Genomic DNA, 57671 nt, shown 5'->3' on the forward strand with positions numbered 1-57671 from the left:
GCGAATTCTCTAAAAACAGAATAGAACTTTAGCTAATACGTCAAACTTTATGGTTATTTCGTCTAACGACCAAGGCTTGACGACGTTTTGTGACGGCGCGAGTTTGCTCATGCAAACGAAGTGACGGAAACAAAATGTGCCGAAGGCCAAGCGAAGGTTGCGAAGCAATCCTGAAGCGCTGCGTCAGAGCCGATAGTTAGGCGTAGTGCGCTTTCTTCACTTTAAGATTTTTTTCCGGCCTCTTTCAACCTTAGAAGGAAGGACAAACAGAAACTCAGCAAGAGCTAACGCAAATTCAATACACTTCGTTGCTTCATCTTCAGTTGGCAATTCACTTTCCTCATCGGAATGCCTTTCTTCATTAGAATGTAAGCGAATCTCATGTGCCCAATCGGCCATATCTTTTGTAATTAGGTGTTCGCTTGCCGCCCTATCGATTCTCCCGTAAAGTGTTCCTTCTTTATATCCTTTGTTTTTAAGCATAGCATCTACGCTGCTTGCAGCTAGAACAATTGAACCTGAAGGCGCAACGATACTATCAATCGCTTGCTTTAAATATTCTTTAGCTCTCGAAGGAATAGATTCATCAAGAGCCACTGAACTAGTTGGATATAAATATTCTATAAATGTTTCATCACTCGTCGTTTGAACGTGCGTACGTCCTTCACATAAAACAACCCCACCGCAACGAAGGCATCGATAATTTACCCAGTCACGGCGCACTCTCTGATCGGAAGATAGAGTTTGAAAATGCGAAGCTTTAATTAAATTCGGCTGATTCACATTACAGTGTGGGCATCTATCTAAATCCAAATTAGTAAGCATTTGTCGAAGCATTCTATTTTCCCTTTTAGTTAAAATCTAGAGCGCATTACGCCTAACGACCAAGGTGTTCCGACGTTTGCAATGGCGCGAGGCTTGCTCTGCAAGACGAGTGACAGACGCAAATGTGGCGAAGCCCGAGCGAGAGTTGCGAAGCAATCTCGAAGCGTAGCGGAAGCACCGAAAGTTATACGCTGGGCTGGCCTAATTATTATATAAATTTGTTAGATATTTACCTTTTAATGTCTTATAGATAGAAAAGTCAGAATCTATACTAATAATATTATAGATCCCTTCCCTCTCCGCAATACACATTAAAGATGCATCTGCCAAGTCCATTGGTAAATCTGAATATTTTTGCATCCGACTTTTAATATATTTTAGATCATCTAATGTTATATCTAAAATCTGCAGGCTTCCACGTTCTATCCATTCTAAAAAGTCTGATTGAGCATCTATTGAAAATGAAAGTAAATAAATTACCTCAGTTATCACCGGCCAAGTAGTAAATAAGGATCCTTTAAAGCTCTTTAGAAATTTAAAGACTGACTTATGATAATCATCTGTTGAATTGAATAATGCTATAATGGGACCAGAATCAACGAGTGCGACGTTTTTCATTCTTGTCCTTTAATGTTTTATTTAAGATACTTTTTCTATTCTGAGCTAATTTCTGATTATTCGCTGAATATTTACCAAATAGATCTTCACCTAATTCAAAAGGAGTCTTACTTGAACTATGGTTTTTTATATATTCAAGAATTGATTCTTTGACGATCTCGGAACGACTTTTGCCCTTAGATTTGGCAAATGAATCCAACTTTCTCTCTAAATCTGGTGGTATTCTCAAACTGATCACAAATACAATGTATCACGATTTAGTATTACATACAAGAATTTTATACGATTATTCTTAAAAAGTTGATTTTGTCAGCCTTGCGTATAACTCTAACTATCTGTAGTATTGCGCCCATGAAGTGGATGGGCGCAATAGCGCATAATCAGAGATCGTCCAGAGGACTTTTGACCTTAGAAACCATAGGGTCAACAATTCTAGCGTAGATTTCCGTGGTTTTTACAGATACATGGCCAAGTAGTCTTTGGATCATTTTGATTGAGGTGCCGGACTCCAGCAGATGGATTGCAAATGCATGTCTCAGGTCGTGGATCGAAACGTCTTTAGTGATGCCTGCTTTATTTTTAGCAGAAGTGAATATGTTTTCCGCGCTTCTGACGCTAAGATGTTTGCCTGGAATTTGGCCAGCGAAAATCCAGGAACTTTTGACTTGGTGTTTGAACAAATCGTTTAGATCTTCTTTGCAACTATTTGGCAAAAGACTGAAACGGTCCTTCTTTCCTTTACCTTGTCTGATACGAATAGATTTTTTATCCCAATCTAAATCATATCCTTTTAACTTTACAAGTTCCCCTACTCTTAAGCCGGATCCATAACAAAGTTTTAATAAAAGTTTATGTTTTGGGTTGGAAAGTGATTCGATGATCCTGATAACTTCTTTTCTGGATAATGATTCCGGGATCTTGTTTTCTCTTTTAGGAAGAGAGTAAGATACTAAAAATCTTACGCCTATTACAATATTATAATAAAATTTAAAAGATTGAAGTGCTGCTCTTAGAGAATTGGAAGCTAAGTTTCTTTCGTATAAAATTCGGTCCAAATAGATCTTTAATTCAGGCTCAGTGACTGAGTATGGATTTTTTTCGACAGATCTTAAGAAGGCTCGGTTGTATAAAAAATAGGATTTCAGAGTTTTCTTGCTATAATTGCGCCTTAACACCTCCGTTTTGAGGGGGATGAGAAGAATATCGTGATCTGCTTCTATCTTTTCCCGATGGGTGGAAACAAATTCAGAGAGAAAAGATTCAGAATACGGGATTTTCCAATATTTGAACTTATGGCTCCAAACTGCATTTGGCATTTTGGAGAATTTTTGGAAGAGTTCGGTATCGTAAGAAAACGAAATGGCGCTGAAGCAAAGTCCATTCTCCCAGATTTTCCAAATTTTGACTTTTTGGGGCACGGGGAGAATTTGAAAGAATACTAAATATTTGTATAGTAATTATTTTGATTTTGGAATATAGCTCCGCCCCTTCAGTCACACTGAAACAAGAAAAATCCTATAGAAAAGAAATCGTCGGACCCCATTTGACGCTTCCGGGTATAGTTTTGCCTTTTTTACCGGTGTTTCGACTTATTGCCAGCAAATTCCGAAATTCCAGGAATGTTACCGGAAAAATATCCGTTATGCGCCCTTTACGGACAAATTTATTGATTTAGAAGAGAAAAATTTTCCAGGAGGTCCAACATCATACTGTCACCGCTTAACATGTGTTGTTGGAGGATTTTTTGGAAATATACCTAAATGCGTCCATCACTCAAAGGACAATTATGACATGACAAAACAGGCAGGGTACTTTAAAAACGGAACAGATTCTAATGGAATTTTTTGGGAAATTAGATATTCTATTTTATCAGTATTCTTTAATTTTGAAATGAATTCGTTTATTTTCGAATCTTTCATTTCTATATTAGGCAAACTAGATGGATCATTCTTCCTCTCACAGTCCTGATTTTCGTCTTCTTTTTGAATCTATTCCAGGTTTGTACCTGGTACTTTCTCCAGAGCTCAAAATTATAGCAGTAAGCGATGGATATCTCAATGCCACTCGAACCGAGAGAGACAAAATTTTAGGCAGAGGTATTTTCGACGTTTTTCCGGATAATCCAGACGATCCGGAAGCGACAGGTGTGAGCAATCTTCACAGTTCTCTTCTTCGCGTTTTGGAAACAAAAGCTCCGGACACGATGGCGGTGCAAAAATACGATATCCAACTTCCGGAAGAAGAAGGTGGAGGTTTTACCGTAAAATATTGGAGTCCCTTGAACTCTCCAGTCCTTAATAAAAAAGGAAAGGTAGAATGTATAATCCATAAAGCAGAAGACATCACTGAGTTTGTTCTTCTAAAAGAAAGAGGAGAAAAACAATCCGAGATGACTGATGCTCTTCTCTCCCGCACGGAAGAGATGGAAAGAGAGATCATCCGACGCTCTCAGGAATTACAATCTGCAAATAAAAGTTTGAGAGAAACTGAAAAGGTCAAAAACGAATTTTTTGCGAACATTTCTCACGAACTTAGAACTCCTCTTAGTTTGATTTTAGCACCGGTAGAATCCATTCTTTCTGATAAAGGATCTAACCTTTCTCCCAATAATATTCAGATGTTGGGAACGGTTCATAATAATTCAGTCAGACTTCTTCAGATGGTGAATAGTCTATTAGATTTTTCTAAATTTGAAGCCGGAAAAATGAAAGTAGAGCTTGAACCCACAAATATCAGCAATCTTGTCGAAGCCATCTTAAAAGATTTCGAGCCAAGCGCACTGGAGAAAAACATTCAGATCCGAAAGGAACTTCCTTCTTCCAATCCGAATGTTTTGATTGATCGTTATTTATTCGAAAGGATTTTCTTTAATCTTCTATCAAACGCATTAAAATTCACTCCTAAAGATGGAAACATCTCCGTTACCTTAGCTTATTCTAAAGATCAACTTCTTCTTTCTGTTCAAGACTCCGGGATCGGGATCTCGGAAGAGGATCAAAGGATCATTTTCAAAAAATTTCAACAGGCAGAAGGTTCCTCTACCAGAAGATACGGTGGAACAGGACTCGGACTTGCAATGGTAAAAGATTTCTCGGAACTTTTAGGCGGTTCTGTAGAAGTTACTAGCAAACTAAATTCAGGAAGCAAATTTAGTGTTAAAATTCCTGCACAAACAGCAGAATCAGTGGAGAAGGAGCCTTCTTCCAAAATTTCCTCCCATTCGACCCAATTCTCTAGTTTAGAAATTTCTAATAAAGAAGATGTGGAGATCTCAGACAAACCGAAAGTTTTGATCTGCGAAGACAACGAAGATCTTTCTAGTTATATTTATTCCATTCTCTCTCCTTTCTGCCAGGTAAGATCCGCTGAAAATGGAAAGGAAGGTCTAAAATTGGTTTATTCCTGGGACCCGGATCTGGTTCTTTCAGATGTGATGATGCCCGAAATGGATGGAGTTAGGCTTTGTAAAGAGATCAAAGCAGATCCTAAAATTGCAAAAACTATTGTGGTACTTCTAACTGCATTAACCCATCGAGAGGCAATGTTAAAAGGTTGGGAGGCGAAGGCCGACGAATATTTATGTAAACCTTTCCATCCAGAAGAGTTGATTGTAAGAGTGAAGTCTCTTCTCGCAATTGCAGAAGATAGAAAGAAAAATTTAGAAACATTAGAACAGAAAAATTTTGAATTGGAATTTGCAAACGCTGAGTTAGAAGCATTCTCTTATTCTGTCTCTCATGACTTGAGGGCTCCATTGAGAGCAATCCAAGGTTATACCCAAATGATCTTAGAAGATCATAGTGCTGTTCTTGATCCAGAAGGAGTTCGATTCCTTAATGTGCTTATAGACTCTACAAAAAGAATGGAGAATCTAATCGATAACTTATTAGAATTCTCTAAAGTAGGTAAAAAAGAACTGAAGGATTCTACATTCGATCTTACTGAAGTTGCTGAAAATGTGGTAAGCCAGATCAAGGACCAAACAGAACATAAAGCCGAAATTATAATTCATCCACTCGCGAAAGTTACCACAGACAGGGATATGATGTCTTACGTATTCCAAAACCTAATCTCCAATGCGGTAAAATATTCCGCGAAAAAGGAAAGGCCTAAAGTGGAGATAGGAGTTACTCATACAGACAAAGGTAAAACGTTCTTTGTAAAAGATAATGGAGCCGGTTTCGATATGAAATATTACAATCGACTCTTCGGTGTATTCCAAAGATTGCATAGACAGGATGAATTTTCAGGCACAGGTGTGGGTCTTGCAATCGTACATAGGATCGTCACGCGATACAAGGGTTCAGTTTGGGCAGAAGGAAAACCAGGAGAAGGTGCGTCCTTCTTCTTTACCTTGGGAGAAAAAGTCGGAACTGCGGTCGGTTTTCATAACTGAAACACATAATAAACTCTATAATTTCTTTACTTAAGAGATAAATTTACTCTTCAAAGATTGGATAGAACCAACTAATACGTCTTATATTTTAAGCTTAGAAACTTTCTCCTTGAGCCGAAGGGGTGGCGTTCAAAATTAGTTTGCATGGGAACGGAAGTCCAATCTTTATCCTGGTTTAAATGGACTCCTTACGCGATCCTTCCGTTAATCAGTTTATTTCTTTCCGTTCTCTCTCTTAGAATAGGATTCAAAAGCAGACAAACTTCCGGTGCTCCAGAATTCATCCTTGTATGTCTTGGAATTATTCTTTATAGCTTTGGATATTTTTGGGAGATAATCAGCATAAGACCTGAGAGCATTATCTTTTGGGATAATTTCCAATTTATAGGCCCCGATCTTCTAATCGCATCCCTACTTTTTCTTTGCTTAAGAGTAGCGAATTTAAATAGATTCATCCATCCGATCAGCATTTTTCTTTTTTCAATCATTCCAATCTGCACCGAAATCGCCGTTTGGTTCGGGCCAGCAGAATGGATCCGCCCTTCTTACAGATTTGACCCATCTGCTCCTTGGCTTGCATTGATTTATGAATACGGGCCTTGGATGCAGATCTATGTAATCAATTCAATCTCCATATTCACCCTGTGTATTATAATTTTAATATATGGTGCCTGGTCCCAAAGAGCATTTCACAGAATAAGATGTTTAGTTTTTATGATAGGGATCTCTCTCCCATTCGGAAGCCAAGTCATGACTGCTGGGGGTTTTATCCCTTTCATCCATCCTAAACTAGATATTTTTCCTTTAACTGCAAGTTTTGCATTAATCGTTTGGATGTACGGCCTTTTCTATTTCAGGATCTTAAATCTCATTCCGTTAGCAAGAAACCAAGTATTCGAATATATACAAGATGCAGTTTTTGTAATGAACTCTTCCGGTTTCCTTTTGGACGCAAATGTTTCCGCCTTAAATTTGCTTGGAACTGCGAGATTAAAACAAGATTCCAAACTTTCTGAATTTCTTCCGGATCTGGGTGTCCTTGTTGAAGAATGCCGTACCAACAGAAAGACAAGTACAGAATGGAAAACGAACCATGGAAAATATTATGATGTTTCCGTTCGTTCCCAAAGAGCAGAAGGTTCTCATATCACAATTGTTGTTCTTAGGGATGTGACCCAAAGAGCAATCTCCGAAAGAAAACTTTCAGAAAGAAGAGATATTCTTCAGAGTATTTTAGACTCTACTAGCATCCTATTTTTAGTTTTAGATGGAGATGGTAGATTAATTTTATTGAATAGAGCCTGTTTACAAACCACAGGATTCGATTTAATGGAGTTAGAAGGAAAAGTTTTTTGGGAAACTGAACTGTTTGCGGAAGAAAGTAAAATAATCGGAAAAGTTTTTGAGCAACGTTTTGCTAAGAAGAAGTTCCCAAAACATACTAGCGTACTTCTTAGGACCAAAGATGGAAAATCGAGAAGGACTCTCTGGGAACATAAAGAAGTTCGAGATAAGAATGGTCATTTGCAATATGTGATCTCTACAGGAACAGATGCTACAGGCTTAAAAGAAGCAGAATTTCGAATAGAAACATTACAAAGAGCGAATGAAGAAATTTTAGCTAAGAACGAGATTATTGAATCTCAAAAATTTGATTTGGAAGATGCTCTCCAAAATCTAAAAAGGACCCAAGCAAAACTGATCCAAGCATCTAAACTCGCAGACCTGGGACAATTAGCCGCGGGGATTGCCCATGAGATCAATAACCCTATAGGCGCAATCCAAGCCGCAGGTTTTAATATTCTTTCCTATCTAGAAAAGATCAGAACGGATTTACGTTCTATTCTTCCGCTTCTATCTTCTTTATCCGATGAAGATTGGAATTCCTACAAAGAACTAATCACTTTAGGTATTTCTTCCAAAGAGATGCTGATCGGTTTAGAAAGAAGAAGGGTACTTGCAGAGATCAAAACTGAAATGAAATCAGCAGATATTCTTTTCCCAGAAGAAACGGCCGAATTTTTTGCGGACTTCGGGATTACTTCTTCTTGGAAAAATTTTGAAAGAATATTAAAAAATCAGAATACAAGGGAACTTCTACCCTTCTTTTTAAATCTTTTAGGTCCTGAACAATGCGTAGATACGATCAAAACCGCAGTAGAACGTTCCGCAAAAATTGTATATGCACTCAGAAGTTTTGCACATTTCGAGTCCTCTCATAAAAAGAGAAAATTTTCTTTAAAAGAAAATATAGATACTGTTCTAACACTATACCAAAATCTGTTTAAACATGGTGTAGAGGTTTCGACTAATCTGGATGGGATCCCAGAATTTTTAGGTTTCCCGGATGATTTAATGCATTTATGGACAAATTTGATCATGAATTCTGTCCAGGCAATGTCGTATAAAGGTTCCATTGGGATCAACGCCGTCTTACAAGAAAACGAAGTAATAGTTTCCATCCAAGACAAGGGACCCGGAATCCCTGCAGAAGTGAAAGACCAAGTATTTGATGTATTCTTCACTACCAAACCTTTGGGAGAAGGTTCTGGATTAGGTTTAGATATAGCAAAGCGAATTGTAGAAAAACATAAGGGAAGGATCTGGTTCGAATCTTCTCCTGGAAATACAATATTTTATGTGGGGCTTCCTTTCGAGGTCTGAATTTTTGTGATCGCATTTTTAGATAATTTTTTCATTTATAATTCTACTTCTAAACTTCTTACGGCTACGTATAACCCTTGGCTGGTCACTCTTTCCGTTTTGATGGCGATATTTGCCTCTTATATCGCTCTACAGATTGTAGGACAGAAAGTTCCAGAATCTTCTCCACCTATTACAAAATATTTAATTTCTTCTGCGGCGAGCCTTGCATTAGGTTGTGGTGTTTGGTCCATGCATTTTATAGGAATGCTTTCCTTTGAACTATGCACAACTGTTCAATATGATAAAAGTTTAACGATTCTTTCTATCTTTCCGAGTCTTCTTGCTTCTACAATTGCGCTGTCATTTGTAAATCGGCCTAAAATTTCTGTCACAGAACTAGTGCTAGGCGGCGCACTTGTGGGTTCCGGAATAGGAGCCATGCATTATACTGGAATGGCTGCCGTAGAAACAGGGCCATATTTACGTTATGATCCATGGTTCTTTGCATTATCCATTGTAGTTGCAGTGGTTCTTGCAATACTTTCTCTTTGGGTAAGATTCGGTTTAGAAAATCTGAAATTAGGAACTCTATGGCCTTCTCTCATTTCAGCTACCACAATGGGATCTGCAATTTCAGGAATGCATTATACTGGAATGGCTGCTGCAAGGTTTATAGGAGAAGAAGATCCAAATCTAATCTCTCAAACCACAGACTCCACATTCTTAGCGCTGTCAGTTTCTTTAATCACGATTGCATTCACTCTGTTTGCATTTGCAGTCAATTGGTTCTTAAGATACCGAGATCTAGTAAACAATCTAAGGGTAAGTGAATCCAGACTTAGGACAATCATCACCACCGCAGTGGATGGTGTGATCACAATGGATGGTCAGGGTAATATCAGAGAACTCAATCGTTCCGCAGAGTTGATCTTTGGTTATGAAAATAGCGAAACGATCGGTAAAAATATCAGAGAGCTGATGCCTGATCCTTACTATAATGCAAAAGATAGAAATTCAGATACAATGTTAAGCGCGGGCTTCTCTAAAATTATTGGAAGCAGTAGAGAAGTTATAGGTGTTAGAAAAGATGGATCCGACTTTCCTGTACGATTAGCAATCGGTCACGGAAAACTTGCCGGAGAGGATCTATTTGTTGGTTTTGTAACAGATATCAGCGAAAGAAAAATGATCGAAAACGCACTAAAACAAAGTGAACAACAAGTGCGTTCCTTGATCGAAAATATTCCTGGGATTACTTACAGATGTCTTCCTAATAATGATTGGAATATGTTATTCATGAGTGATGCTTCCGAATCAATCACCGGTTATCCTGTCCATGATTTTGTAAGCGTAACATCTGTACGATCTTTCAAAGATATTGTGCATCCTGATGATATTAAAATGGTAGAGTCCATAGTCGATTCTGCAGTTGCAGGAAAAAGAGCATTTACTTTAGAATATAGGATCATCCACAAAAACGGAGAGATCAGATGGCTTTGGGATAATGGATGCGGAGTTTATGGTGGAAATGGAGAAGCAATCTTCATTGACGGAGTTATTTTAGATATCACAGAAAGAAGAAGAATGGAAGAAGCTTTACGAAAGGAAAAAGAAAAAGCAGAACTTGCTGCGATCACTAAAACTTCCTTTTTGGCAAACATGAGCCATGAGATCCGAACTCCAATGAATGCGATCCTTGGATTTACAGAAGTCCTTCTTTCGGATGAATTAGAAAAAAATCATAGAACTCATTTGGAAACAGTCAAAAGTTCTGCAAAATCTTTATTAAGACTTTTGAATGATATTTTAAATACTGCGAAATTGGAAAAAGGAGCAGTTGAATTAGAAGAAATAGACTTCTCTCTTTTCAAATTGATAGCAGAATTAAAATCCACTTTAGGGATTAGCGCTCGAAAGAAAAATTTAGAATTTGAAGTGATCCAAGATCCAAATCTTTCTGAATTTTATAAGGGAGATTCTTTACGCATCAGACAGATATTGATGAATCTGATCGGTAATGCAGTCAAATTTACAGACAATGGAAAAGTCAGTTTAAAAGTAATAAAAGAAGAAGGAAAACTTCGCTTCTCTGTACAAGATACTGGGATCGGGATCCAAGCAGACCGATTAGAAAAAATTTTTGAACCATTCACTCAGGCAGATATTTCTACAACGAGACGTTTTGGTGGAACAGGACTTGGTACTACAATTTGTAAACAGTTAACCGAGTTAATGGGCGGGAAGATCTGGGCAGAGAGCATATTAGGAAAAGGAAGTACATTCCATGTACTTCTTCCTTTAAAAGAAGGAAACCCTAGACAAGAAAACAAATTACTAACAGGGATTAAACTTCCTGCTTTAAAGATCCTAGTCGTGGATGATGTCGAAAAAAATACAGAACTAGTAAGCCTTCTTCTCCAAAACCTTGGACACCAAGTAGAATCATCGTATAACGGAGAAGACGCAGTAAAAAAAGTCACGACCGGATCTTTCGATCTGGTTCTAATGGACGTACAGATGCCAGGACTTGACGGTCGCCAAGCGACTAAAGTCATCCGAATGCATGAGGCCCAAGAGAATGTTCCTAGGACCCCTATTTTGGCATTGACTGCAAGCGTTTTTGAAGAAGATAAACATGCAGCGAGTGCGGCCGGCATGGACGGATTTGTCTCCAAACCAGTGGAGATGGACCAGATGATCGCTGAGATTGCAAGAGTATTAGGTTTTTCTGAAACGATTGCAGATCCAGAAATCCATCCTTCCGGAAAAGAAGTGGAATGGGATCCTAAAAAGGCTTCTATTCTAGCAAAAGAACTATCCGGCTCTTTCCAAAGAGGCTCGATAGAAGAAGAATATCTAGAAGAATTTTCGGATCTGATCCGAACAAAAGTGGAAAACTCCGATTTTAAATCTTTTCGTTCTAAAATAGAACAATTCGAATTCGAAGAGGCATATACTCTTCTCAAAAAATTTATCGTCCAACTTGGATTAGAATCGGATCTCGGAAAATAGAATGAGCCATCTCTTAGATTTCAGACCTAAAATTTTAGTTGTAGATGACGAAGCAGCAAACCTGCAAGTACTCAAACAAATATTACAAGAAGATTATAGACTGTTTTTTGCTAAAGACGGATTAAAAGCTTTAGAACTCGCCATCTCGGAAAAGCCTAATCTTATTCTTTTGGATGTGATGATGCCAGGTATGACCGGGCACGAAACCTGTAAAAAACTTCGGAATGAACCTTCTACTTCCAGAATACCCGTTATATTTGTAACAGCTATGGCGGAAGAAGAAGACGAAGCGGATGGTTTCGAAGCAGGAGCAGTTGACTATATTACGAAACCTGTAAGTCCTGCAATCGTTAAAGCCAGGGTAAAAACACATCTTTCTTTGGTCCGAAATGAAGAGTTAAAAGAAACTAGATTACAGATCATCCAAAGATTGGGGCTCGCTGCAGAATATAAAGACAACGAAACGGGTTTACATGTGATCAGAATGAGCCATTATTCCCAAACTCTTGCAAAAGCATTAGGTCATTCGGAAGAAACTGCAGAAAAAATCCTACATGCTTCTCCCATGCACGATATTGGCAAAATCGGGATCCCAGATAGTATATTACAAAAACCTGGTAAACTTGACCCGGAAGAATGGGAAATCATGAAAACTCATTCTAAGATCGGAGCGGAGATTATTGGAGATCATGATTCTTCTCTATTACAAATGGCCAAAAGTATCGCTTTGAACCACCATGAGAAATGGGACGGGAGTGGTTATCCGAATGGGATCATGGGAGATGCCATTCCAATTGAAGCAAGGATCGTAACGATTGCTGACGTATTTGATGCACTCACTACGGAAAGACCGTACAAAAAAGCATGGAGTATCGAAGACGCAGTCAATCATATCCGAAAAGGCGCCGGATCTCATTTCGATCCTGGGCTTGTTCCGGTATTTTTGAATTTGATGCCTGAACTTTTAGAGATCAGGGAACGCTGGGCGGAAACCTAAAGTTTATAACACACCTTTAGGCGGAAGAAAAAGTATTTCATCCTGATTGAAACTTGCAGGAAGAGAATATAAACTTTCTAAAAAGATCGCAGCGTCGGATGCAGGGATCATATCTTCTCTTTTGAAACCTTCTCTACCGTCCCAGATCGGAGTGTCTATCGCTCCAGCATACACTGTAGTAACTCTTATTCCACGGCCTTTTACTTCTTCTCGGATTGCCTTTGCAAAACCAGCCAGACCATGTTTAGAAGCACAATAAGGAGAAGATTCCGGAAATCCCTGTCTTCCTGCAGTAGAAGAAATATAACAAAGCAGAGATCCCTTTTTCATAGAAGGCAAAAGTTTAGAAGTTAACAAAATAGGTGCACTTAAGTTTAGAGTAAGATGTTTTTGAAGATCTTCCCATTCTAGATCTTCTATTTTTAAGAATAATCCATCTCCGGAAGCAAAATAGATTGCATGGATCTCTTTCCAGGATTGCAAAAGTGAAGAAGTAAATTTAAGGATCTGGTTTTGGTCTCCCAAATCGCAAAAATAATTTGACCCTCTTTCTAAATTTCCCTCTAAGGTGACCCCGCGTCTGGAGATCCCAATCGGAAAATATCCTGGATTTGTATTCAGTTTTTCTAATAAAGATCTGCCGATACCTGATCCGGCCCCGACTACCAGGATGTTTTTGGGTTCCATGTTCTTACTTGGACATTGCCCGGACTTTTAGTAAAAAATCCGCAGCTTCCAGATGTCGATTTGCCTGGATCAGATCTTTTCCCCAAACAGTGATCCCATGTTTTTCTATAACACAGAATGGAACTCTTGGTTTTGCCTGAATGAGATGTTGTTCCAAATGATCTGAGATATCTTGGACCTTAGGATAATTATATAAAACAGGAACTGATACATTAGGATTCTCATCCCAAATACCAAATGCTTTTATGATCTCTAAAGGGAGAAGAGGAAGATCCTCAATTGGATTTTCTTTAGAAACTCCTATCTCAATCAAATTGGATTCTGGAGTATGAACATGAAGAGAACATCCCATTTCGGGAAATGCTTTATAAACCGCTCTGTGGATAGAAGTTTCAGCAGAAGGTTTCAAACCTTCTCTACCTTTCCAGCCTTCTAATACTTTTCCGGATTCTATTTCTACAGGAAGAAAATCTTTTCGAGTCAGTTTGTTTTTGTCCAAACCACTTCCACTTACCCAAAATACGTTAGGATCTTTCTCGTCCTTGATAGAAAGGTTACCCGCAGTTCCAGGCATCCATCCTTTAGAATGATATAGAACTCCCGACTCCGCTAAGCGGGTCAGGATCTTTTTTTGGGACATTTTTTAAACTAGAGCCGTAGTTTCTTCTACGTAATTAGGAACCCAGCCGCTCATGTCTTGGAAATAACGGACTGCTTTGATTCTTTTGTTCTCGTCTAGAGTGAACCAGTGGTTTGTATTTTTAGGAACCGAGATGAAATCATCCTTCTCTACTCTTACTAAAAATTTTTCGCCAGAAAGTGCGAATCCAAAAATCCCGGATCCATCTACTATATAACGAACTTCGTCGTCAGTATGATAATGGACTTTATCAAATTTGGCCAACATCTCGTTTAAGCCAGGAACTTGTGGATGAAGAACGATCAGATCTCTAGATTGATACCCTTCTTTTTCTTTTAAGGTTTCGAAACGGTTGTCCAAATTTTTGAGAAGAGCTTCTTTCTCATCATCTACAAGAGTTAATTTATCAGTAAGAGGATTAGAGGCACTTGGAACTGGCCAATGATCGTACTCGATCCCTCTTTTATTTAGGAAAGATTTAACTTCAGTATTGTCTTTAATTTCCGGTAGTCCCGGTTTTTGGATAATAGTCGCCATTCGCGTCCTCCTTTAGGTGGTGTCCCTTTTTTAGCTCCGCACCCTCAAGCGGTAGTTGCGGCCCTGTTTGTTTGGAAGGCCGCTTTATAAAACCTTATTTATTTACCCTTTCCACGTAGGTAAGATCTCTCAAGTCGATCCGGATAGAATCTCCTTGTTTAATAAAAATAGGTACGTTAATCTCTCCGCCTGTTTCTACAGTTACTCTTTTGAGAGCGGTTCCAGAGGTATCACCTTTGAGACCTTCTTCCGCATAAGTTACTTGCAGGATCGCAAAGTTTGGAGGAGTCACTCCGATTGGTTTACCTTCGTAGAAGGAAACCTCCATAGCGGTTTCTTCTTTTAAGAATGGTAGGATATCTTCTAGATATTCTTTGGAAACTGGAAGCTGTTCGAAATCGTTAGTATCCATGAAGATGATATCATCACCCTCGGAGTAACAGATGGTCATCTGTCTCTTTTCCAATTCTACAGATTCTAATTTTTCCGCAGCCTTGAAGGTCCTTTCGATAGAACTACTACGAACCAGGTTCTTTAATTTTGTGCGGATAAAGGCAGAACCCTTTCCTGGATTCACGAATTCACTTTTTACAACGGAATAAAGTTCTCCTTCTACCTTTAGAACCATTCCTTTTCTAACTTCAGTAATGCCTAAGTTCATAAACGACCTAAATAAAAAATACGCTACTTCTATATCCTTTCGGGAAGGCCGGGTGTCAAGCGATGTACTCTTGCTCCCTCGTTAATTGTAATATTTCAGAGCCAAAATCCGTTCGACTTTTCGCCTTATGAGAGGAGAATCCCCTTTTGGAAAAGATTTCCGGAGAACCAAAGATTCGATGAAACAAAAATTAACGCTCTTACTCCTACTGTTTACCGTGCTAACGGTTGCCAATTGCAAAAAAGAACCCTTACTGATCACCGGCTCCGAAACCATGCATACATTACTGAACGTGGTAGCGGCTGGATACGCTAAGAAGAATCCTAATATAGAAGTGACCGTCCAAGGGGGAGGCTCCTTCGAAGGGATTGAAAAATTATTCGAAGCCAAGACTGATATAGCTGCTTCTTCCAGACCTTTAACTCCAGAAGAACAAACCCAATTCGAAAGAAAGGGAAGGTTCGAGAATGTACTCATCGGTTATGATGGGATCGCTGTAGTAGTGAACCCAGCAAACTCTGTTTCTAAACTTACCTTGGAACAGATCTCCAAAATATTTTCCGGAGAGATAAAAGATTGGTCCCAAGTTGGCGGAAAACCTGGACCAATCCATGTTGTTCTAAGAAACGATAAGAGTGGAACTGCAGCTTATTTCGAAACTCATATCTTAAGACAAAGAGACTTGGGAGAAAAAGAATACCAAGCCTCTAAAAAGAAAGAATTCACGAATGATTCCAAGGTAGTTGCGGATAACGATACGATGGCAGATCTGATCGAGAAAGATACTGCTGCAATTGGTTTTATGGGAATGGGAAGCGCACAGATCCAGAACAAAGGAAAAGTGAAAGCAGTTCCTTATTCCAAAACTGGAAAGGATCCTTTTGTGGAGCCGAACATCCAAAATGTCTCCGAAAGAAAATACAAACTCTCTAGAGGATTGTACCTATTTTATCTCTCCGATAGAGGTAAAAAAATTGATGAGTTCATTACTTATATCACTTCGGAAGAAGGACAAGCTATGGTCCTGAAAAGCGGTTATTTAAGAAGTACTTTAAGTACTGTAGAAGTAGAAGCGATCAAACCATAAATTCCGATTTTCTCTCCGAAAAAAGGTTGCGAAAGCCGTTTTGTTCCGTCTAAGTTTAGATAGATATGAAGCGGCTTTGGCTTTTACCTCTGATCTTATTCATGGTACTCGCCCTCTTCAGTGAGGTCGTGGCCAGAGATTATAGTACCACTAAAAGTTATTCCCTTCAAAAAAAATCAAGGACACAATCCTTTAGAGATGGTGATGACCAAGGGCTTCCTTCCTTGTTCTCCGCGAGTGCAGACGATGCAGTCATCGGATTAATCACTAAATTCTCCCAGTCAGCTTCCGGATTAAAGAGTAGCCTTCTTCCGAATGACTCAGGTCGCAATTTTTACTTTCACACCCTAGCATATCGTTATCTTTTCCTTCCCCCTCCGGTCTGACCGGTTTTCATTCTGTAAGTCCTCGGGAAGACTTTTCCCCGTAAAAAGCATGAATGCGGTTTCGGGCAAAAATTCCGCTTCGGCAAAAACAGAAAACGGGAAATCTTGCTCATCCTTCTCCTAAGTCTCCAACTTTAATAGATGGGCATTCTCCTCGAGGTTATATAAATAAACGACTCGAATGGAAACCTATGTTTGGTTTCCTTCTTTTTTATACGGATACTCGGTTGACTGGAATTGTAGGCGTGAGAATCCATTAGTAAGAGGGCTTCTTGGAACTCGTTTCATCACATCCAAAACAAAAGAAAGTTTCTGAATCGGAATGGTTGGATTGGAAATGGCAGATCCAAAATCGGATCAAAGATGGATCCGAACTGGAAAAAACTATCCGGATCAGTTCCGAAGAAAAAGAAGCATTACTCGCCTGCTCTGAAGTGTTCAGCTTCTCCGCTACTCCTTATTATCTTAATCTCGCAGATCCGGAAGATCCGAACTGCCCTATTCGATTACAAGTTTTACCAAGAAAAGAAGAGCTACATACAAGAACCTGGGACAGAAGAGATCCGTTGGCAGAAGAGTCCTATATGCCAGTCAAAGGAGTGACTCATCGTTATCCAGACAGAGCTCTTTGGTACCTATCTCATGTGTGTGCAGTCTATTGTAGATTCTGCACCAGAAAAAGAAAGGTATCCCAATCCGCAGAGACGCCAGGCGCGGAAGATTGGAAAGACGCAATCCGTTATTTTAGAGAACATACTGAGATCAAAGAAGTAATCCTTTCAGGAGGAGATCCTTTAAATCTTTCTGATTCCAAACTGGATTATCTCCTAGGCGAATTAAAATCTATTCCACATATCAATCAGGTTCGTATCCATACGAGATACCCTGTTACACTTCCTATGAGGATTACGTCGGAACTCTGTCAGGTGCTCAAAAAACATTTTCCGATCTATCTGGTAACACATTTCAATCATTCCAAAGAGCTTACAAAGCTAGTAAAAGAAAGGATCGGGATGCTCGTGAAAGAAGGTGCAGTAACGGTTCTAAACCAGGCTGTACTTTTGAAAGGGATCAATAATTCTGTAGGAGCTTTGACAGATTTATTCTACGGACTGACCAAAATCGGGATCAAACCGTATTATTTGCACCAATGCGACGAGGTATTCGGATCTTCTCATTTTAGGGTCCCTATAGAAGAAGGTGTGGAACTCATGAAGCAGATCCGAGGAAGTATCAGCGGACTGAGCGTTCCGTTATATGTAGTGGATCTGACAGGAGGAGGAGGAAAAGTACCTCTACCCGCGAACTATCTGGAAGAAACCAAAACTTCTTCTTATATATTTCGAAATTATAAAGGAGATCTGTATGAGATCGGTTTCTAAAAGTATTATTTTGCTTATATCCGCCCTGGCCTTCTCAGAATGCAAAAGCCACCAGGAGAATCCGACCTCGGTCGTAGCTGAAAATCCGTCGGCACTTCGACTCAATTATGATGTAGTATATTATACAGGCGGACATTCGGTTTTACTCAACTCGGGAAGATTATTCGCCAGGGGACTCTTCTACGAATGTAAAATTTCCGACACGAATTCCAATTTCGAAACTTTCCGGGCTTCTTCTTATACTGAGGATAATTCAAACGATTTCAGACAATTGGTATCCGAAACAGACCAGGCAAAATTCAATTCCAGACAATTCCAATATTTTCCAATTGGGGAAAATTCCCGGGCCACAGTATTTTCAGGCTGCGCCAAAGGATCCGGAGCTGAAAAATGTTACGTCCGTTGGGAATGGCAAAAAGAAGCGTTCATATTCGTATTCGAAACCCAATTGGAAAATAAAAAGGGATTGGGCACTGCTGAATTAGGAAAAGAATTCCACGAATTCGTAAGCCGGGGAATAAAAGCGTTTTAAAAGTGTATTTTCTTGACCGATTTTGATCCGGAAAGTATGTTATCCGGCGGGGAGAAGAGATCCCGAGGATAAGATAGAATGTGGTTAAAATTGGGGGATACCGAGGTCATTAATCTAGACTATATCTCCTCGATCAAAAAGAACATGGCAGCAAACTCAATAGAGATCACCTACCATGACTTCAACCACGTAAAATCATTACCATTCGGAGATCCAGAAGATAGAGATCGGGCCTACAAAGCAATTTTGGAAAACCTTTCCAGGATGCGTTTGTTTTTCGAATAGTATATCTTCTAATATTCCTAGAGTAAGAGACGAAAGCGATTCTTAAGCCATGGAACGAATTAAAGAAAATCTATCCAGCGTCTCCTCCCTAAAACCATTCGAACTTATATTTTTCGGTTCTAGACAAAGAGGAGAAGGAGACGAATCCTCCGACTTCAACTTCCTTGTACTCGCAGATCCTTCCGATCAGCTCAAAGGAAATTTTATCCGAGAGATCAACAGGGCTATGGAGCCACTCCAAAGCCAGGGACAGGTAAACTTACTCGCTGCAGACTGGGACGGATTCCGCACCCGAATGAGAAGTTATGATCCAGGTGCTATCCATATCTGCGAATTGGGCGAACCATATTTCGGCTCAGAATACTTTCCAGTCATCAAAGAAGAATGGGAAAAACTTAAATCAGAGCCAATCGATGGAAACACCGCAGGCAAATATTTAAGAAAACGTTATAGATTTTATAAAGGTATCGTTCCTCGTAATACTAAGGAAGACGTAGTCCGGATGGAAAGACTTCTAACAGTTTATCTCCAAAACTGGATGTTCCGTCATATCGAAGATCTTGGAATTGCAGAAATCGTAAACTCAGACATCCCTTCTAGGATCGGACCTATGTTCCGTGCGCTTTATTCTAAAGAAGCTAAGGGAAACACATTAGAATTACTCGAACTATATGAAGAAGTTCTTAAGTTGAAAAAGGAATTACGTTCTCCTGAGTCTCCATTCTCTGTGGAAAGATTCAACCAACTCAAAGAAACTCTTCGCTTCGAAGAAAAAGAGATCCGAATCTTAAAACTGAATTATTAGGATGCGGACCTCTTTCATTAGAATTTTCTAATTTCTTAATTCTCTCAGTAGATTTGCATTTCCAGTTACTGCAAGAGCAGCAGCCAGTCCTCCCATCATCGCGCCAGCAATTCCTGGAGAAGCAGCATCCGCACCTGTTAAATACAGACCCTCAACCGGGGTTCTGACATCAAACCAAGGACATTTTTCCTTTTTGTATCTTTCAGGAACACAAGCTAAACCATAGATTGCGCCGTCAGGATGAGAAGTAAAATGTTCATTCGTGATAGGAGTAGAAAGTTCTGCAAATTCAACCAATTTAGTAAGGCCAGGAAATCTGGATTCCAATGTGGTCAGTATCCGATTTATGATCCTCTCTTTAAATTCTTTATACTCTTCTCCCCTTTTTTTCCAAGGTTCATCTTTCCATTCTGCAAAATTAGAATAGTCTGTGAATGTGATCACATCCATGGTATGAGACTTAGCTTCCGGATTTTTTAGACTTGGGAAAGAAAGATATAGATTCGGGATCTCATCACTTTCAGAAAGCCAATCATTTCTTTCGGAAAAGTTCTTATCATGATCAGGAGAAGCGAAAATCCAGTAATTCTCTCCACTAAATCCGAATTTTGCAGGACTCTCGGAAAGACCAAGATAGAGACAAATACTTGTGGTCATTCTTTCTCTATTATAAAAATCTTTTAGATCTTTTCTGAAAGAAATCGGATAAGAATCAGGGATCAATTTTGTATAAGTAGGATAAGCTCCGGCACAGGAGATCACCACCGGAGCGAAAAAGTCGCGTTCATGACCTTCTCCTCTTAATGCTTTCGCTTTTACCCCTACTACCTTTCCATCCTTGATCAGGATTTCCTTTGCTTCTACGGAAGATAAGACTGCTCCGCCGTTTTCTTGTAAGATTGGTTCTATAGTATCGAAAATTTTACCGGCGCCTCCGACTGGATAATAGCCTCCGTTAATATAATGCTGCACGAGTGTAGCATGCATCGCAAAAGCAACTTTAGAAGGTGGAAGTCCGTAATCTCCCCATTGCGCCGCCAAAATTCCCTTTAAGTCTTCACTTTTGAAATTTCTATCGAAGTAATCTTTGAGAGTTACTACATTTCCTTCTCCTAATATTCCAATAAGAGAATCCAAAGGAGGAGGAGAAAGTCGCATCATGATTGCTTTTCCAAAAAGGACTGAAATTTTTCTAATATCCTTTAAATATCTTTCGATTGCTTCCTCTTCTTCAGGAAATGCATTGATCAGATCCGATCTGAACTTTTCCGGATCTCCATAAATATCAAAATTTCGAGTAGGAAAAACCAAACGTTCGAAAGGGTCTTTCATTCTTTTCCATGTGAGTTTTCCACGAGTGATCTTATCAGAGATCTTCTTACAAAGCCCTCCTTCATGCATATCGCCCACATAATGAATGCCCACGTCCCAATGATACTTTCCTTGTTTTCTTTGGAATTCGTGAGTAAAACCGCCAGGCTGAAAATGTTTTTCCAGGACCAGGACCTTCTTACCCGCAGATTGGGCCAAAAGACTTGCGGTGGTTAGGCTTCCCATTCCGGAACCTATAAATATAATATCGAATTCGTTTCCTACTTGATCAATATTCATTGACAAAACCTCTTATTCGCATTCAATGTGAACACTGAACACATTCAGTTTTATAATTAGACCCTTCAATGTAATACATGTCAACATGAAAAATTCCCAAGAAAAAAATTCATACCACCACGGGGACCTAAAAAGAGCCTTATTGGACGCCTCCATAAAGATCTTAAAAGAAGAAGGTTATAAGGCCCTAAGTCTCAGAAAAGCCGCTACCCTGGCCGGAGTCAGCCAATCTGCTCCCTATAGGCATTATCCAGATTTAGAATCATTATACGCAGATATCGCAGAAGAAGGATTTAAGATCTTAGCAGAAAGACAAAAAAGACTAAGAGCAAAATACAAAAAAAGACCTTTGCTTTTATTCAGAGAATCCGGAGTTTCTTATGTAGAATTCGCATTAGAAAATCCTGATCTATTTCGAATCATGTACGGAAACCAGATCGAAAGCCATCTAAAATACGATTCTTTGATCAAAACAGAAGATGAAACTTTTCAGATCATAGTAGATATCATCAAAGATTGTCAAAAAGCAGGATTGATCCCGGAAGGAAATGCAGAAAAAGCAGCCACCTCTGCTTGGACAATGGCTCACGGTGTTGCCGTATTATTATCAGGGCAACAAATGATGTTTCGATCTATCGAGATCAAACAAGCAAGAAAGATCACTAAGGATTTAATTCAGTTTTTATATACTGGATTAAAAAGATAATGAGAAACGATCCATTCTTCTCCGTTTTTGTATTTCCAAAGTTCTGCGCATGCCATAAAGAAAGTTTTCCAATAAACAAACCATTTTACTGCTTGTTCCTTTCCATAGGTTTCTTCTAAAATTTCCAGAACTTCCTTTTTATTTTTATACATATTGGAAAGCCAAGCTTCTGAAGTAAGAGCGTAATTTTTGCCGTTTACAACCCATTGGTCTGAGATCTGAAAATCCTTTTGGAAATATAAAAACAGATCATGAGAAGGCATTTGGCCTCCGGTAAAAAAGTATTTCGCCATCCAATCCGTATCATCTATAATATCAAAAGGATAAGCGAATTTTTTATGAGTGAATATATGTACAAAAAACTTTCCTTTTGGTTTTAGAAAAGTGGCCAACTTTTGAAATAGAACCTCATAGTTTTTCATATGCTCTAACATTTCTACAGAGATGATACGATCAAATTTAAGATTCGTTTTAAATACATTCATATCTGCCGTAAGAATATTCAGGTTTTTTAAACCTCTTTTTTTAGCCTCTGAATCTATGAACTTCTTTTGACTTTTAGAATTGGAAACTCCTGTTACTTTGCATTTCGGATACTTCTCCGCTACATAAAGAGAAAGAGACCCCCAGCCACAACCCAGGTCCAAAACATTCATCCCATTTTCGAGTTCTGCCCTTTTGCAAGTCAGATCTAACATCGCTCTTTCTGATTCGTCGATGCCTATATCTGAGGAAGTCCAGTAGCCTGAACTGTACTTCATATGTTTTCCCATTACCAATTTGAAAAAAGAAGCAGGTACCTCATAGTGCTGCTCATTTGCAGCCTTAGTATCAATTGCAATAGGAGATCGTTTTAGAAAATTTACGTATTGGATCAGGTGTTCCTGATTTTTTTCCAGGCTTCCTTTATCTTCCATACGAAGTCTGAGGCGTAGAAGTTGTCTTATTCTAAATCGAATCAACCAATCCGGAAAAATATCTTTTTCCATTAGAGTATAGATCAGGCTCATATTTCAGTTCTCCTATATTCTAAATTGGATCTACTTTTTAGGAAACCAAGGGAAGAATGCACTGGTCCTGGATTTATATTCCAGGTAAAGATTTCCCTTGGACTTTAGTTGTCCTATCTCATTCAAAGGAATACCTGTTATTTTAGTTAAAAGAATAAACATAACTAATGGAGAAATAAGACCAATCCATCCCCAAGGAGAAGCAAGTGAGACCAAGCCAAATGAAACCCAAATGATCCACTCAAAAAAATAATTTGGATGCCTACTATATTTCCAAAGCCCAGCATCACAGACCTTTCCTTTATTCGCAGGATCTAACTTAAATTCCGCTAATTGAAAATCAGCTACTGATTCTCCCCAAAGTCCGATTATAAAAACACAAAGGCCTATTATTTCTAAAGTATGTGTTTGTATGGAAGGATTTAGAGCGGGAAAAAGAAAAGGAAGGCTTAAGATCGTTCCTAGAATTCCTTGGAACTGAAATACATTTGTGAAAAATTTTCGATCTACCTGATCTCCATATTCTTTTCGGAATTCTGTGTATCTTGCATCTTCATGTCCCGTCAGAACTCTTGTGGTAAATATAAAATAAGAAAGTCTCCAACCCCAAACCGTTGCCATAAAAGTAAAGATAGCCTTTCTAACCGAAAAAGCATCCCCTAGTATAAAATACACAATTGCAACTGTGGAAATACAAAGTCCCCATCCCACATCTACGATGGAATAATTTTTGATCAGCTTTCCGATCAACCAAAGAAGGCTCATCAAAAAGAATATAACCACCCAAGCACTGAACATTAAAGACACAGCTTTTTCGTACATTAGAATGCTCCGATATACATGGATTTTATTTGCGAACTATCTGGTTTGCTTTTTTGACCAGTATTAATAATAAAAAATAAGAGATCCCTGCTGGAATTGGAACCATACATGTCCAACCAAGAACAGCATATCCTGCTGAATGAGAAAGCCCTTCCCATACCCCAGAACTGTCCCCTTCTACTAACTTATATGCCCAAGTCAGATCCAGCTCTTTGCCTGATAAATATGCTCCCAATTTTAAAAAAGGGATAATTAGAAAAACTTGAAATGGATACATCGCATAATTTGCAATCTGGATCGAGACAGGATTTAACCTTAAAACAAAACCCAAAAAGGCACATAATGCCATAGTGGTCCCGATCAAAGGGAAAATACCTATCGCTCCACCGATTGCCAAAGATAATGCGATCTTTTCCGGACTGGTTCCGGTTTTTAATTCTTCTAGGATCCTTGCTTTAGTCTTAGCTAAAAAGGAAGGTTTCGATTCTTGGTTTTCTAATTTTGTCACTGAGAATTTAGTCCGAGATTATTCGGTCTGGTATACACAACCTGCACTACGCTGATATTTCTCATATGAAAGGCTGCAGCGCAATACGAAAAATAATATCTCCATTTGCGTAAAAAGGATTCGTCATAACCCATACCTGCGATTGAGGAAAGATTTTCTTCGAATCCTTTCTGCCATGACATTAATGTTCGATCGTAATATTTACCTATATCTTCCAATTCATGAAGGAACATATCACCTGTCTTATTGATCGCCTCGTTGATCCGAGCTATAGAAGGTAAAAGTGATCCAGGAAAAATATGTTTTTGGATAAAATCCACGCCCTTTCTAAAAGATTCATATCTAGAATCTGGACAAGTGATGATCTGGTGAGCCATGAGTCCGTCTTTTTTCAAAACCCTATGACACATTGCAAAGAAGTCTTCGAAATATTCGTGACCGACAGCTTCTAACATTTCTACAGTCACGATCTTATCGTAAGAGCCCTGCACTTTTCGATAATCTTCTAGCCGGACTTCTATCTTATCTTCTAAGCCCATCGCAGAAATTTTATCTTTTGCAAACTTGTATTGCTCTTCTGAGATCGTATAAGAAGTTACTTTGCAACCGTAATTTTTAGCTGCATATGTAGAGAATGCACCCCAACCTGTTCCAATCTCCAAAAGATGATCGGAAGCCTTGAGTTTCAATTTCTTACATAAATTTTCTATCTTAGCGATTTGCGCTTCTTCCAAAGATTTTGCCTGTTCAGCAAAGTAGGCACAAGAATAAGTCATTGTTGGATCTAAGAACTTCTTATAAAAATCATTTCCTAGATCATAATGTTCAGAAATATTCCTTTTACTGCCTCGAACGGAATTATTTCGAAACAAATGTAGAAGTCGATTCCCTATATTCATCAATGTAAGATGAATAAAATTTTTATTAGAGCCACTAACAGAAGGTGTACTTTCAATATTTAATAAGAACCAACAGATGATCGCACGAATATCATCCGTGTCCCAGTCGCCGTCCATATAAGATTCTGCGAGCCCTATATCTCCGTATAATACCAATTTTTTGAAAAACTTTCTGTCTTTCACTTGTAGGATCGCATGATGAAACTCCGGAGGATCCGAAGAATTAGGATTTCCTAAATATCTTTGTCCGCCATCCGGAAAAAGAATACGCAAAGATCCTCTTTGCATCCCTGCTAATGCGGAGAAAAAAATCCTTTCATAAAAACCTAAAGTTCCGAGATCGGAACCTGCACTTTCCAACGGTTCTACTTTTACAATATTATCGCCTTCCAAGATGCAATCCTCTTTGTTTATCTAACCCTTCATTCTTTCGAATGAAAGGGATTTTTTTTAGGTAAAGAAGTAAGGCCTGCCAATGGATGAGCCCGATCACTTTCAAAGTCACAAAAGGATATTTTATGAACATCCAGATTAGATTTAGATCCGTCAGATCCGAAACCTTTCCGGTATAAGTTGTCACCATGACCCTTTCTCCATTTTCGAAAGCGTCTATCCTTAAGTTTACTCTTCCTCCTTGTGGAGGATTTAAATGAAATTCGAACTCGGAGTCCAAACCGACAAACGGAGACACATAGAAGAACTTCCCTTCTTTCTTTTTAAATCCTTTCTGATCAAAGGATCTTTTTCCAAGGAAGTATAACTTCATTTCTCCGAATGTATTTCCAACCTCTACAACGGCGCATATTGGATTTCCATCCTTATCCTCGGCAAAATAAAATGATACCGGATTAAAGACGTAGCCGAATACTCTTAGGTTGGTGATTAGCGTTACCTTTTCTACCTTCTCTTTGACTCCTTCCTGTCTTAAGTACTCTAAAAAATTTTCTTTTAACCCTTCTTTTCCGAAGTTTAAATGATCAGTATCTTTAAAAGAAAATACTCGAAACTTATTATTTCCAAGCATCCATAAACGATCGTTTACTATATCAAGTTCGTCCAGGTCCAATTGGAATGTAAAAATCCCATAATTAAACCGATTCGGTTTAGGGATCTTACGGTCATGCATGACTCTGGCTTCGACTATCTTGGAATTTAGTCCCATACCTTCCTTCCCAATAAGGTTTCCGATAATTCTCTAGCGGACCAAAATGCGTCCTCATGGAATCCATATCTAAAATAACTGCCGCAGAAATAGATAGGTCCCTTTCGATTCAGTTCGGATAATCTGCCTTGGGCCTTTAAAGAACCGACATGAAAAAGAGGATGTTCGTATTTGATCCTTTTCAGGATCTTTTTAGGATCCACAAGTCCTGGATCTCCTATAGATAGAAAATAATCCTTTTTCTTTGACACTCCCTGCAAACAATTCATCCAATAAATCGTATGAGGTCGGATCTGACCATGGATCTGGTCCATTCTATAATTCCAAGAAGACCAAGTGGACTTTGTATTCGGCATTACTGAATCATCCGTATGTAAAGTCGCAATATTCTCCTGATACGCGAACTGAGATAATAATTCTTTCTGTAAAGAACTAGGTTTTTTTAAAATAGATAAAGAACTGTCCGCATGGCAGGCAAGTATAACCTTATCGAATATTTCAGACTTCTTACCTTTGAATATAAGTTTTGCCTTTCCTGTTGGAGTAGATTCAACACCTAATACTGGTGAGTTCGTATGAAATCGATCTTTATTGGACGAGAGTAATCTTTTTACATATTCAATAGAGCCGCCATCCACTGTATACCATTGGTGTTGAGTATTCAGCCCCAAGAATCCATGATTCAAGAAGAATCGAACCAAGGAGTGTGCAGGAAACTCTAACATCAGATCTTCCGGGGTAGACCAAACTGCGGAACTCATCGGCACAAGATAGTATGTCAAAAGATCAGGATGATACCCTTCTTCTTTTATATATCTATCTAGAGAATATTCTTTGTATTTTGGATCTTGTAATATCTTAGGAGACTCATCGTTGAAACGATTGATATTCAAGAGCAGTCGTAAAAAACGAAAATTGAATATATTTTTTCTTTGAGCAAATAGACCGCTCAGCCCTGAACCACAAAATTCCAGATTGTCCGGAACATGCTGCACGCTAAAAGACATACTCGTCTTCTTTGTAGGCACATTTAATTCTTCAAAAAAACGTTTTAAGTTTGGGTAAGTAACATGATTGAATACTATAAATCCAGTATCTATCGGGATCTTTTTATCTTCTTCCGGTATGAATACAGTGTTTGTATGACCTCCAATATAGTTTTCTTTTTCGAAAACAGTGATATCGTAATGGTCCCGTAAAAAATAAGAACAACCCATTCCAGCAATGCCAGAACCTACGATGGCAAGTTTTTCTTTTTTGGAGTTAGATTTCCGTTTAGATTTCATGAGAAGGTTTCTCTATAGACTCAATTTATGTAAATACGGTTTGGAAAAATTTTTCCAAAGCTCGGCCATTAAAAGGTAATTCGTAGATTTAGTAAAAACAAAAATTACGGGCCGAACCCGTAAGCCAATACAATGTATCTTAAGATACGAAGTGAAAAAACTATTAAGGCAAAGATCCAAAATTTTTGGCGGAAAAATCCGGAAAGCACCGTGATTGGATCTCCTACAAATGGCAAAAAAGAAAATCCTAATGCCCAATATCCCCATCTGGACATTCTTTCTGCCCAGCCCGCATATGTTTTGGATTCGGAGATCCTAGTTTCTATTTTTTTTCCGAACCAATATCCCAATGAATAATTGAATGCGCAAGCGGCACAGTTCCCTATCGAGGCCCAGAACACTGCTTCTACTGGAGAAAGTCCAGACCAGATTGCTCCCATAAGTGCTGCCTCAGAACTGAAAGGAAGTAATGTAGCGGCCCCGAAAGAAACCAAACTCAATCCTGGTCCTGCATAATCTTGTAGGAGTTCCGATAAAAATTTTGAATATTCCAATATTAACTTCACTTAAGTCCTAGATTTTTTTCAGTATAAATCCAATTTCAAATGACCCCTTTGGGCTGTGGATCGGATATGTAAAGTAAGACGATTTGATAAAGAGCGCCTAACCTTGAAAAAATTAATATCCCTATTTGTAGTTTGCATTTTTTCCCTTCTGCCTTCTACTCTATTTGCAGAACCTTTTACCCTAATTGGAGGAGGTACCCAAACTTCTCCTTTCACAGCAAAAATAGGAGTCGGAGCTGGACAGGCAGAATACCAGTATGGCCTTGCAGGCAGATCCGAAACTTATAGAGCGGGATTCGAATATAATCCTAAAAACTTTGGCTTCGAGCTTGGAGTCAATCGTAGTGGTTATTTCATTCCTCAGGATCGCTCCACAGAAATGGCTTCTGCGATGATACTTTCTGCCCCAACTTTCGACAACTTTGGATATTATTTTGCAGCAGCGGCAATGATCGATAAGGTCACATTCTCCAAAACTTTCTTAGATTTAGGACCCACATTTCATTTCCGTCCAGGATCTAAATTTGATCCATATATCGGAGCAGGATTTGGAATCGCGGATATAGGCGCAAAACAATCTACATTAAGAGCGTATGGCAAACTTGGTGTCCGGATGAATTTCGAACGTAGCTTTTTATTCTTAGAGTTGGAAGGAGCTTCTATCAATCGCCATTTCCAAGGAGAAAAGTATATCTACGGAGAAGGTTCTGGGATTTTCGGATTCGGTTATTATTTCGGATCAGCATCCTCTTCTGAGAACAAGGAAATAGCTCCCGCAAAACAGAAAGAAGAAGAGCCTAAGCCGGAAGAAAGTAAAAAAGAAGAAATAACTCCTACTAAAACGGAAGAGGATCAGCCTACAGAAGAGAAGCCTTGAGTTAGGTTTAAAATTCTTCTTATATTTTATAGAGGAATGACTTAATTTTTCGTTTTACCTGAGTAAAGACCTAAAAACAATACGAAGCAAGCGGTATTAGCCTGCTTCGTATGGACATCTTCCAGTTTTCCTACCATTCTATCGGATATATTTCAGGTACAATTTTTACTATTTTCCTGATAGTCTCTTTGCTAAAATTAAAAAGCAAAACTAGACATGCATGGATACTAATCGGTTATCTGCTGTTCGTACTATTTTTGAATTTTGGATTTCTGATCCGAACTTCTTTATTCCTGCCGTCCCTATCTAAACCTGCTTGTTTCCTGATAGCACTATATACTTCCTTCTCCAACTTAGGGCTTTTATATTTTATATATTCTTTTTTTGGAATAGATCGCAAAAGAGAATCCAGAATTGCATTATTGGCAATATTTTCTGCGGGGATGTTCGGGTTTTTGTTCTATGTATTGAAGAATATCAACTCTGAAGTTTCCTATAATTTCAGCATCCAAATGTTCGAATTTCAAGAGCCTGAATCTACGGCTCCCATGGGCTCCATTCATTTTTTGACATTTATTTGGATATTAATCGTTCTAGTAAGACACAATATACATTTAAGAAGAGAACTTACTATTGAGACAGATACAGATTCGATCGTAGAGAAAAAAAGAGCCGTCCGAATGTCCCGCAACTTCGGACTGGCAATCTTACTTCATGCATTATTCTCTCTTACTTATACTTTTTATGGATGGGGTTATCTTTCCTTTTCTAATTTTCAGCTCATACTCACTTCTGTCACAAGCTTGCAACTTTTCTTTTATACAGTTCTGTATTTGAATTATTTTCCAGAACCTTCTTCTTTTATGATCAAAATACTAGGAGTTTCATTGGCAACAGTGCTAATCCTACTTTGTGTGGTAGCTCGGATCAGTTTTGTATTGATTGAAAGTCATTATGATGAAACAAGAAAAACAGAAATAGAAAACCTGAGAGAAAATCTAAAATTAGGGAAAGATCATATTCTCCCCAAGGATGTGTTATATCTAATTTCCAGTTTAGATCAGAATAATACTTCTCGTTCTGATTCTTCAGATAGAAACGATCCATCGCCTATTTCTAAAAGAATGTATAGAGTACTTTCTCTTCCGGAAAATAAGCCTGTATATATTATTTGGTACACATTTTATTCAGAAGGAAGGATCTACGAAATAGGTTATCCTTATGAATCTTATAGTAAGATGATCCATTCTATCGTTTCAGTGATTGCTTTAATCTTAATTTTTTCTTCTATCTTTTTGATCCTTCTGCTTCCCTATTTAATCCGCAAAGGACTAAGAGACTTACAGATAGATCAGAAAAAGGTTTAGGGCTTTAGATAGTACTAGACTAGCAGCTTTCTCATCTGCTCAGAGACGGAAGCTGCCGCTTTTCCTGCCGCTTCTGCAAAATCAGGGCCAGACGAAGAAAATATAATACTTCTGGAAGAATTGATTAAGGAATTTTTTCCACAAACTGAGATCACTTCTTCTAAAGAAGCGCCTTGAGCTCCATAACCTGGGATTAGAAAGATTCGATCTGGATGAGCTTTACGAATTTCTAATAACTCCTTTGGATGAGTTGCTCCCACAACAAGACCAACATTTTTAGCCGGAAATTTTTCGCTCAAAGCCGCAACTTCTCTGTATAAGGTCCTGCCCGTTTCAGAGAATGTTTTTTTCTGCAATTCGGAAGAATCTGGATTAGAAGTCAGACAAAGTAGGAAAACCATTTTGGAATCGTCTTCTATAAACGGTTTGATCGTATCAGACCCCATATAAGGAGAAAGAGTAAGAGAATCCACTCCCAATTCTTTAAAAAAGAATTTAGCATACTGTCTTGCAGTATTATCTAAGTCTCCACGTTTTGCATCTGCAACAATTGGGATCTCAGGATGATTTGTTTTAATATGAGAGATCAGTTTTTCAAACTGCTCAATTCCTTTGGAACCGAACGCTTCGAAAAATGCAATATTAGGCTTATAAGCGACTGCATATTCTGCGGTAGCATCTACAATCTCTTTGGAGAATACGTATAGTTTGTCTGGAGTATTTGCTAAGGAAGGAGGAAGTTTGGTGATATCAGGATCGATTCCAACGCAAAGAAGGGAGTTTAATATCTCCCTTCTTTTTACGAATTTGGAATAGAAATCCATTATTTTCTTACGATGTACTCTTGCGCAAAAGGAGGAAGAGTAAATGCAGCCTTATGGATCTCGGTAGAGTAATATTTTAAACCTTTTGGAACTCTATTCGGATCAGGTTGAACCTTATACGGGTCTGGTCCTTTAGAGCAGTAAGTGAATCCTATGATTCCAGAAGGATAAGTAGGAACCACTGTGAAATAATATCCGCAGTGATTGAAAACTTCCGGAATGAATTGGAATAATTCCCTAATTATTTTTCCGTGATAGTAAAAACTTTCCGCCTGACTGGTACAGATCCCTCCTTGTTTTAAGGAAGCAGCCATTGTCTCATAGAAAGGTCTTTTGAATAAAACTTCTGCAGGGCCAACAGGATCGGAAGAGTCAACGCAGATCACATCGAAATATTCTTTATAATCCTGAACGTATTTTGCTCCGTCTTCGTATGCGTGTTTGACTCTAGGGTCTTTCATCGCATTTGCGATCTCAGGAAAATATTCGTAACAAACGTCTACAACTCCCTTGTCTATCTCGCAAAGATGTACTTCTTTTACGGAAGGGTGTTTTAGGATCTCACGAACGGTTCCTCCGTCCCCACCACCGATCACTAGAACTTTTTCTGGATTCGGATGGCTCATCATAGGAACGTGAGCGATCATTTCATGATACGCGAACTCGTCCGCCTCGGTCATCATGACCACTCCGTCAAGAGTGAACATTCTGCCGAAACTTTGAGATTCGAATACGTCTATTTTTTGGAAAGGAGTCTTACGAGAATGTAAGAACTCCTTCACTCTAATCTTGAGAGCCCTTCCGTTAGGTAACTCGAGGGTCTCGTCCAGCCAAAGTTCCAATATGACCTCTTAGAAGCGGTTTGTTACTGTAAGACGCATTGCAGCGCCTTTGAAAAATTTGCGAGTAAACTCAGCCGCAACTTTAGGATCGTACCCTTTACAAGAGAAGATATCGATATAAGAAGTATTGGTATCGTTTGCGAAGTGAGCAGAAATACAAGAAGTCTCGATCAACTGCACCATGGAGTATCCAGCTACACGATCATCTTCGCCGAAGTAAACTACTTGGGTCTCACCGAAACGTTTCATCTCGATCAAATCACATAGTTCCACAACGTATTGTTTAATTGCATCTGCGTCACGGATAAGAGCTGCATCACAATTTTCTAGATCGATAGAGGTTAGAAGTCCCCAAGCTCCGTCTTTGAAAGGTTCATACACTTTCAATTCAGGGTCAGATTCGATCTTGGACTGGATATAAGTAGGGAAATTTCCGTTAAAACGTTTACGGACAATTTCTGCCTCTTCATTACGAGCCCATGCGAGTTCAGGATTTTTCATCGCAGGATGATAAGTGATCTCTTGGCCAGCTTCGATGTCACGAAGTGCAACCAGAGTGATATCTCCCTGAAAACCGCAGTTTGCATCCGCAGATTGGCGGATATAATGAACAGAATCAATTCCGTCATCATGCAAAGGAGAAACCAAATAGAAATCCTTATGGACTCTATGTGGGGAAGAAAGTCCGGAAAGTCCTGCGAGTTCATTCTTATGAACTGCTTTTCCTCCCCAAACTGCTACAACTTCTCCTGCAGAGATAGTTTCCTTAGTAAAAAGGAAAGCTTCGCCTTTGTCGGTAGTAGCGATTTCGATACTGTTTCTTAGATAAGAAAAACGATTAACAATTTTAAGTTGGTCTTGGATCTTTAGGCTCATTCTCTGATACCTCTCCTCATTAAAGTCTGAAAATAAGTGAAGTCGACCCTTCCTCCCGGAGAGGGGAACTCGTCTTTATCAATTAGGGTGTTTCCGGCTCTGCCGGAGAGAAGATACTTATTTCCCAACTGGTTTGTGAGGTAGGTCTACGCCAAGTTTCAACAAACCGCGCTTCATTTCCACTACGGAGATGCTCTTTGAGCCGAAGCGTTCCTTGAGATATTCCAGAGCTGCCTGATTATCGATTAAGTCTCCGCAAGTGAAGACGTCGATAGCGCAATAACCGTATTCGGGCCAGGTATGTATGGCGAAATGGGATTCGCTCACGACAACCACACCGCTCACACCAAACGGACTAAATCTATGAAAAACAGATTTAACTGTGGTGGCGCCGGAGAGGTCGACTGCCTTCAACATGATATCTTCTACCAATTCGTGATTGTTGATGGTCTCGTAATCACACTCATAAAATTCTGCAATTACGTGCTTTCCCAATGCGTTCATCTACTGCCTGACACCTCCTAACCGGTTTTGGTTTAGTAACCGAGCATGCGTATGACTATGTTTTTTTGTCAACTCTCTACGTAAATTTATATTTATTTTTTCTGTGCAGCTTTTTCTAAGATCGGAAGATCCTATAAAGATATTACATTAGATTTCTCCGGCGAGTTTAGTCTGAGAATCAAACAAGGAGAATCATCATCAAAAATATACGAATTCAAAAATGGGTCCTTTTGAGCTTTTTCGGGGTTTTTTGGGTTATTTTAGGTACGCTTATTTACATCAACAGAGAGAAGTTCGACTTCTTGAAAACTTCTTCTTTTGTTTTTCATTCCAAACAGGAAGCGATCTCTAACGCAGAAAAAAATGAAAAAAAAGGAATCATACTTATCTTAACTCCTAGGTCTTGCGGAGAGTGTGGCGTAAGCGCCACACTACTAGAGGAATTAGATTCATTAGGTTGGAGTATTGTAAGATTGGAAGAAGAAGATCCAGACTACGAAACAGTACTCTCTGATGATAGATTCTCAGAAATACTGCCAGCAATCCAAGAATCCAAGCCAGCATGGGGAGTCTTCAATTTGGGAGAAGAACTTTTACTAGCGAAGCCTGGATTACCCAGCAAATTGGATCTAGAAACGATTTTGTAATGTTAGAAGAAGTTGTGAAGCTTCTTCTAAACGTTCAATCTCCCTTTTTTAGGAATTCGGAGATGGAGTTCTTGTCCTTCTCCAATGAATGTCTATGGATCTCTTCGATAACTGTTTCGATCACAGAGCCCATTAAAAATACTCCAGAGCTTACTTTTACTTCGTAACTTCTCTCTGATTCGAGAGGGCTGATCTCTTTGTAAACGGAGAATCCTTTGATGGTGACGATTGAATCATTTCCTGGAGGTGCAATCGTAAACTCATGGGTGTTTGTAGAGATATCGAAAACGGAATCTTCTAAAAGAGAAGGATCCGAAAGAAGTGTAGCAAGCACCTTTGGCAGGGATTCGGCTAACTTTACCTTTCTTTTTTGGTAAACTTTGTTTCCCTCTTTTCTTTCCTCCAATAATTCCACGTTTTTCAATTCGGGGAATCTATCTAAATATTTGTATCTATCTTCTCTAGCTCTGAGTAAATCTTGGAGGGGAACTGGGAAAGTTTGTACTACTTTATATTGTTTCATCCGGGGATCCTGAGGATTTGTTTAGCCGTTTCCCGGGCAGTCTGTTCGCATTTCCTTGCTCGGGAAACCCTTTTTTCCTTCCGGTCGAAAGGAAAAATCCGAATGACAGGCTAGCCGTAAAAGGGGCTCATGACTAGAGTTCCTACGCTAATTTCAAAGAATGAAAGACAGAACTTGGATAGAACTTTCCAGAACAGCGATCTCAGCAAACCTGAAAAATTTTCGCGCTCTTCTCTCCCCTAAGACCTTACTCACTGCAGTCATTAAATCAAACGCATATGGTCATGGGCTTTTAGAAACTGCCGAGCTCGCTCACAAAGCAGGAGCAGATCTTTTCGGGGTCAATTCATTAGAAGAAGCAAAACTTCTGCGTGGGAAGTACCCTGAGTTTAAGATCTTGATCATGGGAGAAGTTCCAGGACTCGCAGAAAGGACAGCTGAAGTTTCGGATCCGAATTTTTGGATCATTGTATCCCGCACGGAAGAAGTAAGAATTTTAACAAATTGTAAACCTTCTCCCCAGATCCATTTGAAAGTGGATACTGGAATGGCTCGTCTTGGATTTTTCGGAGTCGATTTGGAAAGAACACTTTCTGAGATCAAATCGGAAGGACTAAGACTAGATGGGATCGCTACTCATTTTGCAAGTACAGAAGATGTATTAGAGCAAAAATATTCCAAAGAACAGATGAAGTCTTTTTCGGAAGCGGTCCTTCTCGCAGAAAAATACGGATTCAAAAATTTAGTGAAACATGCATGTGCTTCTGCTTCTACCATGTTGTTTCCGGAAGCTCATTATGATCTAGTTCGAGTAGGAATTTCTCTCTACGGTTTATGGCCGAGTTTGCAGACTAGACTTTCTTTGCATCTAAGTGGCAAAAAAGATTTTAATCTTTCGCCTGTCCTTTCTTGGAAAACTAGAATTGTTCATATCAAAACCGTTCCGGAAGATAGTTTTGTAGGTTATGGTTCTACCTACCAAACAAGCGCAGCTACAAGGATTGCGGTTGTACCTGTTGGTTATTACGAAGGATTGGACCGTAAACTTTCCAATAATGGAGTCATGCTCGTAAAAGGAAAAAGAGCAAAGATCCTGGGAAGAATTTGTATGAATATGACGATGTTGGATATCACACATATTCATGATGCAGAGATCGGAGACGTAGTTACGATCTTAGGCAAAGATAAAGAAGAAGAAATCTCAGCAGATGATCACGCAAACTGGACTTATACAATTAATTATGAAGTTACCACTCGGATCAGTGAGTCGGTCCCTAAAAAAATAGCAGAATAAAAAGAGAAGAGGAACTGGATGGACCCTAATACAGAAAAAGAAACTCCAAAACAAGTTCAGCCTGTATACACTACTAAGACCTATAGTTTTATGATCAGGATCGTATTCAAAGCGAGAGGAATACTATTTGATGGTTTTGAAGAACATTTCCCAGCGAATAATCCTAAAAAAATTTTAGAAGCTCCCTATCCTTCCATCCTAATGGCAAACCATGTTTGGGAAGGTGATGTTCCTGCTCTCGCGGCAGTTTATCCTCATATTCATCCATCTATTAAATTTGCAATCCCAGCTAGAGAAGATATTTTAGGAAAAGATTTTTTAGTGAAGGAATTCAAACCGAAAGGACTTCTGAAACTATTCTTTTTACTTATCGATAAATCAGGAATGATTCCTAAATATTTAGATTATATAGGTTGTGTTCCGATCAAAAGACCATTCAGAGATAATGCGAGAGAACTTTTGAAAAAAGGACTCTTAAGAGATATGGTCGACCAAGAATGGGGTTATCTTTCTGACAGGATCTCTGAGGGAAGAAATCTTTTCCTATTTCCGGAAGGAGTTTTTAACCAAGACGGTTATATGGCTCAAGTTAAGAAAGGGGTCTATTTCCTCAGAACTAAATTCAAAAATTTGAATTTTACTTCCTTCACTTTGACTTATGATTATTTCTCTTCTAAAAAATCTGAGCTCCATATAGGCTATGGAGAACAATTCCCTATTCCTGAAAATGCGGATGCAGATCAAGTTACCGGAATTGTAAAAGAAAAATTAGGAAGCGGATATACTATCACCGCAGGAAATTTAGCTTCCTATATGGTCTTAAAATTTGAAGGAAAGGCTAAAGAAAGTAAGGAAAAATTATTTTCACTTCTTTTATCCTTAGCCGAAAAGATCAAAAGTTCTCATCCTGAAATTTATATTTCTGAAAAATTCAAAACGGATGCGCTAAAACATGCATTCGATTCTTTTTTAGAGAAAGCCAAAAAAGGTGGGTTCCTAAAATTAGAAGGAAACGATATAGTTTTCTTGGAAAAATTGTTTCAGATCCCAAAAGATCTTCATAATTTAAAGAAGAAAAATTTGGTCTTATATCATAGAAACCAACTCACGTACCATCTTCCTAAACTGGATACGCTTTGGTCCACAATCAAAGCCTGAGGAGTAACTTTTGGCATTTTGGAAAAGATTTGTTTCCCGTAAAACTAGGGTAGAGAACTGGATCACAAAACCCGGAGTTCTGGAAAACAGCGTACGTAAAAGTTTACATTTTCTTTTTAGATCAAGCTTAGAGGAAATTTTTCCCGAGGACCTTTCCATCTCTCCTTCTGCTTTAGGACTAGTTCGTCTTCCAGAAGAAAAACTAAAAGTTTTATCGGAAGAATTTCCAATAGAGAAAGCGTTCCCCTACACTTCTGCAGATGAATTTCTTTCTGAAGAATCTATGAATTCTATCGTAGAATTTATTGCAGGAACACAAGCCGCGCCTTCAAAAAATCTGATCCTAGGAATTTTAAATCAGCCGGAAGTCCAGGCGATCTTCTCCCAAGGATTGGAGAAGGTGCTAAATGAATTCCATAAAAAGATAAATCCTTTGCATGGAGTTTTCCAAGCGGCGGGTTTAGAAAAACAAATCTCTCAATTTTTATCTTCTCTATTACCTACATTTACAGAAAGGATTGCCGAGTTTGTTTCTATAGGTTCCGGAACTCAAGAGATCCAAACAGTGATCCGAAACACTTTGAAAATTCTTTTCCAAACAGGTTTTAGTGACCTGGGAAGATTGGAAACTTCTAGATTCGGCGCCGGAACCGATAGAATCAGAAGAGCGATTGCAAGTGATGAAAAAGTCCGTGGAGCCATGGAAAATTTATACTCCGTGAGCAGAGATACATTACTGAATCATTATAGAAAAGAAACCTTGAAAGAGTTTGTCGGCCTTTCGGAACCCGAATTGGATCTTTGGATCGGTAAAATTTCGGAAGATGCAGCGTCTAATATCAGAAAGGTCCACGCTAAAAGATCTCTTTCTCCTTTGGTTCTGGATCTGCTCTCGGATATTTTGGGATGAAGAAGGTTATCTCCACCATCCAAAACGCATTAGAATACCTGGATAAACTAGGACCTCAAAAATCCTTCCAGTTATTCCGTAACCTAGGTTATGAAGCGTTGTTTTCCATTTCGGAAAAGGTGGATCATAAAAAACTTTTATTCTTAAGTCAAAATCTGAGCGAACAGGAAATTGTAACACTTCTACAATCCATCCAAGAAACAACCCTTGTGGATCTGATCCAGAATACTGTTCCTTCCGATCTGGTATATTATGTAAAACATCTAGGTCTAAAAGATCTTAAATTTTTAGCGGAGTCTATTTCTCCTTTAGATGTTTCTAAGATCAATCATACTATAGGTTCTAAAACTATCGTAGAGATCTTAACAAATATCGGGCCTGATTCTTCGATCGCATATTTGAATGCAATTGGTATAGATTCCTTTCTGGAATTAACTAAGGCATTACCAGTTAAGGATTTTGTTCCTTTAACTAAGGCTTTAACTCCAGAACAATGTGCTGAATGGATCCGTAAAAGATCCATCTCAGAGATCCCTGCTTTATTAAAAGGTTTAGGAACAAAAAACGCTGTAAATCTTTTACAGCAGGTAGGTTTTCAAAAGGTAATTTCTATTTTATCCGTTTTGAATCCGGAAGAACTTGTGAATTTAATTCACACTTTAAACAAAATGAAATTACCTTCTGCCCAAAAACCTGCTGCTAAGAAGACAAAAGCCATTCAAAACAAAAGAGCTTCTAAAAGAAAACGTAAAAGTCCTTAAGTTTAGTTTCCTTTTTGAGCAGAGATCACTTCTTCCCTACTCTTAGAAATTCCATCCAATCTTTCTTTTACCAGTTTCTCGTATTCCGGATTGGAGTTCTTTGGATTTTCGTTCACTAATTTTTGGTAATTCTCCATTCCGTATTTCAGGATCTCTAACATATCGTCGGATCGTTTTAGTTTTGCATTTAGATAGAAGGACATTTCTTCTTTAGGAACATCTTTTCTTTCTAAAATTTCTCTTTGGATCCTATAATAACGATCTTCGTTTTCTTTTTTCTTAGCTATTTCTTCTTCAGAAAGTTTTTTAGGGATAAGGGAATTATTAGGGAATTTTTCAGTGAGAGGTTTGAACTTCTCATAGAGTTGCTCGTATAGTTTGGCTTTTTCTTCTGGGCTTAAACTTTCCAGATAAGACTTTGTTTTGCTAGGTTTGGAAACAGGTTCTTCTGTAATCGCAACAGGCGCGGAGACTGTTTCTTCTACATGTCCAGAAAAATCTAAAAAGGATCCGCCCTCGAATAAAGAATTTTCTTTTCGAGTCAGAGTCTCTTCTGATAGTCCGCCTTGGTAGCTTGTGTTTTCATTTGTAGAAGTTCCCGGAAATAGAAGATAAAAAATTCCGATCAAGGAAACGATAATTATGGATAAGATTAAATACGTTCTTTTTTGATTCATTCAGAATACAAAGGTAAAATCACCTTAAAAATGCTGCCACCTTTTTGGTTTGGCTCTACGATGACTTCTCCTCCCATTTTATTAGTTAAAGTTCGGCTGATAGAAAGTCCGAGTCCAGTACCACCCACAGTTCTGTTCCTTTGGTCTGGTATTCTAAAAAATCTTTCGAAGATCAATTCTTTATACTTAGGATCTATACCAATCCCGGTGTCCGTAAATCGAACCTCTACTTTTTTATCCGCGATTTTTTTAAGAGAGACATCGATTCCGCCTTTTTCCGTGTATTTTATCGCGTTCACAAAAAAATTCGTGATGATCTGAGAGAACTCAAATCTCACTCCTTTTAGTTTTAGATTTTCAGAGAGATCAGTAGTAACTGTAAGTCCGCTTTCAGATGCAGAAGGAGAATTAATATAAAGAACTTCTTCGATCACAGTTAACGGATCAAAAATTTCATACATTTCTTCAGACGTTTGTGAGTCCTTTTTCTCCAATTGTAGAAGGTTATCTATTAGGAAATTTAACCTTCTCACATTCTTGCGGATCACGTCAGTCATTCCCTTCTGATCTTCGTTCAAAGGAAGTTGTTCATCTGCAAATAGAAGATCAAAATATCCTTGGATATTCGTCATAGGAGATCTAAGTTCATGAGATATATTTGATATAAACTCATGTTTGATCTTTTCGGATTCTAGAATTAATGCATTATCATTTACTTGGATTTGATAGAATCTTTTTGTCTCGGCACTGAAGCCGGTCACACTCAAACCAACTGAAAATTTAGTACCATCTTTTAAGATCAAACCTGCCTCTGGAATGAAAGTCATGTTTTGGTCCTTTCCTCCAGGAGATTTCAGTTCCGTTTGTTCTAAAATATCAGGAAGAACTCTCGCAAGTCGAATATTTTTGATCTCTGAAGTTTGGTATCCGGATACTTCTCTGAACCTTCTGTTTGCATCCACGATCATTCTTGTGTCAGCGTTCACTATGATCATTGCATCAGTTGCAAATTCGAACATATAACGGTATCTTTCTTCCGTAGTTTGGCGTTTTAGATCACTTATATCTAATCTGGTTTCTAAGAGATAATTGTCCTCGGAAAGTCTTTTGTTCTTTTCCTCTATGTCTCGGATCTCTTGATTCAAATAATCTAATATTGCATTCACAGTGGAACGTATAAAAAGGTACGGGCTTTTAGGAAGTTGTGTATCTAAAGAAACTTCTCTTCTTCCTAAAAAGAGAGAAAGTGCCAATTCTTTCATTTCAGAAACCAAACTTCTGAGAGGAGAGATATCTTTTACAATATTGCCAAACTTTGCTTTTCCGTTTGAATAGTACCCATTATAAAGTTTGGAATTTGTCTGAGTGATGGAAGAAGGAAATTTAGGGAAAGGATTGTCTGCTACTGAGTGAGCCAGATTTTCTAAAATTTTCTTTCCTCCTTCTAAACCTGGGAAAGTTTTTCCATACATTTCCATCACGAAACGTACATCTTCCAACGAAGGCATTCCTGATAAAATTTTTCCAAGTTCAGGAACTGGCCTTCTATAAAATCCGTCTAGTTCGCCTGGCTTCCAAGGACAAGGGCCTACCCAATCCGCTACGAAAGAATCTCCTTCGTAAGCCACATTATTTGCCAGATCTTCCATTGCCTTTTTGATTGCTCTGGAAACTCTATTTGCTTCTTCCGGAAACTTAGAAGCGAATCTTCCTGTGAATGCGATCATATTCGTAGGTAAATAATAAGGAGGGATCTCGTTTTCTACTGTGAGGCAGTAACCCTTCTCCCCAAAAAATGGATACTCTTGTAAAGATGCGGCCGCACCCAAACACTCTGCACGAATAAACTCATGAGCGAGTAACGTAGGTCTTGTGGTAAGATAAGGTACTGGTTTTCTTCGATGGTAATTTTCGGAGCGAAAAAATTCCTCAGCTACAAATCTATCTAAGGAATAAGGATGTAAAATGGGTAAAAAACTATGATATGAATCTCGGATGGACTCAGCTTCCATATAGGATGCAGAATAAAATCCATGCACCAAACAAGATAAAATGATCCCTCTATAAAAGGTCCAATGCGGAGAAGTTTTTTTGAGTTGTTGATGTGCCCATGCGGTGAAGGGAATTTCTCCTGCTTCTGCCCTACCTTCTCTCAAGTGAGCAAGAACTGCCTCGTAACTTTTGAGTGCTCGAACTCTGACGAGTACATCTTCTTCTTCAAAGTATCCTCTACTGAAAGCCAGGAAGACCGGGAATGCTGTGAGCCTTGGGGTTGTGACTATCTCTATTTCTATCACGCGGTCTATCGTTCTTAGGCACCGGGTTTTTTCAAGAAACCCTTGGATTTCCTTTCTAAAACCTGTAAAAAAGACTCACGGGATCTGGATTTTCTTCCGAGAGACATAATAAGGATGTGAAGATTAGCCATTTTGGCTTAGGTAGGAACTCCTGAGGCTTGTATGAAGTTAGATGATCTAGAATCTTATCGCAGAATTGTCTCCAGAATGGAAGAAATCCAAGGAATTACTGAGAGATTTCAGCCGAAACCTCCAGCTCAGGACGGAGATCCTACACCTAAAAAGATAGAATCTGAATTTTCTCAAGAGTTGGACTCTAAAATGAAGGGGATTTTCTCCCAGGAGAATGATCCGACTCCAAAAGATCTAAGCAGTATTATAGAAAGAGAATCTAATAAAAACCATCTGGATCCAAATCTGGTAAAATCAGTGATCAAGGCGGAGTCCAATTTTAAACCAAATGCGGTTTCTTCTAAAGGTGCGATCGGCTTGATGCAACTAATGCCTGGAACCGCGGATATTTTAGGCGTAGAGAATCCTTTTGATCCAGAAGAAAATATCGCAGGCGGGACTAAGTTCCTAGCGGATATGATGAAAAAGTTCGGAAATTCTGATATGGCGATCGCAGCTTATAATGCCGGACCAGGCGCTGTTCAAAAATACGACGGAATTCCTCCTTACAAAGAAACGAAAGATTATGTAAAGAAGGTAAATCGTTTCTGGAAAGGAGAATATTAAGAAGGTATTAATAATACTTCTTTAATTCTCCGAACAAACAAGAAGTTAATTCAGAACAACTCGCCATCTTCTCAGGTTGAAGGCATACCTGCATCTTATCAAAATGTTTCCTACAACCTCTTAAGCAGGAATTTTCCACCTTATATAATTGGTCTTCAGAAGTTTGGGGATATTCGTTCTTAGTACATTTCGCAAGGTTATCGCAATAATCCAAGCAAATCTCTTTTCCTTCCCATTCCATTCCTGATTGAACCACAGGGCCTCTGGAATATTTGAAGGCGATAAATGTGCCCACGGCCAGACCCAAAACGAAAATGGGAAGATAAGGGAAAATTTTTCTAAAAGGGAATTGGCTCATCGACTCTCCAATTCGGAATTCTTATTCCGAGAAGGCTCATAAAAATATACGTATTCTTTTCCTTTAGTTGGGCTCAGGAGTTCCTTCAGGGTAACATCTCTTTTCCAAACAGTTTGTGTCTGGAGAAGTTGATATCCCGACGGAATAGGGACCTGCTCCTGGAAGAAGACCAAATATCTAATTCCATCCACACAATTTCGATCCGCACCTGGAACAGAATGAATGATCTCCGCACCTGGAAGCGCATTTCTAAAAGTAAGTGCAGTCCAAGGATTTTCTGAAACTATACAGATCTGTTTTGCACTAGTGAATGGTCCTTTCTCCGGAACCTCGCTTAGGTTTACTCTAGGAAGAATGGAAAATTGAATATAAGAAAGTAAGCCTGCAGCGAGCAGTAGATTTAATGCAATGGTGGAAGGAACTCCTGATTTTTGCACTCGGATCCTTCTTCCCCATAAGAAAATCAAAAGTAAGAATGCTGTGAATAGCAATTCCGCCCATATATTTTGGCCAAGAAGAATTCCGAATCCCCACATTGCAGCCAAAACCAAGACACTAATCCCGAAGCAGAATAGATAGTTCAAGGATAGAAGCTTAGAGAATTGATATTCCTTTTTTCGAATGAAGAATAATCCGATTCCCAAGAAAGCCAAAGGGATCAATGGGAGAAGGTAGTAAAAATCCTTACGGTTTGGCGCCAGGTGGACCAAACAAATTGCAAGGATTGCCCAAAGGTAGGAACTCCCGACTACTTCTCTTACTGACTTTGGCTTTTGGAATAATTTAGAATAAAATCCCGAAAAGACCGCGAGGCTGAATGGAAAACTATAGAGAAAGAATCCAAGAGGGATAATCAATTCAGATTGATTTGCAGTGGCTGCGGAAAATTTTCCTAGGTTTTCTGTGAATAAGAAGATCGTTAGAAATTCTTTTCCTAATTCTGAATAGGAAAGAAGGACCAGAATCCAAATTACCGGAACGATCAATGAAGAAGAATGGAATATGATATGGGTAAGGAGTTCCTTCCCAATTCTTTTTTTGCCTGCCCATCCCCCGTTCAAGTGAAGAAGAAAAATTCCAATAATAGAATAAGACCCTAAGATGATCCCACTATATACTTGGAATACAGGACCTTTGATTAGAATTGCGATCCCAGAAAAGAAACCTCCGACAAATAACCAGATCTTATTTTTAGAAAGCCTGAATTCTAAAATTGTAACGGAGACTAAAATGATGAAGAAGGCCAATAAAGACTCCATCATCACCAAACGGGAAAATTTGAATACGCCTAGAGTAAGAGTGTAAGCGGCAGAAATTGTGAACGCAAACTTAGGACTTCCACCTGCCCTTCTAATTCCTAGGTAAATTAGAACAGAAGATCCGAAAAAGAGTAAAAAGGAAGGAAACCTTTCTGCAAAAAAGCTGACACCAAAAAGACTGTCCGAAAAAATTCCGAGCCAAAACAGAGCGGGTGGCTTGTAGAGATTTAAAACGCCTTCAAATTTAGGGAAAAGATAGGAAGAAGAGGCTAAACTTTCTCGGATCGTAGCGATATGCATCGCTTCATCCCCTTGGGTTAAGATAGCATTCCCTCCAGATCCAGGAAGAAGGAGGAATACGTTTAACAAAATGAGCAGAGAAACGAATATTCTATCTTCATTTAGGCTTTTTTTATAAAACGAATTCCAAACCATAAATTTGAGGAAAGTTCCCTTTTAAACGGAGTCTCGATCAGAAAGGATCAAAAATTCCGCATGTAATCATTCACTTACTTATCACCATATTGTAAAAATAAACGGAGTAGGCAAGAGTAAAGTGATCTAAAAAACAAAAATGCGCTTGGCTGATTAGTCGAAGGTCGGGATACATCCCATATAGGCAGTTAGATGGTTCGAACCCCTAAGAAAAAGGTCAAAAAAACTAAGGTATCCAGAGCGGGTGCTCATAGTTCTAGTAAAGGCCCTAAAAAAAGAGACCGAAAGGCAACCGAGACCGCTTTGATGAAGGCGGGGATACAAGTTTTTGCCAAAAAAGGATATGACGCAGCGACCACTAAGGATATCGCCAAGTCTGCGGGAGCCAACGAGGCTCTTATTATGCGTTATTTCGGTGGGAAGAAGGGACTCTTAGAAGCAATCCTAACTAGAACAGACGACCTAGGCGATTCAGCTGCAGGAAAAAAAGAAGAAGAGACCAAACAACTTCATTTGGATGAGGCTTTGGTCGAGTCCATTACGGAAAGATGTTCCGATTTCAAACATTATTCAGACTTCATGAAAGTTGCAGTCAGTAGGATCATCTTAGATCCAGACGTTAGTAGAATTATCCAGACCAAAATTTATACCAAAGCTCTTCCTGAAATGATCCATGAGTTGGAAAAATTTAAAAAGGGAGGAGAGATCGATCCTAAAGCAGATCTGAAATCAGTTGCGTTTGGTATTTCTTCTTTGACCTTTGCGCTCGGATTTATGGCTCAAGTGGTTTATAAAATTCCGGAATCGGAAATCAAAGCTACTATAAAAGAAATGGTGAGGATCTTGCAGAAGGGCTTAAAGCCAGACTCTAAATAAAAAAGCCGAGACCATTATTAAGGCCCCGGCTTTTTTCAGAAAACTTTTACTTTTTGGCGCCGATCAAATTCAAAGCGCTTCCCGCCTTAAACCATTCAATCTGCTGAGCGTTGTAAGTGTGGTTTACTTGGAATTCATCCTTACTTCCATCTTTATGATGTAAAACTAATGTAAGAGGAGTTCCTTCTTTAAAACCAGTAAGTCCGATAATATCAATCTTATCGTCTTCTTTGATCTTGTCATAATCCGCCTTATCCGCAAATGTCAAAGCAAGCATACCTTGCTTTTTCAGGTTTGTTTCATGGATACGAGCAAATGATTTTACAAGAACTGCTCTTACTCCTAAGAATCTAGGCTCCATAGCAGCATGTTCTCTGGAAGAACCTTCTCCATAGTTTTCGTCTCCGATTACTATGGAACCAATCCCTTGCGCTTTGTACTGGCGTTGGACTTTAGGAACTTCGTCGTAAGATCCATTTAGTTGGTTTTTCACACTATTAATCTTTTCGTTAAAGATGTTCGTAGCTCCAATCAAAAGGTTATTGGAAATATTATCCAAATGTCCTCTGAATTTCAACCAAGGACCTGCCATAGAGATATGGTCAGTTGTACACTTTCCTTTTACTTTGATAAGAAGGTTCAGTCCTTTTAGATCAGTGCCTTCCCATTTAATGAAAGGAGCGAGCAACTGTAAACGATTGGATTTAGGATCCACAACCACTTGCACGCCAGAACCGTCGGCTGCTGGAGCTTGGTAGCCAGCATCTTCTACATCGAACCCTTTTTTAGGAAGTTCGTCTCCATTTGGAGGATCTAATTTTACCTTCTCCCCTTTTTCATTGGTAAGAGTATCGTTATTCGGATCAAAAGTAAGATCTCCCGCAATTGCTAATGCAGTTACAAGCTCTGGAGAGCCCACAAATGCGAAAGTGTTCGGGTTACCGTCGTTCCTAGATTGGAAGTTACGATTGAAAGAGTGAACGATAGTGTTCTTCTCCTTCTTATCCGCGCCTACCCTGGACCACATTCCGATACAAGGGCCGCATGCGTTCGCAAAAACTTTTGCTCCAATCTTTTCGAAAACTTTAATAAACCCGTCTCTCTCTATCGTGAAACGAACTAGTTCAGAACCTGGAGTGATTGTGAACTCAGCCTTAGGTTTTAAAGATTTTTCTGCTGCTTGATTAGCAAGAGAAGCCGCACGAGCAATATCTTCGTAAGAAGAGTTTGTGCAAGAACCGATCAAACCCACTTCTACTTTTGTAGGCCATCCATTCTTCTTAGCCTCTTCTTTCATTTTAGAAATTGGAGTAGCTAAGTCAGGAGTAAAAGGTCCGTTCAAGTGAGGTTCCAACTCGGAAAGGTTGATCTCAATCACTTGGTCGAAAAATTTATCAGGATTTGCATAGACTTCTGGGTCAGCGGTGAGGTGTTCCTTCACCCCATTCGCTAAATCAGCGATATCCGCTCTATTAGTAGAACGAAGATACCTTTCCATAGACTCATCATAGGAGAACGTAGAAGTAGTTGCTCCGATTTCAGCTCCCATATTGGCGATAGTTCCTTTTCCAGTACAGGAAAGGGAAGTAGATCCTTCACCGAAGTATTCTACGATTGCACCTGTTCCGCCTTTTACGGTAAGAATTCCGGCTACTTTTAAGATAACGTCTTTTGCAGAAGTCCAACCGTTTAGTTTTCCAGTTAACTTCACTCCAATCAGCTTAGGCCATTTAAGCTCCCAAGGAAGACCAGCCATAACATCGCAAGCGTCTGCTCCACCAACTCCGATCGCAACCATTCCCAAACCACCTGCATTTACAGTGTGAGAGTCGGTTCCGATCATCATTCCTCCAGGGAATGCATAATTTTCTAATACTACTTGGTGGATAATTCCAGCTCCGGGTTTCCAGAACCCGATCCCGTATTTGTTGGAAACAGAAGAAAGAAAGTCGTATACTTCTTTGTTTTCAGTAGAGGCAGTTGCTAAGTCTGTAGAGGAACCAGTTTTTGCAGTGATCAAGTGGTCACAGTGTACTGTGGAAGGAACTGCTACCTTACTTCTACCTGCGGACATGAATTGTAATAAGGCCATTTGCGCTGTTGCGTCCTGCATTGCAACGCGGTCCGGGGCAAAATCAACGTAAGATTTTCCTCTTTCGAAATTGGAGGAAGGTGTTCCTTCCCAAAGGTGAGAATAAAGAATTTTTTCGGTCAGAGTGAGAGGTCTACCGACCACTTCTCTGGCTTTTTTAACCAGGTTCCCGAGTTTTTCATACCGGGCACGAATCATATCTATATCAAATGCCATTGTCATCTCCGATGATGGTTTCATCGTCTCTTAAGGTCGGGGTGCTTGTATAGGATTTTTCCGCCAAAAGGACAATTTTAAGAATACGGAATATCCGTTTACTATTAGATTAGACGAAAGAATGTAGAGAAGAGTCTGGAGTTCCTGCCAGAAATTAGAAGAGAGAAGAAAAGGGAGATAACTCCCCCTTCACTTGACGATTTGGATATTCACTCGTCTATTTTTTTCCGGACTTTGTCCCTTCCCCTCGGGAGAAGAAACTACTTGAGAACCTTTCGCTTCTAAAATGAAACGAGAAGTTTCCAAACCATTTCCTAATAAATAATCCCTGACCATCTCGGCTCTGAGCTGGGAAACTTTCAAGTTCACCTCTTCGGTTCCTTCGGAAGAAGCATGTCCAATCAGAACCGCCTTAGCATCCGAATGTTTTTTGAGAAGAAGGGTAAGAGAATCCAGGATCCTTCTTTGGGATTGAGGAATTTTTATATCATTCTTATCAAAAAGGATCGGAGAAGCTTGGATTTTAGAAGCAAGTTCCGCGTCCTTTCCGGAAAAATTCGCTGATTCGTGCTTCTGAGAGAAGAACCCGAAAATACTTTCCTTCTCCGAAGAAGAAGTTTCCTTCTTCTCTTCCGCCACTTGCTTAGGTTTGCTTTCTTTAACTTCTTCCGTATGACTAACGGATTTCTTTCCGTTGTTTCGAAATGCATAATAGATTCCTATTCCGAAACCTCCAAGAATAATAAGAGAAAGGACTAAAACGGGAATGCTATTCTGCTTTTTCGCCTGGCCTGCGGAAGGAGTCGGGATATATCCTCTATAAGGTTCAGAATGTTGAGAACTCATAAGACTGATCGCTTCATCGTGAGAAGTGTATTCCTCTTGTGGAGAAGATTTGGTTTGAGTATGAGAAGATTTTTCGGCGGCCCATTTGCGAATTTCAGTACGAAACCATTCGTCTGCTTTTGCAGTAAATTGGAAATTTTCACGGACATATTCCATCGTTTTCTTTTCGATGTCCGTATAGGTATTATTATCCTTCACAGCGTTGAGAAGTTTTTTTGCATCTGCGATTGAAATACGGCCGTCTTTTTTGCCTGAGGTAGCCTTCTCCGCTAACTCGATCAGGCCTCGATCATATTTTTTGCCTTTTATAGTGACGTAATAATTCTGTTTCTTAGTCATATTCTCCGTCCGTACTAAAAGCCATGAATCTTTTTATTCGAAGAACCCTTTTCAAGGTAAATCAAATCTTAAGTTAAATTGATAGAAGATCCGTGCAACAAAAGTTTTGCGAGGCCTATATTCATTATCGAACCCTCTATGATGCTTTCTTAATTCTAAATGAAGTCAGAAGAGAATAAAATCCGCAGTTTTCAAATTTCTCGCCAATATGGGCTAACTTCTGAGAGGGAGTTCCTTCCCAAAAGTACCATTAGAAGTCGATCCAATCCGATGGAAATTCCAGAACATTCTGGAATGCCTCTCTCCAATGCTTGAAGGAACTCCTCGTGAACTGGAAAGACTTCCTTGCCTAACTTTCTTCTCAACTCTTGCTCTTTTTCGAAACGAGCTCTCTGTTCTATCGGGTCCAAAAGTTCATAAAATGCGTTAGCTAATTCTATATTTCCGAAATATAATTCGAACCTTTTCGCCGCACCGTTTTCAATTCTAGAAAGAGCAGCCATTTCGGGAGGATAATCATAGACGAATTGAAATTCCGAAGTGAAGTTTGGTTCTAGTAAGTTTAAGAATATTAAAAAAAAGCAGTCTTCATATTCCATTGAATCGAAAGAGAGATTTGTTAGAGATAATTCCGTTACTTTTCGTTCTAAGGAATTTCGGTCCCAATCTATGTTTGCCCAATTGGAAAGGAGTTCCTTCACTGATTTTCTTTGGAATTGTTTTTCTGGAAGAGGAAGACTTAACTTATCCGCAATCCATCGAATAAGCTCTTCGAGAAGATCCATCGCCTGGTGTAAATCAGTGCCAGTTTGATAAAATTCCAGCATTAGGAATTCTGCAGTATGGTAGGAACTCCCTTTCTCCCCTGAACGAAACGTATGGGCGATCTCGTATACCTTTTTCGCACCTAAAGATAAAGCTTGCTTGAGAGAATATTCCGGAGAAGTAATCAGATATCCCTTCTCAGCACCCGAGGGAGATCCTACCATAAATGGATCCAAATACGGCTCCATCCCCGGAATTTTTTTCAAAGATGGAGTATCAACCTCGAGGAATCCTTTTTCATAAAAAAAAGTTCTCGTAGCATGTAAAAATCTGGATCGAAATGACAATATTTCTAAGTTATTCAACTTCATCTTTGAATATGAACGCTCAAATGGCAAACTAATCCTTTAGAATGGGAAACTACTGTGGAGTATAGCCGAAAATACAATTACTTTGAAATAAGAAAAAAGCCCAAGGCTGTCGAGATAGAACCTCTTCTTTCAGAAGTAAACGACCAAGTATTGGGTGAATTAAACTCGGTTTTAGCAATGGCCTTTTATGAAACAAATCGGCATGTAAAATTGGAAATATCAAAATTCGAGACTTTACCGTTTCCGGTAATAGAAAAACTGATCAAATACGCCTTAGATTTGAGAGAGAAGAATCGAGTGCTAATACTATCCAAACCGAGACCTCCGATTCGAAAATACATTAAGACCTTTTCTTTAGAGGAATTAATTCTGATCCTCTGACCTTCTCCTTCTTTCCGGAATATTCCACGCATGAAAGGATAATTTTAATCCGAGATTTCCGAGTAGTAACAGAGTTCGAGCACTCAAAGCAGTTTCTTCTAAATTACCATTATTGAATTCAACAGAACAATAAAGTACGACATTATGTTTTTCGCAAAAACTTTGGAATTCTTTGCGACGAGGGGCAATTCTTTCTAATAATTCTTGGATATGATCTTCTAATGGGGAACTTGCATCTCTTTTCGAGTGAATTTGCCACAAGGAAGAAGTGACGGATTTTCCAGAGATGGCAGGAACTCCTTTGTTCACTGACAAGTCCGGCCGAATACCAAGGGTTCTGGTTACTTCGTGAACATCCAACCCGGGCTCCGAAACAGCAATAAGCGCCCAACTCCTGGGGAAGGAAGGATTACTGTATTTCATAAACTGTCCAAAACCAGACTTTTCACATTAAGAAATAAGAATTCTCTAGAAATACCATTATTGATGAACAGCAAAACCTTCGAAAACGCCAAACATATAGCATTTTTCGAATTTTTGTTTTCCAATCAATACATTTAAAATCCCATTTTTTGCTATGTTACAATTTTGGTGGGAATAATATGTTGTAATGAGGTTAAATTTAACATCCAATACACCTGAGGCGCTTATGAAGAATATTCTGGTAATTGAAGATGATCCGGACATCGGGAATTTAATACGAAAGTCATTAGATTCAGCTCATTACCGAACTACAATTCAAACTTCTGGCGAAGAGGGCCTTAAATACTATAAGGCAAATCACCCTGACCTCCTAATTTTAGATCTCTCCTTACCTGATATAGACGGGATGGATGTATGTCGAACAGTCCGAAGATCTGACGAGAATACTCCTATTTTTATAGTTACTGCCCGAAATGAAGAAATAGATAGAATAATGGGACTTGAGTTAGGCGCGGACGATTACATCACAAAACCTTTCTCGGTAAGAGAATTAAAAACTAGAGTAGATGTATTCTTTCGTAGATGGGACAAAAAGGCTGGTATTAAACCGAATATTGGAAGCGGCGGAGAAATCATCAGAGGATCTTTGAAAATCGATCCAGTTCGTCGTAGAGTCACTTTGAAAGACCAAGTGATCAATATCTCCCGAAAAGAATTTGATATTTTACAACTAATGGCAACTTCTCCAGGAAAAGTTTTCTCCAGGGAGATGATCTTAGAAGCAGTTTGGGGAATGGAATGGGATGGATTTGAAAGAATGATCGACTCTCACATTAAAAGAATTCGCTCCAAATTGGAAAAGAATTCAGCTCAACCTGAATGGATCGAAACAATTTGGGGAATTGGTTATAGATTTACTGATAACTATGAAGGTATCGTAATCATAGATTAGATCTTTAAATTACCGAAAATCCGTTCTTAGACTATTTTTAAGGACGGATTTCTGAGGAGTTCCTTCCTAAAATTAATTTCATCATTCGTATAACTCGCAGTTTGTAAAAAAATTCGCTCCATTTTTCCATTCCGAAACCCGGGTCTTCTATGGAAAAAATAAAACCAACATATCACCGTTCCTTCTCGCAAAACATAACTTTGGGAAATATACTTAAAAAGAAACGTAATGTCTCTACCCTTCTGATTCCTCCACATTTGGAAAAATACGTTCGCAAACAAGGCATCAACTATTTACTACGAAAAGCACTTTCGAGCCAGCGAAGAAGTTTTCATTCAAATAAACGTATTAATTCTAAATCCATATACACGAAATATCAGAACATTCGAGGAAGATCGAAGGAAAATAAGTATATAAAATTTAACTTCAGACCAAGATCAGAAGATTGGACTCAACTCAGAAGTCTCGCCATTAGTCATGGAGTTTCAATGTGTTATTTATTTGTACTATTATTGGAAGAATATAAATCTAAAGGCTTTTCAAATTCAGAAAAAATAATTTGGCAAGTAAAAGCAGTCATACATGCAAACTTTGATTCAAATATCTTCTTTCGAGAACTATGGATTTCAGAATACCAACTAGCGAAATCTGATTTTAGAGTAAAAAGAAAAGATCCTCATGGGCCAAAAATCGCTTAAAGGACAGAGTATTTACTAATCATATATATTAAAGATTACTTAGAGAATTTTCGGCAGAGATAGCAAATTGCAAATCAAAGCTGGATAATCCCTTTAAACTGTGAGTATATAGTTCCACTCTAACAGAACTATACGAAAGAAGGATTTCTGGATGGTGATCCATATCATTAGCTATATTTGCAAGGGCCGTTATGACTTTAATTCCATCTAGATATTGAGATAATTTATATACTCTAACGATTTTTGGAATTACGTCTGCCGAAATAACTTCCCAAGTAATCGGGAGTTCCTTCTTAATTTGCTCGATTGAAAGTGGAACTGGAGAATTTTCCATGAAATCTTAGAATTAGAGCACTTTTTTCAAGGCCTGCTTGATCTTCTCTGCATCATCAATAGCGCCATTTGAAAGAGATCCTGCACGTGCCATCAAGTTAACGGCTCCATCCATTCTCGCTTTTAGCTCTTCGATTTTGTGCAATTGATCATTTAGAAAAGCGAGTTTAGATTCTATCTCCATTTCTTTTCTTTCAAGAAGAAGTTTATAGTTCTCTAATTCTTGGATCTTCTTGCGGGTCTTTTTCGCCTCGCTATCCACATCTTTGCGATAATATTTCTCTAATTCTTTTTCTGCCTGAGCGTGACGATCGGCTTCCGCCTTAAATTCTCGCTTCAAATGTTTCAGAGCTTGGCGATACGCTCTATTGTATATTCTCTGTCTTTGAGTTCTTCTTATCTTAGCTATTTTAGATAATAAATTCATGTGCCATCCCCTTTTTACTTTGCATCGACCGGAATGGTTTTCGCTTCAATTTCTATCCGTTTGCCGGTTAGACCTAATATATCGACTTATTTATCCCTACGGTCAAATTTAAAGTCCTTAATTTTTGCGATTGATTGATTTCAAGATGTAAAATTCTTGAAATTGATTAGCTATACTAACATAAAAGTATCTGGAGGGCGTTCTTATGTCTAAAGGTGATAATCTAAGCGAAGAACTCCAAATTTTGAAAGATAAGGCCAAGCAAATTACTGGTAAGGCCCGGGAGGAATACTTGGAACACGTATCTGACCTAAAGGAAAAATTAAAGCAAGTTACTGGTGAGACCAGTGAAAAGGCTAAACAAATCATCGATCAAACAGGAACTTATATCAAAGAAAATCCTCAAAAAGCAACTTTGATCGGATTAGGAGTCGGAGTCGGGATAGGCGTTATGATAGGAATGCTTATCGGTCGCAGAAAATAATAACGGAACCTCCATTGGCCGCTAAAAGAACGGATTCAGAAGAAATTCCTTACGAAAATAACGAGAAGCAGGATGGAACTTCCTTTTCAAGTTTCGAGCTGAAGGAACACCTGCTCGCTTTCATCAATTCAATAGCAGAATATTTTGAAACTCTTCTTCTTTACGCAAAGAAAATCGCAACGGAAAAGATTGTATTGGGCATCCAAGCCTACGTATTCTTTCGAATTGCTCTTTTCTTTATTAGTTTAAGTGTAATATTCTTTCTCGCTGCCTTTTTTCTCTATTTGCAGAGACAATTTGCAGGAGATCCGCTACCGGCAGCCTTGGGAACTGGTGGTCTTTGCTTTTTCATTTCCTTGTTAGGTGTTTTCGCTCTTATTCGGAAGCTTAAAGCGTAGAAGTGGAAGGAACTCCCGCCCATGAGTAAAGCTAAGACCAAAGAAAACCGTATCTTCTCCCTGAATCCTCTTTCCGGACAAGATTACACCCCATGGAAAGATCCCTCCGAAATGAGTAAGGAAGAACTCCAGCTTTACTTACAGATCAAAAAACTGCAGGTTCGGCTGAGTTTCGAAAGATTACAATCTTCCATTAGTTACACTGGAATGATAATTGAAGCCTTCCAAAGCCTAGGGCTTCAGGATTGGGTCCTAAAATTACTGAACCAAGAGATCGAGGATACTCCAGAATAGTCTGGAGTTCCTACCAAACCTTACTTCACCTCTCGGATCTGGATCGTCTCCACCCTGTCAGCGCCCGCAATAATATCAGATAAGATTACAACTTGATCCCCGTCCTTCACTCGGCCGCTCGACTTTAAAGTTTCAATCGCCAGCTTGATCGTTTTCTCAGGGTCACTGGAAAAATCGATCCGGTATGGAATTACACTTCGGGTCAGCCAAAGTTTACGTCTGACAGTAGTCATATTGGTGAAAGCGTAGATAAGTGGGAACCTAGGATGGAAGGATGCCACGTTCAAAGCCGTAGTTCCCCTTCTGGTAATCACTATAATTGCAGGAGATTTGATAGAATCAGAAAGCATCGCCGCTGATCGAGCCATTTCTTCCTTCTTGTTGGAAGGAACTCTTTCCAAAACATAACCTAATCCCGGCGCCTTCTCCACTCTTTCCGAGATTTTATGGAGCATATCCACACAACGAACTGGGAATTTTCCTGCGGCAGTTTCGCCGGATAACATGATTGCATCTGCTTCTTCAAAAACCGCGTTGGCAACATCAGTCACTTCCGCCCGGGTAGGAGAAGGATTATTGATCATGGATTCCAAAAGATGAGTCGCAACGATCACTCTTTTTCCTTTGATCGCACATTCTCGGATAATAGCACGTTGGATTAGAGGAAGTTCTTCAATAGGAAGCTCTACTCCAAGATCTCCTCTTGCTACCATCACGCCATCAGCAGCTTCCACTATTTCTAACATGTTCTTAACGGCTTCTTGGTCTTCTATCTTAGCGATGATATCAGTATGACCATTATTTTCTTCTATGATCTTACGAAGTTGATGGATATCTTCCGCAGAACGAACGAAGGAAAGAGCAATAAAATCCACATCTTCTTCTAAACCAAAAAGAATATCCTTTTGGTCTTTCTGAGTGATAGAAGGTAAGTTTACTCGGATACCTGGAAGATTGATATGTTTGCGAGAGCCTAATTTTCCACCATCGACAACTTTACATTTCAGAGCAGTCTCTTGGATCTCTTCCACTACCAAATTGATTAAGCCGTTGTCTACTGTAACCCTGTCTCCGATCTTAAGGTCTTTCACGATATCGCGATAATTTACGAAAACAGATTGTTCCTCGGATTCTTCTCCTGGAATGATATGAAACGTAAAAGACTCGCCTACTTTTAAGTCCAAATGATCTACTTGCAGATCTCCAGTCCGAATTTCCGGACCTTGGGTATCTAATAAGATCGCAATAGGATGTTTTAATACATCTTTATTCAGGGATTTTATAGCTCGAATTATGGATCTATGGAAATCATGATTTCCGTGAGACATGTTCAATCTGGCAATATTCATCCCAGCTTCCGCAAGGGACTGGATCATTTTTTTGTCGGCGGTTGCTGGGCCAATCGTGCAGATAATTTTAGTTTTTCTGAAATTAACTAATTCATTTTTCATGTATATTCGGTTTTATTAAAATTGCTCTAATGATCCGAGCTCAGATTTTAGGAAGGGTCCTGTTCAGAAAATCTTCGAAAGAAATATAAAAATCGAACTTTTCCTGTTCAGGCATGCCCGCGTTTTTCTGCTCGTCTACGATCCTCTTCGCCTTATCCAGCAAGGCCTTGCCGTTCTTTTTCAAGAACCTTCTGCTAATAAGGATCGGAAAAGAATACTGCTCTTCCTGATTTCTAACCATAAAGGAATGGATTTCCTTTTTTGCATTCTTTTTCAGAAAGTTGATCAGAGTATTTTCGTCCATCTGACCGCCTAAAGCCTGTAAGAGATATTCTCTATCCGGAAGTTCATCCTGGCCCCAAGCGTGGTCTATTACATCTAAAACGGCAGAAAGATTTCGTTTAATCTCTGCTTCCTGTTCGGAGCTGAGTCCTGAACTTCTTGCAGGAGCACTTGAGTCTGAATTTGCAACCGCAGCTGCTGCTCTTGCTTTTGCAGTTGCCTCGGCTGCTTCTCTGTCTTTTACTCTTCTTTCGGCTAGCTTGACTTTTTCTTCCTGAGCGAGTTTGGTCCTTGCCTCTAGGATTTTTTTATTCTGCTCTGAGGCAAGTCTTGCTCTGATCTCTTCTGCTTCAAATCTATGAACTACATTATTTCCAAAAAGAGATCTGAAAAATCTGGTGATAAAAGGAAGATATTTAAAAAGAGAAGAATATTCCAACTTCTCAAATTGAGAACTTGCCTCACGAGACTCCATCATGTCCCGGATATTCATTTTTGCTAAAACACGGATCTCACTATCATTCCCAGTCGCAGTAAGGACCCTTTTTGCAGTCTCGACTGCACCGTTGATACAATCTTTGTGAAGAACAAAAACGTAAAGGCCCTTCTTATCTGCAAAATCAGCACTCATGATCATATCATGATTGACGATCAGATTTTTAACTTCTTCTTCAATAGGTTCTCCGCGGAAACGAAGATAATTCAAATCGACCAAACGATTTGCAGATTTAATATAATCCAGTAACTCGGAAAGTTTTGCCTTCTTTTCTTCTTTTTCTTTTTTCTCCTTCTCCTCTTCTTCAAAATGGATAAGAGAAAGAAGCTCCTCAACTGCAGTTTTTTGATCACCGTAAGCTGGGCTTAAGAAAGGAAGGACTTGTCCTGCAATAGAGCGAGTATTCTGAAGATCTTGTTCCGAAAAACTGCCAAGAACACCGATCCTTTGCAATTCTGGAATAATTCTTTCGTTCAGATACTTTTTATAAGCATCTAGCCTAGCGATAATTTCATCTTGGACATTATAATAAAAAACAGAACGGTTTCCTGGACTTAAAGCATTCTCATTTCTATAAAAATACAGAATTCGAGAATCTACTAACTTTTTAAGAACTGGTTTTAGATGAATATTGATAGTGGTTTGTTTTAAAACAGGAGTAACATCAAAATTATCCTGAAACAAATTCCCGATCTCGGAAGAAGCGTAGGTCTCACTTAATTTATTATTATCAATACAATCGTAGATCCATTTCTGGAAACCTTCTTTCCCAGGAAATTGCCTCTTCTCCTTTACCCATCTTTGTATGGAACTGAAAGAAGTTTGGTTCACTCCATCCACATATCTATGGCTAGAGCCTGCATCCGTTTGAGAAGGTCTGGCAAATACTGTGATCAATCTTAGAAAAGAAGCAATCTTCCCATCAGAAGAATCGCCGGTAGGATTATAATCCACCATGCAGATCTTTTTTATGATAGGAGGATTTTGGCGCGCGCTCATCTCTCTAAGATAAGCGTTTACCCTTTCCTTATCTAAGGTAAGTTCTCTCGAAAGCTGTTCCGCGCTGGGAAGAATTTTATTCGCTACGAACTTTTCAGTCCAGTCGCCAATGATCAGAACTAGTTTATGAATTCC

At 39.0% G+C, this 57671-nt stretch carries 59 protein-coding genes (1 of these 59 running past the window's edge); 26 read left to right on the plus strand and 33 right to left on the minus strand.

Annotation, left to right across the window (positions count from 1 at the left end; all coding sequences use genetic code 11):
* Positions 1-216: 216 nt before the first annotated feature.
* The 3 genes from CH362_RS12170 to CH362_RS12180 form a co-directional block, all read right to left on the minus strand.
* Positions 217-837 carry a DUF4145 domain-containing protein gene (locus CH362_RS12170; protein ID WP_208859583.1) on the minus strand — a complete coding sequence of 207 codons (621 nt, stop codon included), beginning with the start codon at positions 835-837 and terminating at the stop codon, positions 217-219.
* Positions 838-1026: 189 nt separating this feature from the next.
* Entirely contained in the window at positions 1027-1443 is a 417-nt protein-coding gene (locus CH362_RS12175; RefSeq protein WP_100710626.1) for a type II toxin-antitoxin system VapC family toxin, read from the minus strand.
* Positions 1421-1672: a ribbon-helix-helix domain-containing protein gene (locus tag CH362_RS12180; RefSeq protein ID WP_244280572.1), complete on the minus strand. Its 252-nt coding sequence runs from the start codon at positions 1670-1672 to the stop codon at positions 1421-1423. Before CH362_RS12180 ends, CH362_RS12175 begins: the two co-directional genes overlap by 23 nt.
* Between CH362_RS12180 and CH362_RS19485 the strand changes: the two genes are divergently transcribed.
* The gene (locus CH362_RS19485) at positions 1614-1739 is read left to right on the plus strand and encodes a hypothetical protein (protein WP_279628964.1); all 126 of its coding nucleotides are present in this window, start codon (positions 1614-1616) and stop codon (positions 1737-1739) included. The genes CH362_RS12180 and CH362_RS19485 overlap by 59 nt on opposite strands.
* A gap of 84 nt (positions 1740-1823) precedes the next feature.
* Here the strand turns inward: CH362_RS19485 and CH362_RS12185 are convergent, their stop codons facing one another.
* Positions 1824-2861, minus strand: a complete 1038-nt coding sequence (locus CH362_RS12185) for a tyrosine-type recombinase/integrase (RefSeq protein ID WP_100710628.1) — start codon at positions 2859-2861, stop codon at positions 1824-1826.
* A gap of 521 nt (positions 2862-3382) precedes the next feature.
* On the opposite strand from CH362_RS12185, the gene CH362_RS12190 reads away from it, so the two are divergent.
* The 4 genes from CH362_RS12190 (at position 3383) to CH362_RS12205 (ending at position 12494) form a co-directional block, all read left to right on the plus strand.
* Positions 3383-5839 (plus strand): hybrid sensor histidine kinase/response regulator, encoded by a 2457-nt coding sequence (locus CH362_RS12190; RefSeq protein ID WP_100710629.1) that lies wholly within the window; start codon positions 3383-3385, stop codon positions 5837-5839.
* Positions 5840-5983: 144 nt separating this feature from the next.
* Complete coding sequence (locus tag CH362_RS12195) at positions 5984-8503, plus strand: histidine kinase N-terminal 7TM domain-containing protein (RefSeq protein WP_100710630.1); 2520 nt, start codon at positions 5984-5986, stop codon at positions 8501-8503.
* 6 nt (positions 8504-8509) lie between these two features.
* The gene (locus CH362_RS12200) at positions 8510-11497 is read left to right on the plus strand and encodes an MHYT domain-containing protein (protein WP_100710631.1); all 2988 of its coding nucleotides are present in this window, start codon (positions 8510-8512) and stop codon (positions 11495-11497) included.
* Between the two features lies 1 nt (position 11498).
* Positions 11499-12494 carry a response regulator gene (locus CH362_RS12205; RefSeq protein WP_100710632.1) on the plus strand — a complete coding sequence of 332 codons (996 nt, stop codon included), beginning with the start codon at positions 11499-11501 and terminating at the stop codon, positions 12492-12494.
* Between the two features lie 3 nt (positions 12495-12497).
* On the opposite strand, the gene CH362_RS12210 is transcribed toward CH362_RS12205, so the two are convergent.
* The 4 genes from CH362_RS12210 to efp all read right to left on the minus strand — a co-directional run bounded on the left by CH362_RS12210 (position 12498) and on the right by efp (position 15019).
* Positions 12498-13181: an SDR family NAD(P)-dependent oxidoreductase gene (locus CH362_RS12210; protein WP_100710633.1), complete on the minus strand. Its 684-nt coding sequence runs from the start codon at positions 13179-13181 to the stop codon at positions 12498-12500.
* 4 nt (positions 13182-13185) lie between these two features.
* Positions 13186-13821 (minus strand): methylthioribulose 1-phosphate dehydratase, encoded by a 636-nt coding sequence (gene mtnB, locus CH362_RS12215; protein ID WP_100710634.1) that lies wholly within the window; start codon positions 13819-13821, stop codon positions 13186-13188.
* A gap of 3 nt (positions 13822-13824) precedes the next feature.
* Positions 13825-14358 (minus strand): 1,2-dihydroxy-3-keto-5-methylthiopentene dioxygenase, encoded by a 534-nt coding sequence (locus tag CH362_RS12220; RefSeq protein WP_100710635.1) that lies wholly within the window; start codon positions 14356-14358, stop codon positions 13825-13827.
* Between the two features lie 94 nt (positions 14359-14452).
* Positions 14453-15019, minus strand: a complete 567-nt coding sequence (efp, locus tag CH362_RS12225; RefSeq protein WP_086445659.1) for an elongation factor P — start codon at positions 15017-15019, stop codon at positions 14453-14455.
* 178 nt (positions 15020-15197) lie between these two features.
* On the opposite strand from efp, the gene CH362_RS12230 reads away from it, so the two are divergent.
* The 6 genes from CH362_RS12230 to CH362_RS12260 all read left to right on the plus strand — a co-directional run bounded on the left by CH362_RS12230 (position 15198) and on the right by CH362_RS12260 (position 19496).
* Complete coding sequence (locus CH362_RS12230) at positions 15198-16106, plus strand: phosphate ABC transporter substrate-binding protein (RefSeq protein WP_100710880.1); 909 nt, start codon at positions 15198-15200, stop codon at positions 16104-16106.
* A gap of 65 nt (positions 16107-16171) precedes the next feature.
* Positions 16172-16492 (plus strand): hypothetical protein, encoded by a 321-nt coding sequence (locus CH362_RS12235; RefSeq protein ID WP_100710636.1) that lies wholly within the window; start codon positions 16172-16174, stop codon positions 16490-16492.
* Between the two features lie 272 nt (positions 16493-16764).
* Positions 16765-17874 carry a KamA family radical SAM protein gene (locus tag CH362_RS12245; RefSeq protein ID WP_100710637.1) on the plus strand — a complete coding sequence of 370 codons (1110 nt, stop codon included), beginning with the start codon at positions 16765-16767 and terminating at the stop codon, positions 17872-17874.
* A complete protein-coding gene (locus tag CH362_RS12250; protein ID WP_100710638.1) occupies positions 17858-18406 on the plus strand; it encodes a hypothetical protein in 549 nt (182 codons plus the stop codon). The genes CH362_RS12245 and CH362_RS12250 overlap by 17 nt, the downstream gene beginning before the upstream one ends.
* Positions 18407-18484: 78 nt before the next feature.
* Complete coding sequence (locus tag CH362_RS12255; protein WP_008589214.1) at positions 18485-18691, plus strand: hypothetical protein; 207 nt, start codon at positions 18485-18487, stop codon at positions 18689-18691.
* Between the two features lie 49 nt (positions 18692-18740).
* Entirely contained in the window at positions 18741-19496 is a 756-nt protein-coding gene (locus CH362_RS12260; RefSeq protein ID WP_100710639.1) for a hypothetical protein, read from the plus strand.
* 27 nt (positions 19497-19523) lie between these two features.
* Here CH362_RS12260 and CH362_RS12265 read toward each other — a convergent pair whose 3' ends face one another.
* Positions 19524-21107, minus strand: coding sequence for a phytoene desaturase family protein (locus CH362_RS12265; protein ID WP_100710640.1), 1584 nt, complete (start codon positions 21105-21107; stop codon positions 19524-19526).
* Between the two features lie 85 nt (positions 21108-21192).
* On the opposite strand from CH362_RS12265, the gene CH362_RS12270 reads away from it, so the two are divergent.
* Entirely contained in the window at positions 21193-21813 is a 621-nt protein-coding gene (locus CH362_RS12270; protein ID WP_100710641.1) for a TetR/AcrR family transcriptional regulator, read from the plus strand.
* On the opposite strand, the gene CH362_RS12275 is transcribed toward CH362_RS12270, so the two are convergent.
* The 7 genes from CH362_RS12275 to CH362_RS12305 form a co-directional block, all read right to left on the minus strand.
* Positions 21783-22823 (minus strand): SAM-dependent methyltransferase, encoded by a 1041-nt coding sequence (locus tag CH362_RS12275; protein ID WP_100710642.1) that lies wholly within the window; start codon positions 22821-22823, stop codon positions 21783-21785. The two genes, CH362_RS12270 and CH362_RS12275, sit on opposite strands and share 31 nt — an antisense overlap.
* 30 nt (positions 22824-22853) lie before the next feature.
* Positions 22854-23645, minus strand: a complete 792-nt coding sequence (locus tag CH362_RS12280) for a DUF1295 domain-containing protein (protein ID WP_100710643.1) — start codon at positions 23643-23645, stop codon at positions 22854-22856.
* 25 nt (positions 23646-23670) lie between these two features.
* Positions 23671-24153 carry a DUF2062 domain-containing protein gene (locus CH362_RS12285; RefSeq protein ID WP_100710644.1) on the minus strand — a complete coding sequence of 161 codons (483 nt, stop codon included), beginning with the start codon at positions 24151-24153 and terminating at the stop codon, positions 23671-23673.
* Positions 24150-25445, minus strand: coding sequence for an SAM-dependent methyltransferase (locus tag CH362_RS12290; RefSeq protein WP_100710645.1), 1296 nt, complete (start codon positions 25443-25445; stop codon positions 24150-24152). Before CH362_RS12290 ends, CH362_RS12285 begins: the two co-directional genes overlap by 4 nt.
* Positions 25432-26214, minus strand: a complete 783-nt coding sequence (locus CH362_RS12295) for a DUF1365 domain-containing protein (protein WP_100710646.1) — start codon at positions 26212-26214, stop codon at positions 25432-25434. Before CH362_RS12295 ends, CH362_RS12290 begins: the two co-directional genes overlap by 14 nt.
* Positions 26205-27500 (minus strand): NAD(P)/FAD-dependent oxidoreductase, encoded by a 1296-nt coding sequence (locus CH362_RS12300; RefSeq protein ID WP_100710647.1) that lies wholly within the window; start codon positions 27498-27500, stop codon positions 26205-26207. Before CH362_RS12300 ends, CH362_RS12295 begins: the two co-directional genes overlap by 10 nt.
* Positions 27501-27604: 104 nt before the next feature.
* On the minus strand, positions 27605-28054 hold the full coding sequence (locus CH362_RS12305) for a YqaA family protein (RefSeq protein ID WP_100710648.1): 450 nt from the start codon (positions 28052-28054) through the stop codon (positions 27605-27607).
* Positions 28055-28169: 115 nt separating this feature from the next.
* Here CH362_RS12305 and CH362_RS12310 point away from each other — a divergent pair, with 115 nt between their 5' ends.
* Both CH362_RS12310 and CH362_RS12315 read left to right on the plus strand, forming a co-directional pair.
* The gene (locus CH362_RS12310; RefSeq protein WP_100710649.1) at positions 28170-28943 is read left to right on the plus strand and encodes a hypothetical protein; all 774 of its coding nucleotides are present in this window, start codon (positions 28170-28172) and stop codon (positions 28941-28943) included.
* Between the two features lie 110 nt (positions 28944-29053).
* Positions 29054-30310, plus strand: coding sequence for a HAMP domain-containing protein (locus CH362_RS12315; protein ID WP_100710650.1), 1257 nt, complete (start codon positions 29054-29056; stop codon positions 30308-30310).
* A gap of 14 nt (positions 30311-30324) precedes the next feature.
* On the opposite strand, the gene pyrF is transcribed toward CH362_RS12315, so the two are convergent.
* From pyrF to speD, 4 genes are all read right to left on the minus strand, one after another.
* On the minus strand, positions 30325-31134 hold the full coding sequence (pyrF, locus tag CH362_RS12320; RefSeq protein ID WP_100710651.1) for an orotidine-5'-phosphate decarboxylase: 810 nt from the start codon (positions 31132-31134) through the stop codon (positions 30325-30327).
* Positions 31134-31976 (minus strand): polyamine aminopropyltransferase, encoded by an 843-nt coding sequence (gene speE / locus CH362_RS12325; protein WP_100710652.1) that lies wholly within the window; start codon positions 31974-31976, stop codon positions 31134-31136. The genes pyrF and speE overlap by 1 nt, the downstream gene beginning before the upstream one ends.
* Before the next feature lie 9 nt (positions 31977-31985).
* Positions 31986-32852, minus strand: a complete 867-nt coding sequence (locus tag CH362_RS12330; RefSeq protein ID WP_100710653.1) for an S-adenosylmethionine decarboxylase — start codon at positions 32850-32852, stop codon at positions 31986-31988.
* Between the two features lie 117 nt (positions 32853-32969).
* On the minus strand, positions 32970-33356 hold the full coding sequence (speD, locus tag CH362_RS12335) for an adenosylmethionine decarboxylase (protein WP_008596834.1): 387 nt from the start codon (positions 33354-33356) through the stop codon (positions 32970-32972).
* A gap of 302 nt (positions 33357-33658) precedes the next feature.
* Here speD and CH362_RS12340 point away from each other — a divergent pair, with 302 nt between their 5' ends.
* A complete protein-coding gene (locus CH362_RS12340; RefSeq protein WP_244280574.1) occupies positions 33659-34003 on the plus strand; it encodes a hypothetical protein in 345 nt (114 codons plus the stop codon).
* Positions 34004-34037: 34 nt separating this feature from the next.
* On the opposite strand, the gene CH362_RS12345 is transcribed toward CH362_RS12340, so the two are convergent.
* Positions 34038-34526, minus strand: coding sequence for a DUF2505 family protein (locus tag CH362_RS12345; RefSeq protein ID WP_100710655.1), 489 nt, complete (start codon positions 34524-34526; stop codon positions 34038-34040).
* Between the two features lie 160 nt (positions 34527-34686).
* Here CH362_RS12345 and alr point away from each other — a divergent pair, with 160 nt between their 5' ends.
* From alr to CH362_RS12365, 4 genes are read left to right on the plus strand one after another with little or no spacing between them, the layout of a single operon-like run.
* Positions 34687-35820 (plus strand): alanine racemase, encoded by a 1134-nt coding sequence (alr, locus tag CH362_RS12350; protein ID WP_100710656.1) that lies wholly within the window; start codon positions 34687-34689, stop codon positions 35818-35820.
* An 18-nt stretch (positions 35821-35838) separates the two neighbouring features.
* Positions 35839-36978 carry a 1-acyl-sn-glycerol-3-phosphate acyltransferase gene (locus CH362_RS12355; protein WP_100710657.1) on the plus strand — a complete coding sequence of 380 codons (1140 nt, stop codon included), beginning with the start codon at positions 35839-35841 and terminating at the stop codon, positions 36976-36978.
* 10 nt (positions 36979-36988) lie between these two features.
* Entirely contained in the window at positions 36989-37888 is a 900-nt protein-coding gene (locus tag CH362_RS12360; protein ID WP_100710658.1) for a hypothetical protein, read from the plus strand.
* Positions 37885-38649, plus strand: a complete 765-nt coding sequence (locus CH362_RS12365) for a hypothetical protein (protein WP_100710659.1) — start codon at positions 37885-37887, stop codon at positions 38647-38649. Before CH362_RS12360 ends, CH362_RS12365 begins: the two co-directional genes overlap by 4 nt.
* Before the next feature lie 2 nt (positions 38650-38651).
* On the opposite strand, the gene CH362_RS12370 is transcribed toward CH362_RS12365, so the two are convergent.
* Both CH362_RS12370 and CH362_RS12375 read right to left on the minus strand, forming a co-directional pair.
* On the minus strand, positions 38652-39326 hold the full coding sequence (locus CH362_RS12370) for an LIC_20245 family lipoprotein (RefSeq protein WP_100710660.1): 675 nt from the start codon (positions 39324-39326) through the stop codon (positions 38652-38654).
* Complete coding sequence (locus CH362_RS12375) at positions 39323-41623, minus strand: sensor histidine kinase (protein ID WP_100710661.1); 2301 nt, start codon at positions 41621-41623, stop codon at positions 39323-39325. The genes CH362_RS12370 and CH362_RS12375 overlap by 4 nt, the downstream gene beginning before the upstream one ends.
* Before the next feature lie 162 nt (positions 41624-41785).
* On the opposite strand from CH362_RS12375, the gene CH362_RS12380 reads away from it, so the two are divergent.
* On the plus strand, positions 41786-42361 hold the full coding sequence (locus tag CH362_RS12380) for a lytic transglycosylase domain-containing protein (protein ID WP_100710662.1): 576 nt from the start codon (positions 41786-41788) through the stop codon (positions 42359-42361).
* 7 nt (positions 42362-42368) lie between these two features.
* Here the strand turns inward: CH362_RS12380 and CH362_RS12385 are convergent, their stop codons facing one another.
* Positions 42369-42719, minus strand: coding sequence for a Cys-rich protein (locus tag CH362_RS12385; protein ID WP_100710663.1), 351 nt, complete (start codon positions 42717-42719; stop codon positions 42369-42371).
* Entirely contained in the window at positions 42716-44413 is a 1698-nt protein-coding gene (locus CH362_RS12390; protein WP_100710664.1) for an ArnT family glycosyltransferase, read from the minus strand. Before CH362_RS12390 ends, CH362_RS12385 begins: the two co-directional genes overlap by 4 nt.
* A 192-nt stretch (positions 44414-44605) precedes the next feature.
* Between CH362_RS12390 and CH362_RS12395 the strand changes: the two genes are divergently transcribed.
* Positions 44606-45289 (plus strand): TetR/AcrR family transcriptional regulator, encoded by a 684-nt coding sequence (locus tag CH362_RS12395; protein WP_100710665.1) that lies wholly within the window; start codon positions 44606-44608, stop codon positions 45287-45289.
* A gap of 46 nt (positions 45290-45335) precedes the next feature.
* On the opposite strand, the gene CH362_RS12400 is transcribed toward CH362_RS12395, so the two are convergent.
* From CH362_RS12400 to CH362_RS12425, 4 genes are all read right to left on the minus strand, one after another.
* A complete protein-coding gene (locus CH362_RS12400; RefSeq protein WP_100710666.1) occupies positions 45336-47597 on the minus strand; it encodes an aconitate hydratase in 2262 nt (753 codons plus the stop codon).
* Between the two features lie 189 nt (positions 47598-47786).
* Positions 47787-48782: an OmpA family protein gene (locus tag CH362_RS12410; RefSeq protein WP_100710667.1), complete on the minus strand. Its 996-nt coding sequence runs from the start codon at positions 48780-48782 to the stop codon at positions 47787-47789.
* 191 nt (positions 48783-48973) lie between these two features.
* Positions 48974-49918, minus strand: coding sequence for an EF-P lysine aminoacylase EpmA (gene epmA / locus CH362_RS12415; protein ID WP_100710668.1), 945 nt, complete (start codon positions 49916-49918; stop codon positions 48974-48976).
* Between the two features lie 363 nt (positions 49919-50281).
* On the minus strand, positions 50282-50722 hold the full coding sequence (locus CH362_RS12425; protein WP_100710670.1) for a DUF4279 domain-containing protein: 441 nt from the start codon (positions 50720-50722) through the stop codon (positions 50282-50284).
* 226 nt (positions 50723-50948) lie between these two features.
* Between CH362_RS12425 and CH362_RS12430 the strand changes: the two genes are divergently transcribed.
* Positions 50949-51674 (plus strand): response regulator transcription factor, encoded by a 726-nt coding sequence (locus CH362_RS12430; protein WP_008588853.1) that lies wholly within the window; start codon positions 50949-50951, stop codon positions 51672-51674.
* A 149-nt stretch (positions 51675-51823) separates the two neighbouring features.
* A complete protein-coding gene (locus tag CH362_RS12435) occupies positions 51824-52372 on the plus strand; it encodes a DUF1564 family protein (protein ID WP_100710671.1) in 549 nt (182 codons plus the stop codon).
* A gap of 28 nt (positions 52373-52400) precedes the next feature.
* On the opposite strand, the gene CH362_RS12440 is transcribed toward CH362_RS12435, so the two are convergent.
* Positions 52401-52706 (minus strand): 4a-hydroxytetrahydrobiopterin dehydratase, encoded by a 306-nt coding sequence (locus CH362_RS12440; protein WP_100710672.1) that lies wholly within the window; start codon positions 52704-52706, stop codon positions 52401-52403.
* A 12-nt stretch (positions 52707-52718) separates the two neighbouring features.
* Positions 52719-53132, minus strand: coding sequence for a TraB/GumN family protein (locus tag CH362_RS12445; protein ID WP_086445698.1), 414 nt, complete (start codon positions 53130-53132; stop codon positions 52719-52721).
* A 205-nt stretch (positions 53133-53337) separates the two neighbouring features.
* Here CH362_RS12445 and CH362_RS12450 point away from each other — a divergent pair, with 205 nt between their 5' ends.
* From CH362_RS12450 to CH362_RS12460, 3 genes are read left to right on the plus strand one after another with little or no spacing between them, the layout of a single operon-like run.
* A complete protein-coding gene (locus tag CH362_RS12450) occupies positions 53338-53616 on the plus strand; it encodes a DUF883 family protein (RefSeq protein ID WP_100710673.1) in 279 nt (92 codons plus the stop codon).
* A 14-nt stretch (positions 53617-53630) separates the two neighbouring features.
* On the plus strand, positions 53631-54014 hold the full coding sequence (locus tag CH362_RS12455; protein WP_100710674.1) for an LBF_4227 family protein: 384 nt from the start codon (positions 53631-53633) through the stop codon (positions 54012-54014).
* Positions 54015-54035: 21 nt separating this feature from the next.
* Positions 54036-54308 (plus strand): hypothetical protein, encoded by a 273-nt coding sequence (locus tag CH362_RS12460; RefSeq protein ID WP_100710675.1) that lies wholly within the window; start codon positions 54036-54038, stop codon positions 54306-54308.
* A 20-nt stretch (positions 54309-54328) separates the two neighbouring features.
* Here the strand turns inward: CH362_RS12460 and pyk are convergent, their stop codons facing one another.
* Together pyk and CH362_RS12470 are read right to left on the minus strand one after the other, a co-directional pair.
* Complete coding sequence (pyk, locus tag CH362_RS12465; RefSeq protein WP_100710676.1) at positions 54329-55759, minus strand: pyruvate kinase; 1431 nt, start codon at positions 55757-55759, stop codon at positions 54329-54331.
* 40 nt (positions 55760-55799) lie between these two features.
* On the minus strand, positions 55800-57671 hold the 3' portion of the coding sequence (locus tag CH362_RS12470) for a hypothetical protein (RefSeq protein ID WP_100710677.1). 99 nt of this gene lie beyond the right edge of the window; only the last 1872 of its 1971 coding nucleotides appear in the window; its start codon lies off the right edge, out of view; it ends in the stop codon at positions 55800-55802.

This window comes from Leptospira saintgironsiae (assembly GCF_002811765.1).
GTDB classification, from domain to species: Bacteria; Spirochaetota; Leptospiria; order Leptospirales; family Leptospiraceae; genus Leptospira_B; species Leptospira_B saintgironsiae.

Bases quoted from the DNA above. Each gene is read 5' to 3' on its own strand.
- CH362_RS12170 (WP_208859583.1), bottom strand. From the start codon at position 837: ATGCTTCGACAAATGCTTACTAATTTGGATTTAGATAGATGCCCACAC.
- CH362_RS12175 (WP_100710626.1), bottom strand. From the start codon at position 1,443: ATGAAAAACGTCGCACTCGTTGATTCTGGTCCCATTATAGCATTATTC.
- CH362_RS12190 (WP_100710629.1), top strand. From the start codon at position 3,383: ATGGATCATTCTTCCTCTCACAGTCCTGATTTTCGTCTTCTTTTTGAA.
- CH362_RS12195 (WP_100710630.1), top strand. From the start codon at position 5,984: ATGGGAACGGAAGTCCAATCTTTATCCTGGTTTAAATGGACTCCTTAC.
- CH362_RS12205 (WP_100710632.1), top strand. From the start codon at position 11,499: ATGAGCCATCTCTTAGATTTCAGACCTAAAATTTTAGTTGTAGATGAC.
- CH362_RS12210 (WP_100710633.1), bottom strand. From the start codon at position 13,181: ATGGAACCCAAAAACATCCTGGTAGTCGGGGCCGGATCAGGTATCGGC.
- mtnB (WP_100710634.1), bottom strand. From the start codon at position 13,821: ATGTCCCAAAAAAAGATCCTGACCCGCTTAGCGGAGTCGGGAGTTCTA.
- CH362_RS12220 (WP_100710635.1), bottom strand. From the start codon at position 14,358: ATGGCGACTATTATCCAAAAACCGGGACTACCGGAAATTAAAGACAAT.
- efp (WP_086445659.1), bottom strand. From the start codon at position 15,019: ATGAACTTAGGCATTACTGAAGTTAGAAAAGGAATGGTTCTAAAGGTA.
- CH362_RS12230 (WP_100710880.1), top strand. From the start codon at position 15,198: ATGAAACAAAAATTAACGCTCTTACTCCTACTGTTTACCGTGCTAACG.
- CH362_RS12235 (WP_100710636.1), top strand. From the start codon at position 16,172: ATGAAGCGGCTTTGGCTTTTACCTCTGATCTTATTCATGGTACTCGCC.
- CH362_RS12250 (WP_100710638.1), top strand. From the start codon at position 17,858: ATGAGATCGGTTTCTAAAAGTATTATTTTGCTTATATCCGCCCTGGCC.
- CH362_RS12255 (WP_008589214.1), top strand. From the start codon at position 18,485: ATGTGGTTAAAATTGGGGGATACCGAGGTCATTAATCTAGACTATATC.
- CH362_RS12260 (WP_100710639.1), top strand. From the start codon at position 18,741: ATGGAACGAATTAAAGAAAATCTATCCAGCGTCTCCTCCCTAAAACCA.
- CH362_RS12265 (WP_100710640.1), bottom strand. From the start codon at position 21,107: ATGAATATTGATCAAGTAGGAAACGAATTCGATATTATATTTATAGGT.
- CH362_RS12270 (WP_100710641.1), top strand. From the start codon at position 21,193: ATGAAAAATTCCCAAGAAAAAAATTCATACCACCACGGGGACCTAAAA.
- CH362_RS12275 (WP_100710642.1), bottom strand. From the start codon at position 22,823: ATGAGCCTGATCTATACTCTAATGGAAAAAGATATTTTTCCGGATTGG.
- CH362_RS12280 (WP_100710643.1), bottom strand. From the start codon at position 23,645: ATGTACGAAAAAGCTGTGTCTTTAATGTTCAGTGCTTGGGTGGTTATA.
- CH362_RS12295 (WP_100710646.1), bottom strand. From the start codon at position 26,214: ATGGGACTAAATTCCAAGATAGTCGAAGCCAGAGTCATGCATGACCGT.
- CH362_RS12300 (WP_100710647.1), bottom strand. From the start codon at position 27,500: ATGAAATCTAAACGGAAATCTAACTCCAAAAAAGAAAAACTTGCCATC.
- CH362_RS12315 (WP_100710650.1), top strand. From the start codon at position 29,054: ATGGACATCTTCCAGTTTTCCTACCATTCTATCGGATATATTTCAGGT.
- pyrF (WP_100710651.1), bottom strand. From the start codon at position 31,134: ATGGATTTCTATTCCAAATTCGTAAAAAGAAGGGAGATATTAAACTCC.
- CH362_RS12330 (WP_100710653.1), bottom strand. From the start codon at position 32,852: ATGAGCCTAAAGATCCAAGACCAACTTAAAATTGTTAATCGTTTTTCT.
- speD (WP_008596834.1), bottom strand. From the start codon at position 33,356: ATGAACGCATTGGGAAAGCACGTAATTGCAGAATTTTATGAGTGTGAT.
- CH362_RS12345 (WP_100710655.1), bottom strand. From the start codon at position 34,526: ATGAAACAATATAAAGTAGTACAAACTTTCCCAGTTCCCCTCCAAGAT.
- alr (WP_100710656.1), top strand. From the start codon at position 34,687: ATGAAAGACAGAACTTGGATAGAACTTTCCAGAACAGCGATCTCAGCA.
- CH362_RS12355 (WP_100710657.1), top strand. From the start codon at position 35,839: ATGGACCCTAATACAGAAAAAGAAACTCCAAAACAAGTTCAGCCTGTA.
- CH362_RS12365 (WP_100710659.1), top strand. From the start codon at position 37,885: ATGAAGAAGGTTATCTCCACCATCCAAAACGCATTAGAATACCTGGAT.
- CH362_RS12370 (WP_100710660.1), bottom strand. From the start codon at position 39,326: ATGAATCAAAAAAGAACGTATTTAATCTTATCCATAATTATCGTTTCC.
- CH362_RS12380 (WP_100710662.1), top strand. From the start codon at position 41,786: ATGAAGTTAGATGATCTAGAATCTTATCGCAGAATTGTCTCCAGAATG.
- CH362_RS12385 (WP_100710663.1), bottom strand. From the start codon at position 42,719: ATGAGCCAATTCCCTTTTAGAAAAATTTTCCCTTATCTTCCCATTTTC.
- CH362_RS12390 (WP_100710664.1), bottom strand. From the start codon at position 44,413: ATGGTTTGGAATTCGTTTTATAAAAAAAGCCTAAATGAAGATAGAATA.
- CH362_RS12395 (WP_100710665.1), top strand. From the start codon at position 44,606: ATGGTTCGAACCCCTAAGAAAAAGGTCAAAAAAACTAAGGTATCCAGA.
- CH362_RS12400 (WP_100710666.1), bottom strand. From the start codon at position 47,597: ATGGCATTTGATATAGATATGATTCGTGCCCGGTATGAAAAACTCGGG.
- CH362_RS12410 (WP_100710667.1), bottom strand. From the start codon at position 48,782: ATGACTAAGAAACAGAATTATTACGTCACTATAAAAGGCAAAAAATAT.
- epmA (WP_100710668.1), bottom strand. From the start codon at position 49,918: ATGAAGTTGAATAACTTAGAAATATTGTCATTTCGATCCAGATTTTTA.
- CH362_RS12425 (WP_100710670.1), bottom strand. From the start codon at position 50,722: ATGAAATACAGTAATCCTTCCTTCCCCAGGAGTTGGGCGCTTATTGCT.
- CH362_RS12430 (WP_008588853.1), top strand. From the start codon at position 50,949: ATGAAGAATATTCTGGTAATTGAAGATGATCCGGACATCGGGAATTTA.
- CH362_RS12435 (WP_100710671.1), top strand. From the start codon at position 51,824: ATGGAAAAAATAAAACCAACATATCACCGTTCCTTCTCGCAAAACATA.
- CH362_RS12440 (WP_100710672.1), bottom strand. From the start codon at position 52,706: ATGGAAAATTCTCCAGTTCCACTTTCAATCGAGCAAATTAAGAAGGAA.
- CH362_RS12445 (WP_086445698.1), bottom strand. From the start codon at position 53,132: ATGAATTTATTATCTAAAATAGCTAAGATAAGAAGAACTCAAAGACAG.
- CH362_RS12450 (WP_100710673.1), top strand. From the start codon at position 53,338: ATGTCTAAAGGTGATAATCTAAGCGAAGAACTCCAAATTTTGAAAGAT.
- CH362_RS12460 (WP_100710675.1), top strand. From the start codon at position 54,036: ATGAGTAAAGCTAAGACCAAAGAAAACCGTATCTTCTCCCTGAATCCT.
- pyk (WP_100710676.1), bottom strand. From the start codon at position 55,759: ATGAAAAATGAATTAGTTAATTTCAGAAAAACTAAAATTATCTGCACG.